The sequence below is a fragment of the Enterococcus sp. AZ079 genome, assembly GCF_050547255.1.
GTDB classification, from domain to species: Bacteria; Bacillota; Bacilli; order Lactobacillales; family Enterococcaceae; genus Enterococcus_D; species Enterococcus_D casseliflavus.
Window position 1 is genome coordinate 2068548 of sequence record NZ_CP172955.1, and the last position, 57671, is coordinate 2126218.

The window sequence follows — 57671 nt, forward strand, 5'->3', positions numbered from 1 at the left end:
TCTCGGTGCATTTGAGCTTTTTTCATTTGTTGCGCTTCGAAGTTATTCTGCTGATTTAGATGGTGCGTTTTCCCAAAGTTGTTTGACGACTGGAATATTTCCTAGTTCCGTCATATTGGATGGCAGAATGACCGTGTTGGTATTGCTGTTGACCACGTCTTTAAAGGCTTCGATCCCTAGATAAGATAAGGAGCGCTCGTCTAGCTGGCTTTCTTTGATTGCTTCATTGATAGCTAAAATCCGTTTGCGTTCAGCTTCAGTGATTTTCGCGATTCGTTCCGCTTCTGCCTCAGCATCGATCCGTACACGTTTTGCCCGCGCCTCTGCATCGATTTGGGTTTGTTCTGCCCGAGCTTGCGCGTCGATCGTCATTTGAGAAGCTTTGGCTTCGGCACTTAAGACTGAAGAAGATTTCTCCCCTTGGGCTCTTGTGATCATGGATTCTTTGTCTCTTGAAGCTGTGATCAATTTATTCATTGATTCAATGATTTCTTGGGAAACTTTGATTTCCCCGATATTGATCCGGTCGATCGCTAACCCATAGCCAGCAGTGATGTCTTTGATTGAAGTAAATAGAGCCACGTTGATTTCTTCAGTTCCATTTAGAACCTCATTCAGATCCATTTTCCCGATGATCCCCCGTAAGTTTGATTGGGCATCTTGAATCATTGAGATAACGGAGTTTTCATTTTCGTAAACAAAGGCACGAACATCTGTGACGTGGTATTTGATTGCTTCATCGATCTGCACGATTACGTTGTCTTTTGTAATTGCACTTTGCGGTTCGATCTCCAGAGGAATCTGTTTCAAGGACACTCTTTCTCTTACGGTATATAAAATCGGAACAAGAAAATGAAGCCCTGGTTCCAACGTTCGAACGTACTTTCCAAAACTTTCGACAACTTTGACTTCCCCTTGACGAACGATCACAGCAGTGCTTGCAATCAGCCAAATCAAAATCACTAATACGAAGATAACTAAAATAATTTGGATAATGATCATTGTAAAAACCCTCTTCCATTTTCAAATAATGTATTGTTTACACGGGTCAATAAGACACCGTTTTCAACCCCGATAATCTCTAACATGACATTTTCAGCAGGAATCCCTGCAATCACCCGATATTCTGTATAGGTGCCATAAAGCCGTATATAGCCTGAATAATGATCCGTCAACGATCGAAAATAGCGCCCTACCGCTCGTTTTTCCATATAATCTACGATGATTTTCACCCTCTTTGCCTTCATGCAGTAAATTTGAAGCTTCAAACTCATTTGTTAATCTATTACAAGTGTTACTAACTATGATAGCACGTTTCACCCAAGAGAACAGTAAACTTATGCAGATTCCGCTTTTTTTTAGAAAAAAAAAATAGAACGAAAACCAATTCCTTGCATTTTCTCATTAAATTGCATACAATTCAATTGTACAAAATATAAAAAATAGGAGTGAAGAAATGATGAAAAAAATGTATTCAACTAAAATGATCAACACTGGTGGCCGTTCAGGAGAAGTTCATAGTCCCGATCATTCATTTGAGCTAAACATCACTGCACCTGGCAAACGTGTTGAAAATGCCACCAATCCAGAACAACTTTTTGCGGCAGGTTTTAGTGCTTGCTTCAACAGTGCCCTTGAATTAGTGAAAAGCAACAAAGGAATCGACGGTGCTTCAACTGTCAGTGCACAAGTGACTTTATACGCAGAAAGTGAATCAAGCTTTGTCTTAGGCGTTGAGATCGAAGGTCAAATCGAAGGTTTATCAACAGAAGAAACACAAGAATTGCTTGAAATCGCTCATACCGTATGTCCTTACTCAAAAGCTACAGCTGGCAACATTGAAGTGACTGTCAAAGCCGTTAGCGAGTAGACTTTCGCTGAAAAAACAGCTATGATAAGAGGCGGATGTTAGAAAAAGGGGTGAAAACATGAATGTCTTAGCGTTAGAAAACCAATTGTGTTTTCCTCTATACGCCGCTTCAAAAGAAATTATCAAACAGTACAAAGACTTACTGGACCCGTTGAATTTGACCTATACCCAATATTTAGTGATGTTGGTGTTATGGGAAGATGAAGCGATCAGTGTCAAAGAATTGGGGAAGCAATTATGTCTAGATTCTGGCACACTGACACCGGTTTTAAAAAAGCTTGAAGCAAAAGGATACCTAGTAAGAAATCGAAATCAAGACGATGAACGTTCCTTGCGGGTCACATTGACTGATTTAGGCAAAGGACTCCATGAACAAGCGCTAGAGATCCCCTACAAAGTAACTGAATTCTTGCCCCTTGAACCGGAAGAACTGTCAGTCCTCCACGAATTGACGACCAAAATGGTCCAAAAATTTCAAGAACAAGAAAAATGATCCGCTGTTTTCACAGTGGATCATTTTTTTATCTTTTAAACCTTCACTAACAAACAGCGAAGAAAACGGGATGACCTACGAAGCTTTGGTTTTCAATTCGCCAATTACATTTAGCAACTGAGTTAATTGTTCTGGGTCTTCAATTTTTTTGATCGCAATTTTTACCAATTCAAAAATTTGTTCCTCCGTCAAACCACTTTGCAAAATCTCCAATTCGGTGACGGCTGGTTGGAAACGACGAGCCAAAACTGATCCACTCATCTTGATACTTGCGATCTCAAGTATCCCTTTATTGACTAACTTACGAATCACTGACAATGACGTGTTGCGATTCAAGCCGAAGCGTTCACTAAATTCGGTACAGCATAGCGGCTCATCCACAGCCCAAAAACAAACTAAGACTTCCCACTCTTTTTTTGAAAAACTCAAGTAATCCATAACTGCTCCTTTCCATGCCAATCAGGCTGGTTCTTATTTTCTAAATAAAACAATCGCAGCTATTGACATAAGCTATCTTTCCTCTTCATTTTACGATTGTTTTTTCTTTCACTAAAAGGATTATATACCAATAATAATCTATTTTATTCATAATTTCAAAATAATTTTTATTTTAATGATAAATAACACGTTTAATTCTCCTTCTTCTCCATAAAAAAAAAGCGACTAGATGCGCTAGTCGCTTTCTTTTCTATCAAGTGATCCTAAGAAGAACCGCTTATTGGATGTTGAAGATCAGGCTTTCGTGCTCTTTTTCTTTTAAGGAATAGCCACAAAACTCTTTATTCAAATTCGGATAATCGCGTTCGATCATCTGAATAACCTCGATTTCCGTCAAAAATTTGTCTTCTGACAATTGCAGCGAGTTCAACAAGACAAAGCGTGAGTCATAGCCTAAAATTTCTGGCATCAATTGCCAAAAATTTGAGTGATCAATTTGTTGGATCGTTTCTTCAAAGTTAGCAATCAATTGTTGTACATGATCATAGACTTTGGGATAATTAGATTTTAACAAATTCAACAGTGCTTGATCGACCACCTTATCCAAATAAGCCTTTGTGTCCGTATAGATTATTGAAGAAATCACTTATTTCATCAATCCTTTCATTCAAATGCCATATTCGACATCGTCAAGGATGGCTCCCTGTTCCTATATATAGCATACTATCGGTGATTTTCGTTCTCAGATTAAGGATAGAATCAAGAAAAAAAGGAGAAGTCGTTTTTTGATTCCTCAATCTTACTCCACAATAGCAAAATTTTGCTGAACTGATAAGCAAAGCGAATCAGCAACATCTGAAAATGAGAAATTTGTCAGATTTCCCTCCTTTTTTAGATAGATTGCCTCTCTTCTATACGAAAAATCAGCCGCCAAGGATCGCATCCTTTAGCGTGATCGATTTGAAACAAACAACCAGCAGCCCTTATTGCCCTTCACAAAAAACGGAGACAGCATAATCTCAGACAGAACCTTCAGCAACATGTATAATTAAAGTAGAGAAAGTCATCAAAAATAAACGAGACGAGGAGTGGAGCAAAGATGAAGAACCATTGTAAATGCGGCAAGAAGTTAACTGGCAATGAAAAAAGCTGTCCGGACTGTAAACACAAAAAACAGCAAACTTTAGATTCCTTGGAAAAATTCGTTAAATACGGCAGTTTTGCTTTAGCAGGCCTATCATTAGTTTTAAAAATTGCGAAAAGTCGACAAAGTTAGCAGTGATCGACTGAGAACTTTAATAAAAAAAAACGCCGTAATGGCGTTTTTTTTATTAGTCTACAATCATACTCTCCAACTGCCAATTGACCGTACCAGTATACGTCCCCGGTTGAATCAAATCAAAATCAGGAACAAATCGTAAATAGCAGTTGTATTCACTTAAAGCAAGGGTCAAATCAGCCTCGCCGTCGGGAAGCTGCTGAAAAAGGATCGTTTCTTCTTTCGTAACTGTTGCCACCAAGTGATCGTCGAGCGGATCATAGATCACGAATTGGACTTCTTCTGCCAACTGCTGCTGGTCTTGCAAGAAATCAGTCATTTGCCCACTAAGCTGCCAAGTCCCTTCACTGCTGTTGCTGATAGACAGCAGTGCCGAGGTTTGATCAAACGAAACAGGAAGATAGGCAAAGCCATCACTTCGGATCGATCGTGCGAGCTCATTTACATTGATTGTCGGTCCGTTGATCGACTCCGGCGCACTGAGAAATTGTACACTGCCTCGAAAATCAATGCCATAATAATGGGTTTCTGATTGATTTCCTTCTGCATCGATCACAAAAGCAGCAAGATAATAAGTGGTTCCCGGCTCCAGATTCGCGGTATCTCGTTCCAACGTGTATGTAAAGGGATCTGCCAATGTGGCACGCTCTATCTGAGCTGTTTCTAAGAAATCTGCCTCCGTCACCGTCTCTGCTTCCGTAAAAAAATCCGTAACATACAAGCGTGCTTGCGTTGAATTGCGGTCATCGATGGTAATCGGGGTAAAGCACAAACGGTTTTCCCGCACGATCTGCTGGGTTTCTTTCGCTTCTTCTAAGGTAGGCACACCCGTTGTCAGCGTGGGCGGAAACACACCGGTCATTGTGTAGGAATGCGTCTCAGGGCTGCCAGATACGAGACTCGATACAAAGGCATTCCCTTGGAAGGTCGTTTGCACAGGCACTGTTTGATTCAAGTTCTCATTGAGCGGCGCCCCCGTATAGGTAATCGAATAGTGGATAAGATAGTCATTCCCTTTGGCTAATGCAGGTAGGGTCGCGACCAACTCACCAGCTTCAACGCTAAAATCAATCGGCGTGCCGCCTTCTGGCATACCATTTACCATCAAATCAGGACCACCGAAATACACTGTCTCATCGACTAAAGAAAAGCCTTCTGGAAGAAACGAACGCAGCTTGATGCCTGCTTCCAACTCCGTTAAATCACTGGTGTCCTTATAAGAAAGATACGTGGCATAAGTAATTGTTTTTTGCGCATCAACGACTGGTGGTTGACTCAGAGCTGTCTCAGTATCTAGCAAAAGCTTGTTGGGGTCACGTTCAAATACGCCTGTACGCAATTCCATATCGACCAAGCCTTCGACATCAATGAATGCCACTGCTTTTTCTTGGACATTTCCACCATTAGCACCAGTAAAACCAAAATAAACTGGCGCATTGTTGGTCAAGTTCAAGTTCGTTTTGAACGTATCATCCACGGGTACCGTGACATCGACCCCAAAATCTGGGACAGAATAATGCAAGGTTTGATTGGGCTGATCGAAAGTAACGGTAAACGTATGCCACTGGCTATCGGAAATATCAGTGACCGCAACAGTATCAAGATGGTTGACGACTTTATACGACGGCAGCCAGCCTTCCGTCGTATAGGCGTCGTTTGAACCTGGAAAATTCCATGCGATATGATGACTATTGGGGGCATCACGATCTATGGCACCATGGAGACCCAGACTACCAGAATTGTAGTAAGTATCGAATTCGATGGCAAAGCTTTGCGGAATCGCTCCGGTATTCAGTGGGTCGGTTCCCCCTACATTCGACCAAACACCAATCGTTGGACCGGCTTGTTGAGCAAGTGCATTTAAGCCAATGCTTTGCATAACAAAAGCTAAGCCATCGCTATCAGCAGCTGCATTTTCAATGCAAAAAGCCATTTCTAAACGAAAAGATCGGGTAAAAGAAACCGCTTTGTTGAACCAAACGCCCCCACTAACATTTGATGTCACCCCATCATTTATCTGAACATAGTTATAGCCATCCGATCCTTGCGGAGAACGAGCTTGCCCCACCGTAGTGATCAAGGTCTCATCGATCGGCAACGTCGCAAAATCTGGCTCAACGACGGTCGCCTCAACAGATGCGTTTCCTGTATAGCATAAGGCGATACCTAACAAGAAGAAAAGTAAAAAACGTGTCGTAAGAAATTTTTTCATCGTCATCCTCCGCTTTGTTTGATCAAGTGCTTAAATGAAGTCTTCTCATTCCTGCTCTGTTGTTTCCTTTGATTTTTTTCGTCGCAAATACATCAGGAGCAATAGACTGGAAATAAGCAGGAGAATGACCACTGCAACAATATATACCCAACGGTTGCTGTGAAGAGAGCCTGATCCCACGATCGTTTTTCGATTGATCGATTCAGCTTCTGGGCGAGAAACAGTAACGCTATCCTCAAAAACCCACGTTCCACGTGGGGCACTCAGCTCGATTTGAATGTGATAGGTTCCTGGCTCTACAATTTCTTCATCAAACGCGCTATAAAGATCCAGTGTAGAGTTTGGGCCAAATTGAAAACTTTCCGCAGTAAATCCCCCCACAACCCTGTCACTGTCTTGCTCACGAATCACAGTCTTAACAGCAATCTTCCCAAAAGCAACTGGCTGATCATTTTCAATGCGGCTTTTTAGGGATGCGATGCCGTCTTTTTCTATCGCCTCACTTTCGATCAAGGAAAGTTCAGGATCAGGTAGCGGATCTAACTGCTGACGAAGGCGGACACCTTGGACGATTTTATAGGTTGACGTAAGACTTGTTTCCTCCGCCTCTTGCCCCTCCTTTTGTTCTTCTTCAAAAGAAAAGGCACCTAAGATTTCACCTGTAAAACGCTTGTCATTCATTGAAAGAGGAAATACCACTTGGCGTGTTTCCCCTGGTGCAAGCTGAATCATTTGATTTGGTTTCTTTATCAAGGTCGTGAAAGACACCCCGCCAAAATCCTCTGCTGTTTCGGCTGCCTGATAAGCGATGATCCCAGTAGCAGCTGTGTAACTATTCAGTGCGGATGCTTGTATCGTAAGGGTTTCCGAACTCGTGTTATGAAGGGCAACGGTCAAATTCTGTTCGGTCTCATGATTTACCAGTAAGTCGAAATAAGTGACGTCACTGACTTGATTTTGGGGAAGTTCAGGGGTTACAGTGAACCGTGTGGTCTGTGCATGACCGGTGACTTTCGTAACGCAACACAAACTGATAAAGAAACTAATGAGTACGAAGCACTTGATTTGTTTTTTCATTGTCGCCCTTTCTTTCCTACTCTGCTTGATACGTGTTCGCTAATGTCCAAGTGATCGTGCCGCTATAAGTGCCGCTGTTCACATTTTGCTTTGGTACGGTTAATGAAGCATTGGAAAAGTTAAAGTCATTGGTTGCTAAGCCAGTTGTGCCATTAGCAGAAGCGATCAATGTAGGTTCTGTTGCCCCTACCATCAATTCGGTGCCCGATACTAGCGCTGCATCGCCAGAAGCCGTTGTACCATTTAAAGTGACTTTGGCATTTGCCAGCTCGTTATCGCTAGCATTCGTCATTTTCGATAATTGCGCCGTCAACTGCCAGCCAGCTTGATTCGGCCCACGGTAATCTGTGATCGATGTCACTTCATTCGACGTTGTTTGAATCACTTGTTCATCGGTAGCGATCTCTTGGATACTGCTTGTACCGAAGTTAAAATTAGTCACCTGATCCAGTGACAAGATTCCTTGCTCGATCGTTAGCGTTGCTTGACTCGTCATTGAAGCCGTTGGATTCGCTTCTGCTGCAGCTGCCGCAGTCGGCGCCATTCCTAAACCCATTCCGACCAAACCTAACATTACTGCCTTTTTGTTCATTTTCATCTCTTCCTTCACTTTTTTTAATGAGAAACCGAGGTTAATCGAAAAAAACAGCCTTAAAAAATAATAATTTAATTGGTGTTTTTTCATTCTATTCTCATCTATCATAAGTATAATCCATCATGGTTATCATACGGTTCACAGATTTAGCGTAAAAAAAACGCCAAAAAGGAGAATCCCTTATGTATCGAGAATTCATTTCTCCCGCAGAAGAAAAGAAATTAGAGATTTTCAAAGTTGTCTGTAATTCCAATGGCGTGACATTGGTCCAACTGTCAGAAGTTTTGAACATCCCACAAAAAAGTCTGCAAAAATATATTTATTTTTTAAATGAAGATTTGCAGCTGCTCTCCCCTCACCTGCTTCTATCAAAAAATCATTACAATCAGTATTTTGTTGATCAAGCAGAGGACGATGAACCTTTCTATGCAAAATTGATGTATCATTATTTGCTCAACTCCACACAATATACCTTGATTCACTACTTGATTGGGCGCCCGCAAATGACCTTGACGCAATTATGTTTGGATTTGCATGTCAGCCAATCGCATATGTATCGGTTGATCAAGAAAATCAATCAACTATTGGAAAAGTTTCAAATCCAAATTCGAACAGACCTGAATAATCGCATCGTTCTTGCTGGAAAAGAGCTTGATATCCGTATTTTCACCTACAGTTTCTTGACCCAAAGTGCGCCTGCTGATTTGTGGCTATTGCCGAGCGTTTCCCATAAAAATGTCGAAGAGTTTACAGCGTTCTTTGCTGTTTCTCACTTTGATCCGTTAACGAAAAATAAACTCGCTGCATTTTGGCAAGCAGTGGTCAGCCGAACGATCCAGAAAAAATATTTGCCAGCGATTCCTGAAAAATACATGGGATTGATGAATTTTTATTGTTTTTTACCAGAGGAAATCCTCGAATCGCTTTTTTTGAGTGCCGATTATGCCTCAGAAAAGACGCTTCAGTCAGAATATCTTTACTTAAATTTCTTTTTGCATGTCTTTTTGCCAGGGGTGATTCCCCAAGAGAAGAATCAAGCGATCATCCAAGAGATCAAACACTCTGATACCGATCTTGTGCGCTTTTTCACCGCAATGATCAAAGATTGGCACGATACCTTTGCTCCAAGTCAAGAAGTCGCCGAATTTGAAAAATTATTAAGCAGCTGTCTGCTGGTCTTCAATCTATCAATCATTATCGGCATCGATCTTCTGGAAGTGTGGCAACTAGAACACCAACTGTTGACCGAAAACACTCCTTCGAATGACAAAACCTATGAAGCAATCTGCAAGCTTTTACTGACCCATGTTGAAAGGTATCCATTTGCTGACTTGGACAAAAAGTATTTTGAACAGACACAGTTGCCTTATCTTGCGCATCTCTTGTTTTTAGAAACACAGATGAATACGCCCCCGACCGTGTCGATCTATATTCAAACGACGATCCAATACCGCACGAAGCAAATGATCGAGACAAGGATCCGTTCGATTTATTCCAAAGCTTCAGTGACTTTTATTAACCAGATGGAAGCAGCCGATCTATTGATCACCGATAGTTATGAAGAAGTGATTTTTTCCGAAAAATTAGTCTTACTGTCTAACCTACAAGCCGAACAAGAGTGGGCAGCCGTTTTTGCAAAGATCAATCAACTGATGATGACCAAGATGTTTGCCAAACAAGGAAAGTAAGCTGCCGATTCCATTTCCATCCACAAAAAAAGCCCGAGCATCTTTGCTCGAGCTTTTTTCCTACAAGTTTATCCAGGGTTGTTAAGCGAAGAAGCTACCACCCGTTACACTGTACACTTGACCAGTTACATAGCTTGCTTCATCAGAGGCTAGGAAAACGTAGACTGGTGCTAATTCGACTGGTTGTCCAGCACGTTTCATCAATTCTTTTTGACCAAATTCTGGGATCGCAGATTGTGGTTGGCCACCAGAAATTTGAAGTGGCGTCCAGATTGGACCAGGCGCAACGGTATTGACCCGAATGCCTTTTTCACTTAATTGCGCAGCTAGCCCTTTACTAAAGGAAGTAATGGCACCTTTCGTGGCTGCATAGTCTAAAAGATGGGCGCTTGGTTCCGCACTTTGGATCGAAGTGGTCGTGATGATGCTTCCACCAGCTGGTAAGTAATCCAATGCTTCTTGGACTGTCCAATACATCGAGATGATATTCGTTGTAAAGGTGTCTTGAATTTGTTGCGTAGTCAACTCTTTGATGTCCTTCACCGCTTGTTGCATCCCAGCATTTAGAACCAACGTATCTAACCCGCCTAATTCTTTGGCTGCTTCATGAACCAATTGACGAGCGAAGGTTTCATCTTTCAAATCTCCTGGGATCAAGACGGCTTTGCGTCCAGCTTTTTCAATGACTGCTTTGACTTCTTGCGCGTCTTCTTCTTCAAAAGGAAGATAGTTGATTGCAACATCGGCGCCTTCTTTGGCAAAAGCGATCGCTGCTGCTCGACCAATACCAGAATCACCACCGGTCACTAATGCTTTGCGTCCAGCTAATTTGTCTGAACCTGAGTAGCTTTCTTCCCCGCAATCAGGTACTGGCTGCATCTTTCCTTGAATCGCCGGTGCTTCTTGCACCTGTTTTTCAAATTTGCCATCATAATACTTCGTTAACGGATTGTTGATTTTTTCTGACATGCTCGTTTCCTCCTTGATTATTTCTACATCTTATTTGTCATCGTTTGTTATGACCTTACTTAAAAGTGTAAAGGAAGATGGAGCGAATGAGAAACGAAACGCTCACCAGAAAAAAAGCATCTGTAAGAAAACAGATGCTTAGTAAAACGAAAATGATGCATGACTCAGTAGTGAAAACGCCCCCAGGCATCTCATCATTCTGCTGGGAAATCGTAATGAAATTTTTGTGTGCAGTGGTTGATTTTGCTACTTTTCTAGCAGTTCGAGGAGTGCCCGACGAAAGGCCTCCATCTCCTTTGCGGTCTGTAGAAAAACATCGGGATGACTGTGGTGGCTGTCGATCATCCAGTGTTTGGTGTCTGTAATATGTGCTGAAACTTTCTAAAGTAATAAAAAGCATACTCGTTTTCTAAAAAATAAGCTGTTTATTCGCGGTACTAAAAACATTAGCGTGCCTTCACATATCCTTCTGATTATTAACTATTTTTTTCACAACCAATGGATATGATTTTAAAAAATTGAATATTTACGTTATCCTTTTACTCAAATAAGAATGAATGAGGAGAGATAAAATGATCCAACTTGCTCGCTTGATCTTTTGGGTACCAGTCATCTTTTTTTCGTTAGGTTTGGTCTTCCTGACAAAACGACTGCCGCGTTTCACATGGGTTTCTCTAACGATCACTGTTTCTTTGATCCTCTTTGTTTGTAAAATCTTAGAATACTCCTATGTCATGCCAGATATGAAACTAACCGTTTATTTTATGGGTTTCCTGATTTCTGCTAGTCTGCTTGGGTATATTTTTTATTTGCGTAGTAGAAAACGTTGACTGCAGCTGCGCCTCACTCGCACCAAAACATCCTCTTAGTGAACACTCATTTGACTACAACAAAGACGAGCTATACCTACGAAACAGCTCCTTTCATCCCCTTCGTAAGGATTGCGGCTCATGATCCCCTTTCGAGGGGATTTTTTTATTATTCATCCTCACTCATTCTTATTCAGTCTGCTTTGATGAAAAAATCACTTTTCGCCGATCACGGCATACCAAGCCTTTCTCTCTGATTCCTTTCGTTGTGACACTTGCGATCCCCAAGAACACATTGCCTTCCTGAATAATTAAATATATAATAAGATTGTAAATTACCACATCATAACAAAGAATCTTCAAACCTCTTGAAAGGAGCGTTTCCTATGAGCTGGCTGACCTTTGTCGTCCAACCACTGACCCTGCTATTTTTTCTCACGGTTTTTTCCCTTGTGTATTTAATGCCTGAATCCGTTGTGCCTAAGCCAAAAATGAAGAAGTGGGCGTTGACTGTTTCTTTGATTTATCTGGCATGGCAGCTGCTGATTCCCTTTTTCTTCTTTGTTCTCTAAACCCAGCAAAAAAAGCGGCGCTCACAAAAGAGAGCCGCTTTGTTTTAGTTTTTAATCCTGTAACAAACTACCGCCATTGGTGGCAATGACTTCTTTGTACCAGTAGAAACTATCTTTGCGGGAACGGTCAAAGCTGCCGTTTCCTTCATCATCCGCGTCTACATAGACAAAGCCGTAGCGTTTCGACATTTCTGACGTGGAAGCCGATACTAAGTCGGTACAACCCCAAGGCGTATAGCCCATCAATTCCACACCATCTTCGATCGCTTCATACATTTGTTCGATATGCGCCTTCAAATATTCGATGCGATAGCTGTCATGGATTGAACCATCTTCTTCCACTGTATCCAAGGCACCTAAGCCGTTTTCAACGATAAACAACGGTACTTGGTAGCGGTCGTACAAGTTATTCAAAGTCACACGCAAGCCGATTGGATCGATTTGCCACCCCCAGTCAGAAGCTTCCAAGTAAGGGTTTGATTCGCCTAAAGAAAAGTTGCCAGCAGTTGCTTCGCCGCCTTCTTCAGGATTGTGGCGGGCAATAGAACTCATGTAGTAAGAAAAGGACATGAAGTCGACAGGGTATTGCGCAAGAATGTCTAAATCGCCGTCTTCGAAGGTCACTTCGATGCCGTTTTCTTTAAAGAAGCGCTTCGTATATGCGGGATACTTCCCACGAACTTGAACATCAGAGAAGAAGAGATTCTCGTGGTCACGCTTGATTTCTTCCATCACATCTGCTGGATTTGGTGTAGCTGGGTAAGCTTGCATTCGTGCCAACATCATCCCTACTTTGATGTCAGGATTGATTTCGTGGGCAAATTTTGTTGCTAAACTAGAAGCCACAAATTGATGATGCACGGCTTGATACATGTCAGAAAGGTTTTGTGTGCCGTCTTCGGATAATAAGGCACCGCCAACATAGCCAGAGATCCCCATAATATTGATTTCATTGAAGGTCAACCAGTATTTGACTTTGTCTTTGTAGCGGGTCAACACGGTTTCTGCGTATTTGACGAACAAATCGATCACTTGGCGATTTTTCCAGCCGCCATAGTTCAACGCGATCCCGATAGGTGTTTCGTAGTGAGAGAGGGTCACTAAGGGTTCGATCCCGTATTTCGCACACTCATCAAACACATTGTCATAAAATTGCAAGCCCTCTTCATTTGGCTGAGCATCGTCACCATTTGGAAAAATTCTTGACCAAGCGATGGACAGACGGAAGGTTTTGAAGCCCATCTCTGCATACAAGGCGATATCTTCTTTGTAGCGATGGTAGAAGTCTGACCCCCAACGTTTTGGATACAAGCCTTCTTTGTCATTTAAGGCAAACAAAACTTTTTCCCGTGTCATTGGTGCAGCAAATTCTGCCATGTTTTTGCGGTCTTCTGGTTTGACAGCGATCGCTGTATCGGATGTCGCTGGACCACGTCCGCCTTCGTTCCATGCTCCTTCAAATTGGTTGGCTGCAGTGGCGCCGCCCCATAAAAAACCTTTTGGAAATTGTTTTTCTGTCATGATTAGCCTACTTTCTTTTTCTTTAATGATCGACACAGCAGATCAGCAAGAAAGCATTCTTACTGATCCTGCGACGTGCCGTTAAACGCATTTATTTTACGACTTCGATCAAATCATCCTGCGCTGTTACTTCTTTTGACTGTGTCGTTTGGATGTCACTGTAGTCGTTAGAGTTCGTGACGATGACTGGTGTCAGCAAGGAATAGCCTTCCGCACGAATCGCCTCTGTATCAAAAGAAATCAATTTTTGACCAGCTTTGACTTTGTCTCCTTGGTTGATGTAGGCAGTAAAGTGATTGCCTTCAAGTTCTACCGTATTCATGCCGATGTGGATCAATAGTTCTGTTCCATCTTCTGTCACTAAACCGATGGCATGTTTTGTTGGAAACAAGATTTTGACTTCTGCATCTGCTGGCGCAGTGATTTCACCGATCGCTGGTTCAACTGCGATCCCTTTTCCCATAGCACCTGAAGAAAAGACTTTGTCTTCCACATCTGCTAAAGCAACCACTTGACCAGTTACTGGGCTTTTGACTGTTTCATCTTTGACGCTGGCAGAAACAGTTTTTGCTTCTGGCGCTGGCGCTGCTGGTGTTGCTTGACCGTCGACTGGTGAATCAACAGTTGTATACAATGTTGGTACTTTCAACAACATCATGATGATAAATGACGCTACGATCGCAATCACTGTACCGATCGCCAAGTGGATCACACTATGGAAGCTGCCTGTTGCTGGATCGATATATGCAGGATACAAGAAGATCCCCATACCACCCATTGCATAACCAGTGACGTTAAAGATTGACAAGTAGATACCGACGAAACCTGAAACTAAACAAGAAACGATAAATGGTGTTTTCATTGGCAACGTGTACCCGTAGATCGCAGGTTCAGTCACACCGAAGATTGATGAGATCAAAGCTGGCATTGCGCCTTGTTTGACTTTTGGTTCTTTCGTTTTCAACCAAATCGCTGCTAACACACCCGTTTGCGTGAAACATGGTAGCACTGCTGCGGTCAAAATAATCGAAGAGCCGTTTTGCGCCATATCCATGATCGCCAATGGCACAAGACCCCAGTGAAGACCAAACATAACTAATACTTGCCATAATGCCCCTAAAGCAAAGCCGTAAATAATTGGGCTGAAATCGTACACCGCTTGGAAAGCAACACCGATCCAGCTAGAGGCTGTATTTGCGACTGGACCGACCACAAAGAAGGTCAACGGCACAGTGATCAAAATCGTTACAAACGGAACCACAAACATTTTGACTACGTCAGGTGTGACTTTGCGCATAAACTGTTCAATTTTTGAAGCGACAAAAATCGCTAAAATAATTGGCAATACGCTGTTGAAGTAGCCGCCTGCTGGCAAGGTCAAGGTTAGACCGAAGACTTTGCTCGCTTCAGCCACGCTTTCTGCTAAGCCAGGATAGACCATCGCCCCTGCGATCGCTAATGCTGTATAGGTATTCATCTTGAATTTCTTCGCTGCAGTGACGGCTAAGATCATTGGTAAGTATTGGAACAAACCATCGCCTAGAGTATTCATTACTACATAGATACCATTGGTCGCTTCCATCCCAGTTGCTGCCAGCAACGCCGTGATCCCTTTTAAGATACCAGCTGCCGCTAATGGGCCTAAGAACGGTTGGAACAGGCTTGAGATAACATCGATAAAGCGGTCAAACAAGCTGCCTTTTTGCCCGTCGCCTTCATCGATATCAAGACTGCCGCCATCGGCTAATCCGCCGACTTTCAACACTTCATCATAAACATCTGGCACATGATTGCCGATAACGACTTGGTATTGTCCGCCTGCTTTGACGACGGTCACGACACCGTCACGTTTTTGCAAATAATCAGTGTCCGCTTTGCTTTCGTCTTTTAAGTGGAACCGTAAGCGAGTCACACAGTGTTTTACAGATGAGACATTTTCTTTGCCACCAACGTGGGCCAAAATGTCTTGCGCTAATTCAGTATATTTTGCCATTTTGATTGCTCCTTTTTTATTGGTCATTTAATAAAAATAAAAAGACCAGCCATTTCTACAATAAACAAGCATGAGAGATCCCCTAAAAAAAGAGTGACGGGTTTCCTCATCTAGTATTGTAAGAAAGTGCAGGTCTTGCCAGCCGAACTGTAACGAATCCATTTCCATTCTTAGGTTAATTTTGAGTGAGCGGCTAAGTTACCGATATGCAGAATCAAATACATCAATTCCATATCGTTGACATGCCAGCCCTTTTGTTCAAATAAGTATTCTTTGATCGAATCTGCGGTTTCTTTTTCTTTTGGATAGCTGCTGAAGGCCAAGGCAATCATTGGATTTGCCAATACTGGCTCTTCTTTTTCTTGACTTTGTCGAATTAAATAATAGCGAATGTGGGTCACGAACCGTTGGAAGTAAGAAGAATTCTCATCAAACTCGATGTTCATGCTGTACTTAACGATCCGTAAAATATTGTTCGTCAACTCGGTGTGCTCATAAGCACTTTGATTGGCGCTTTTTTCAATTTGCGCATTGACGAAATGCAAAGTGATAAACGCAGCTTCTTCTTGTGAAAAATCGGGATACAGCTCTTTGCGGATCAACTCGACCGCTTGGACACTGACCGCATATTCCTTGGCATAGATTTTCTTGATTTCCCAATGCATGGGATTGGTCAAAACAATTTCTTGCTTTTGGCGACTGATGGCAAACAAGATATGATCCATCAGTGTGAAATAAACATTTGGATTGAAATCGGTTCCAACACTATCCCGAAAAAGACGCACGATTTCATAAATGACGGCCATTTGTTTTTCGTCAGCCTTCGTCATGACTTTCGACATATGTTCCACTGTCAAATCATCTTCTGGATAGTATTTTTTTTCGATTCGCTCAGCTGGAATCGGGTCACCCGGTTTCGTTTGAAAGCCGATCCCTTTTCCCATTAGGATCACTTCAACTTCATCTTCTTTTGAAAGTACAACATTGTTGTTGATCCTCTTGATAATCTTCACGAACGATCCTCCTTGATCAGCATAGCCCGTAAAAACGTTGCATCCTTTGACGTCTATGCAGAAGGTCTTGTATTTTTTTCTTTCTCTGATGTGCCGTTAAGTGACGAGGTGATTGACTGCTCCAGACAGTGCTGCAGGCTATCGTCAAACCTAGCTGGCAGTTCATTGCGTTTTACTTCTCCCCTCCTTTGCTGATCAATGACTGGACCTTACCTTGGAACCGGTTCTTTTTTTAGCTATTAGAAATAATGGAGCAAAAAAAGAAGACCAAAGCAAAAAAGTGTACAACCCAAGAAACTTTGGGTAATCAACGCACTTTTTTCCTCTGGTCTTGCCTGCCGAACAGTAACGAATCCAGTAATGAGAACACTCTCATGTTCCGTTGAGATAATAGTACTCATTCTGAGAAAAAATGTCAACACTTTTTTTGCAAACGTTTTTCTTTTTTCGTTTTCGGCTTCGTTTCACTCTTATTTGCTCGTAGTTTTCTTACTGATAGTGAGGGGTTTTTCTGTATAAACCCTCTGTGACAACTCTTGCAGATTTTATCCAATAGCACACAACAAAAAAAAACCGTAATCTTCGTACATTACGGTCATAGCTAGAAGGATGATGCTTTACAAAAAACGATCAATCACAAAGAATTGGGGAAGGTCTGGTGCATGACAGACATTCAATGTGACTGACCGCTTTTAGCGATTCATGTGCTTCATGACTTCCACAAACGAAAAGGTGTCTTTGAGAGGGGGAAGCAATCAAATAACCTTTCGATTCTTTAAGATGTTGCTCGATCCTGCGATAAAAACCGCAGAGAGCGAGGAATATGCTGTTCCTATCATAAAGGAAACAGTCACAAGACTTATCATTGAAAGGTCAACGATAAGGTTTCGCAGAAAAGGCAGTACTAGTTTTTAAATGGGTTGATTTCCCAAGGGCCGAATGGTTCAAATTCCATGAAAAACTACCTCCTTTATTATTTGCTATACCTTATTATATTTGATAACATGTTATTAAAATCACATTGTTCAGAAATGCGTCACAATTAAGGAGGTCCCCCATGAAACAGCAAGGCTCTTTAATCAAAAAACTGCGCACAGATCGTAAAATCTCGCAAGCCAAGCTTGCCGAAGGTATTTCCTCACGCACCACCCTTTCTTCATTCGAAAATCGTAAAACAAACCTCTCATCACAAACCCTATTTGACTACTTAGACAAAATGAATATCACGGTTCATGAGTTCAGTCTGTTGATCGACAGCGAAGTCACGGATCAGAAACGTCAGCTGGTGCAAGATTTCTATACCCGTTACTATGAGCGAACACTGACTCTCGACTACTTGACTAGCCTGGAAAAACGCTACTTTGAGACACAAAATTTTTTCTATTATTCTTTGTATGTCCAAGGATTGCTGCTGCTCAACCGTGAATCATTTCTGATGAATCAAGGAGCTTACACTCAAGAAGTCGAACTGGTAAAGCAATACTTGTTTGATATCGAAACCTGGGGGCGCTTTGAGTTAAATTTATTCTCAAATTTGTTATTTATTTTTGACCAAGAAACGATCAGTTATTACTTAGATCATGGGATCAAAAAAATTCTTCACTACGCCAATGATCCATTTTATGCAAATCTGTTAAGTGTCGTGATCTTAAACGGCTGTGCCTTTGCCAGCGAAAATAAAGATGCCTATCTACTAAACAAGTTTCTGCTCTTGTCTGAACCGCTCCCCAATACACCCCTCTATTTTTATTTGAAAATCCATCAAGTGCTGTATCAGGAAATTTACTCGTATTTGCAATCCGCTCAGTTGAACAAAGAGATTCTAAAAAACACCTTAGTCGTTATTGAACAAGCCGGTTACCAGAACCATAAAAACGATCTCCAACAGTTGCTTGCTGCTGTTACCAATCGTGCGATTTAGCCGCTTATTAAATGGACATTTATGTAATGTTATCTAACAAAAAAAGCTGATCTTCCAACGGAGCTCAGCTTTTTCGTCAATGTCACTCCAACCCGCCCACGAAACAGCCGCTCAAAATGAAGGGTTCAACATGCGACTTGCTTCTTCCGTCTACATGGACCAAGAAAAAACCAGTTAGGTTTTAATCCTAACTGATTTTGCTTGGCAAAAGCAACGAACACGCTGCTGCCGATTCATTTGTGTAATTTACTAACCGATTAACGAGATTCTGAAGTCACACCGATGGTTGCCCATGGGTTATGATCGGCGTCAAATGCCCAGGTAAAGTTTGCGACACGATCAGAGATCGGTAAGATTTGATTCCGATACAACGTTGGGATCGCAAAAGCTTCTTCAATCGCATATTCTTGCCATGCATCAAAAGCAGCCTTCCGTGTTGCTTCATCAAAGGAATCGATTGAATCGATCGCAGCTAACAATTCAGTATTTTCATCTGACTCAAAACGAGTGTAGTTAAATGCTGAATTTGGTCCCCATAAGCTGGTTGGTGATGGATCTGAACCAGTAGACCAAGCAGCTTGGAAGACATCGATATCTGGATCATCGTTTTTCAGCTTGTCGTAGAAGGCTTGGAAATCGATCAAACGACCTGTTGAATATTGAACATCTAAACCGATTTCTTGCCATTGTTGAACATAGTAATCCGCCAATGGTTGGGCAACTTCCCCACCAGACATTGACGCAAAGTTGATGGTCAATTTGTTGCCATCTGGATCTTCTCGGAAGCCATCGCCATCCACATCGATAAAGCCAGCGTCATTTAGAAGTTGGTTTGCTTTCTCCATATCTAAATGGTATCCTTTTGCATCGCTGTTGTGCAACGTACCATAAACAGGTGGGATCAATGTTGAAGCATTTGAACGCAAGCCGTGATAGAAACGCTCACCGATCGCATCATTGTCGATGGCATAGCCCATTGCTTGACGCAATGCTTTGTTCGCCATTTTTGCATTTGGATCAAAATCAACACTGTTTGTTTCATCATTCCATGAACCTAAATTAAAGCCAAGATACGTATAAGATTGTTCTGGACGACCTAACATTTGGTAGCCATCCATGTTTTGATACGTATCAAAGGTATCTGTTGGCATTTTTAAGACTAAATCGTATTGCTTCGCGTTTAACGCTTCATTGATTGAAGCCGAAGGGACGTTACGCATCACGATTTTTTCTAAGGTTGGTGTATCGCCATAGTAATGTTCATTCGGTACATATTCCACCGTCTCACCTGGTACGATATTACTCATTTTGTATGGACCAAAACCGATTGGATTGGTTCGAACGGGATCACTTGAAGGCATATCTGCCACTTCAATGCCTTCAAAGGCATGTTTCGCTAGTGCAGAGTTCCAGATCGCTCCACCGGATTGCTGCATACCTGGATGCATTTCTTTAAACTCGATTTCAACGACTTTGTCACTGACTGCTGTGATCCCCGAGATCGTATCAGCTTCGCCGCTGTGGTATTCTTCCATACCAACGATATTTGTAAAATCATTGTTGTAACGAACGCCATCATAGTCTTGATGTCCGATGACTTCATAAGAGAAGATCACGTCTTCAGCCGTTACATCGACCCCATCAGACCACTTCAAGTCCTCACGCAAAGTGATCGTTGCCTTGTTATTATCGACATCTAATTCTAAATCAGCTGGTCCACCATTCACAATTCGGAAATCTTCATCTTGTAGGAACAAATATTCATGGCTTGGTAACATGAAGTCACGGTCATAAGCATCTTGATAAAACTCCCATTGAAACAACCCTTGGAATTGCGTATCTGTTACTACCGCAACATCTAAGACGCCCCCATCGATCACTTCATCGTTATTTTCAACTGCAAGCTGCAAATCATTGATATCAAATCCAGCTGCCTCAGTTGATGATTCTTGTGTATCTGTCGAACCTGTTCCACCTTCGTTACTTTGTCCGCAAGCCCCTAAAACAAGCGCTGCCAATAAAGTAATCATGCCAAACTTCGTTTTCTTCATACTCTTCCTCCTTATTTAAATCCCTTCCTCGTGATTCAGTGATCACTCGATCTTCGAATAAAAAAACCAAGCAAACAGTTTTTTTTATCTTAAAATGGCTTTTTTATTAGAAAATCTGAACGAGATTAACTAAATTATAACAATTTTCGTAAAATTCTTTCTGTCAATAATTTCACCGATTGATGAAATTATTGAAAAAAGGGCGATTCTCCTTGATACATCGCCGTTATTTTTATTCGCATTTTCTTAAATTTTTCTTTTTCTCCCTTTTTTGGTTCTCATTTCTCTCGTCGTCCTGCTACTTAAAACTGTCAAAAAATACTTTTTTGTCGCTAAAAGGTGTGATACTATGAAAAAAAGGAGCGTTCAATGAAACTATGGCAGATAAACGAGTTTTCTTACAAACAAAATCGAAACCCTTTGCACCTATCTCACAGCTCTTAACCCAGCGCTTGCTTTTGGCGTATAGCATCGTCTTGATCCTCATTGGCTTGGTTGCTTCCCCTCCTCAAGCTTTGTGGCAAGGCTCGCTGGCAATCTTAAATGCCCCCAGCAATTTGATTTCTGATTATTTTGCGATCGGCAATCTTGGAAGCGCCTTTTTAAACAGTGGCTTATTGACATTGATCAGTATCCTCCTTGCGAAAAAGCAAGGAACGATTATTAGTGGACCAATGATCGCTGCTTTTTTTACCATATCTGGCTTTTCTTTTTTTGGAAAAAACATCTTTAACTCGATTCCCATTCCACTTGGTGTCTATTTATATTCTTACATACAGCAACGCCCCGCTACACAATATTCACTAGTTGCCTTATTTGGCAGTGCCGCCTCGCCGGTCATCAGTTACTTAGCATTCGGTTTAGGGTTGCCTTTACCAGTCGGGATCGCTTTTGGTTATGGGATCGGTCTATTGATCGGTTTGGCGCTCCCTCCTCTAGCAGCTCAATTTTTACAATTCCACCAAGGTTTTTCTTTGTATAATATCGGGTTTGCTGCTGGCATCATCACTATGTTTTTCACGAGTTTTTTACGGCTGTTCGACTTGGAAGTCTATTCAAACAAACAGTTGACGACGGAGTATCACTATTATCTGACTGGGTTCTTGCTCATTCTTTGTCTTGCCATGTTTCTTATCGGTTATCTTCTAAATCAGCGATCCCTCAAAGGCTTGCCTGAGCTTTTTCAAACGTCAGGGAAATTAATGACGGACTATGTCACGATTTTTTCCCTTGGGGTCACGATGATGAACATGGCGATGATGGGGATGTTGATGCTGTTCTTTGTCTTCTTCTTACAAGGCGAACTATCTGGTCCCCTTTTAGGCGCAATACTGACCGTGATTGGTTTCAGTGCTTTCGGGAATCACTGGAGAAATAGTTTGCCTGTCATGATTGGGGTGGTTTTAGCAACCAAGGTCGGTTTGACCTCTGATGTCTCGACCTTCAGTTTATTGCTGACAGCGATCTTCGGCACCAGTCTAGCCCCCATCAGTGGGTATTATGGTCCAGTTGCTGGCGTAATCGCTGGGGTGGTCCATGCAGCCTTGGTCACAAATATCACCTATTTACATGGAGGATTGAACTTATACAATAATGGCTTTTCCAGTGGATTTGTCGCGGCAGCAATGGTACCATTGTTAGATGAATACCAGCAAATCAGAAGGCGGAGAAGAAAATGATTGAAAAAGAACGGGCACGGCGAATCGTCGATGAAGTGGTCACCTACTTTTTGTCCCATGACTGTCAAAAGATAATAAGTGAGATGGCCTTTGAAGCAGAGGGGTTTAAAGCAGTTGTGCAAGGTCAATTTCCAGAGCAGCCCTCTGATTTAGAACATTTTATCGACATGCTCAACACACCAAGAGATAGCACGTTAGAAAATTATTATGTGGAGCTGTTAGGCGGTCATCAAACGATCCATGAAGAAAAAGATTACTATCTATTAGGATTGATGATCGACGAAGCATCCATCATGTACGAGGATGAGCAATTGATCGTTGAATTGTATCGCAAAAAATACAACTGAAAAGCCCTACGCAAAAAACGTTTCTAAGCGGTGACCTTCACCCTTTAGAAACGTTTTTTGTTCGTTTGTCGTGACAAAAATGAAAGTTTATTGATAGATTTTTCACACTACTTTTCAGAAAACCAGCGTTATACTTTCATCATAATAAAAAACGAGGTGACCGATAGATGAAAAAACTTCTGATTGGACTTGCAGCGCTCCTCCTCATAGGGTTCGGCGCATTGCAAGTCGCACAAACCGTCATCATGGGCGGCGACAGCTACTATGTCCAAATCACTACAGATGGTGAAAAGACGACTTCTAAGGATGACAATGGGAATGTCTATACGCAATACCATTACGAATTGCCAGGGTATGACGAAAACGGCAAAAGCAAAACCCTTGATTTCAACGGTTTCCAAGAACGACCATTGCGTAAAGAAGCCTATTTGAAGCTTACTTGGAACGAAAAAAAAGGGGTAACTGGCTATGAAGAGGTCAAAGAAAAAGACATCCCTGCCAAAGCATTAACCCAATTAAAAGGAGCGTAACGCAACGATGGAAAAAATTATTCAAGCAAATGAACTGACCAAAGTGTATGGAAAAGCTAACGAAAAACAAACCGAAGCCTTAAAAGGCATCAGCTTTGATATTGAAAAAGGCGAATTCATTGGGATCATGGGGGCTTCTGGTTCAGGGAAATCCACCCTACTAAACATTCTTTCAACTTTGGATCATCCGACAAAAGGTGCCATTCGCATCAACAATAGCGATATCACCAAACTAAAAGGCGATGCCTTGGCCGATTTCCGCAGCCGTGAAATCGGCTTTATTTTCCAAGACTTCAATCTATTAGAAAACTTAACGGCTTCAGAAAACATCGCTGTCCCGTTGTCTTTACAAGGAGTCAAACCAAAGATCATCCAACAACGGATCAAACGAGTCGCAGAACGCTTGTCCATCACACATATTCTCGACAAATATCCAGCAGCGATCTCTGGTGGACAAAAGCAACGGGTGGCAGCCGCTCGAGCCTTGATCACGGAACCAACGATCCTTTTTGCGGATGAACCGACAGGTGCCTTGGATTCAAAAAGTGCGAAAGACTTATTGAATATGATGGACGACTTGAATACCAATGACCAAGTATCGATTTTATTGGTCACTCATGATCCCCTTTCTGCCAGCTATTGCCAACGTATTTTATTTATCAAGGACGGAAAGATCCATCAAGAAGTCAAACGTGAGGATCAAAGCCGCGAAGCGTTTTACCGCCAGATCCTTGTCATTCTAGGAAACTTGGAACAATAAGGAGGAAGAACACATGCTTTGGAAACTATCACTTACCGGGATCAAAGCTCGGTTGAAGGATTATATCGTCCTCTTTTCTGGTTTAGTCATGGCTTCAGCCATCTTTTATATGTTCGAATCAATGGCGAGCAATGAAGCCTTTTTAAAAAGCAACTCGATCATCAGTATGGTGGTCTTCGTCTTTCGTTTTGGCTCGGTCCTCTTAGGGATCATTACCTTTGCCTACATCTTATACGCCAATTCTTTCTTGATGGCGATGCGACAAAAGGACTATGCCATGTTTATGATGTTAGGAGCCAAAGGACGAAAGATCGCCCAAATGATTTTTATCGAAACCTTTATGGTAGGTATCGTTGCCACCGCTGTCGGCTCTATCTTAGGGATCGGCTTAGCAAGTGGTGTCAATACTTTGCTAGTCAATCAATTAAACTTGCAGATCACCCATTATGCAGCATTTAGTCCAGAGGCATTGATCGTAACCGTCGTCTTCTTCTCGGTTCTCTTTTTGATTGCTGCCATCTTCAATGCCCGGGCAATTGCCAAAAAATCGATTTTAGCATTATTACGAGAAACAAGCACGCCGGCACAAGTCAAACAACGGCCATTCTTGCTCTTCTTGCAAACCATTTTAGGTCTTTGTTCCTTAGCCATCGGCTATTATATGATGAGCGATTTGATGACCTTCCAATTGATCGGGATCGGCATCGCCCTTGTCACGATTGTTCTTGGCACATACCTAGTCTTTCGTTCGGTGATCATCGCTCTTTTATCCCTATTAAAAAAGAACGATACGATCGCGTTGAAAAAGTTAAACAATTTCACCTTGTCGCAATTAAGCTTTCGGATTCGTGAGTATACCCAGATGCTTTCGATGGTGGCGATGCTTTTTGCTCTAGCATTAGGTGCCTTGACGGTTGGTCTTGGCTTTAAAAACGAGATCCCTATCTTGGCAAAAACTGTTGCCCCTTATGACTTGTATTTGAACAATGCCCAAAACGCCTCTGACGAAAAAGTCAATGCGTTAAACCCGACCCTTGATGTGACCTACAGCATGAAAGAAACAGATGACACCATTTATTACGTGAAGGAACAATTCAACGAAAACAACTTGCTCAGCTCCAGTATGGATCAGTTGAGTGTCGATGTCACTTACAACAAGCTGACTGGCGATCAATTAGCTTCTGATGTGACCGCCCAAGACCAATTGCGTAGCTACCTCTTACCAGAACAACGAGGTAAGGAGATCCAAGTCGTGGATCAGACCACTTTTGGTGCGGTCAATGCATCGGAAACCAGCTTGCGAATGGTACAAGTCAAAGACTTTCAAGCAAGCTACGATGGGCTGCGTGATTTGGCGCAAGCAAATCAAGACGCAAATTCTTCAGAAACCGCCGATATGAATTTCTCACAACGGGTCTTCGCTTACGACAGCTATAACGGGATTTTCTCTGGTTTTGAATTTATGGGCTTCTTCCTGGGTATCGCCTTCTTGACGATGTTAGCTAGCTGCCTGATGTTCAAAATTCTTTCAGGGGCAAACAGCGACATTCAACGTTACACGATGTTGAAAAAAATCGGTACCCGCACGCGTTTACTGAAAAGCTCGATCCGCAAAGAGATCGGCGTGCTCTTCCTAGTTCCTGGTATCTTAGGAATGATCCATGTCTTGTTCGGTCTAAAAATGTTCACCACCTTGATGATCGATCCGTACCATGACCTATGGCTACCTTTTGGCATCTTTATCGCCCTCTACGCCATTTATTACGTGGTGACCATTGGGTTATACACCAACATTGTTTTAAATCCAAAGAAAAAATAACAATCACTCTCTGAATTGCTCAACGCAAAGAGACCATCAAGCCATAAAGGGCATGATGGTCTCTTTCATTTTTTCGTTTTTTCTCGGACAAAGGGAAAGCAAGCTTAGGGTTTGACACCTAGATGCATCGCCGCCGCACCTCCTGCATAGCTTTTGACTTGCAACACATCAAAGCCAGCTGCCTGAAATTCTCGTTTCAATGCTTCCTTGTCAGGAAAATCCCGTGCAGACTCCTGCAGCCAGGAGTATTCTTGATAGCTTTTGGCGAACAGTTTGCCAAATAACGGCATGACATGGTGAAAATAAAAAGTAAACAGTTGCCGCCAGCCGATCAGTGTGGGCTGTGATGTTTCAAGACAAACGATTTTCCCGCCTGGGCGCAGCACCCGATGGATCTCCGCCAAGACTTGTTGGCGATCCGCGACATTTCTCAACCCGAACCCGATCGTCACATAATCAAAGTGCTCGTCTGGAAAGCTTAATGCCATCGCATTTCCAGTCTGCCACTGGATCTGCGTTTGTTGCTTTTTCTGTGCCTTTTCTTTGGCAACCGTTAACATTTCTTCGCTAAAATCAACACCGGTCACTTGCCCCTTCGGACCGACCGCTTCATTCAACGCAAACGCCCAATCCCCGGTACCGCAGCATAAATCCAATATCTCAGCACCCATTGGTACTGCCATTCGTTTCATGGTGTCCTTGCGCCACCGTTTGTGCAGCTGAAAGGAGATAATACCGTTCATTCGATCATAACGGGAAGCGATCGATTCAAATACATCATGTACTTTGGTTTCTTTGGCTGTTGTTGCCATTGCGGCACGTCCTTTCTTTTCCTCGTTTTAGACGCTAAATTCTCAACGTTTAGCTGCCAGTTGCTAAAAGCTGCTGATAATTTTAGTCTAGCACGAAAAAACGAGGGGAACAAAGACCATGCTTGTCATCGTTTTTAGTCGATTTGCATTGTTAATAACTTAAAGTATTATCTTTTTGTGCATATACAAGGTTGCCATCCGATAATCATAATGAATCATCGAAAATGCCAATAGTTCGCCATTTTTTAAGTAACTATCATCCCTTACAATCAATGCTGGCATGCCTTCTCCTAAATGAAAGAAGGCAGCTTGTTCCTTCGTTAACGGTTTGCTTTGGATAAACTTGTCGATGAAGGCGACTGTCAGTTGTTTTTCTTCTGCCAAAGCTTGGAACATTGACCCTTCCATCATCGTTTCGGAGATCTCCCCTACGATTTCAGGTATATAATAGGAACGTTCAATCAAATAGGGTTTGTCATCTAGCGTGCGAAACCGTTGGACTTCGATAAAGTGTTGATCTTTCGCAAATTGTTTTTGACTTGGAAGAAACAGCGCCTCTGATACTTTGACCAGCCGCTTTGAGGCTTTGACCGTTCGAATGTTTTTCTCGCCCCGTGTCAAGTCTTCATTGAAGCCAAGATCTCCTTGTTCAATGGCCGGTTTTTGGTTGTTTTGAAAGCGAATATACGAGCCGCGGCCTTGCATCTGGTAGATCCAGCCCATCTTGCTCAATTTATTGAGGGCTTGACGTAACGTATAACGAGAAACTGGATAAATCGCCAAAAGCTCTCGTTCACTAGGCATCTTCCCCTGCTCATTTCCTATGTCACCCGCTTCGATCTTTCTGATCAATTCCGCTGCTAAGTCTTCAATACTGAGTTTCGTCATTTGCCTACTCCTTTCCTTCGGATTCTCTACTACTATTATGATCTTTGGCGTAAAAAAAGCCAGCTATTTTTCATAGCCGGCTTATCAAAAAAACGGATTGATTATGCCTTCGTTGCGTTTGCTTGTTCGTCCTTGTATAATTTGCCATCATACATTTTGATGAATGGGAACCAAATCAAGAAAGCAACGACTGCACAGATGATTGCTAAGACAAAGGCACGCCAGTCACCACCTGAACCAATAAAGCCAGATAATCCAATTGGGGTCGGCCACGCTACTTGAGCAATCGGTGGGTTAACAAAGCCTAAGTTGATGCCAAAATAAGCAACGGACATTGAAACCATCGGTGCTAAGAAGAATGGGATCGCTGTGTACGGGTTGTATACCACTGGCATCCCGAACAAAATCGGTTCATTGATATTGAAGAAGGATGGCACGATCGCTGCTTTTCCTAAAGCACTTAACTGCGCTGATTTTGCAAAGAATGCGATGAAAATCACCATTCCTAACGTCGCTCCTGAACCACCGATCGTAACGAAACTGTTGTTAAATTCACCCGCAAAGGCAATGTTGGCACCATTTTGGTTTTCCACCATATTTGACAACACGATTGGCGTCAAGAATGAGGTCACGATCGTTGCCCCATGAATACCGACGATCCATAATGCATGCATGAAGAAGTAGATAACAAGCAGTCCGATCCAGGTACTGGTCAATTGCGTCACGAAACTAAACGGAATCGCAATGACTTTGAAAATATCTGTGCCCATTGCGACTAATGCACCATTGATAACGATCACAGCTAATGAAGTCAGTGCCGTTGGAATCAATGCCGTAAAAGAGGAAGATACTCCTGTTGGCACTGTGTCAGGCATTTTGATGACAATATTGCGTTTCACACAGAATGCATAGATTTTTACGGCGATGATCGCCATGATGATCGCTGTAAAGATCCCAGTTGTTCCTAAACGAGTAACGCCGCCAGCCATTTCCCAGCCATCGATGATTTTTTGGTCATCAGAAATCACATTGACTAGTGTTGCCATACCGCCTTCAAAAACTAATTGTGGCAAGCACATAAAGAACGCCATCATTGAAAGCAATGCTCCATTGACTGGGCTAAGAACGATTTTCTCTTCTTGCGCTTGGATTTTCGTGTACTCGTAACCAAACACGACACAGAAGTAAAGGGCTAAAATCCCCATTGTTGCGGTATTACCTAACATGTAAAGATTTTGGATTTTATCGAATGACGCACTCCAAATACCTTCTAATGCAGGGAAGCTTTGTGGCAAAACACTGACGATCAAGAACATCGATCCTACGATAGTGAAAGGAATCGACGCCATCCCGGCTGCCATGACCCCACGAACGATCCGTAATTGTGAGATTTTCCCCATTGGACCCATTAAGTAGCGGTCCAAGAAGGCAAACATTTTGTTATTTTCTGAATCCATTGACTGTTCCTCCTTGAGTTTCAAATGTAGTCAAATACGTGAAATATTTGTCGCGGTCATGCTCGATCAACCACGCTTTACGCTGAATGAACAAACACGCCATCATGCCGACAGAAAACAAGGCAAGTAAGATCCCTCTACCCGATTGATTCATAAAAGGAATCAACGTTGCTTGCTGTCCGATCAAAATAAATAGAATTGCAATGAGATTGACGCCGAATTGGAGCCAATAACCGATTTTTGTCACCAGTAAACGATTCGATTGCTGCCAATATTTTTGAGTTTGTTCAATAAGTATAAGTCCATCAACGATCAATAAGGCAATGGGAATCAAACCAGCCCATGTCCATTGAGACAGACTCAATAGGGTCCAATAAAGATTGACAAAGAAAAAGATCGCAGTCATATAACGAAAAAGTAAAAAACGATTAAACCGCATACTTTTGTTTGCATATTCTTTCTTGGCTGCTTGGGTTACCGGTTTCCTTTTGGTCACAAGTCCTCCTCCTTTCGTTTTGCTTTCGCTCAACAACTTGTTCGAACAAGTTATATTCTAGCAGAATTCTTGTTGTATGCAACCGATTTCTTTTTGAAAGTGTTCTCTGAAAATAATCTGCTTTTTCATTCGTTATTTCTGAAAAGTTAAGCTAATCTCAAGGAACCTTGCAGGATAAAGAGGGAATGTTCCTGACTCTTGGCTTTTGTTCGAGTAGAAAAAAGTTATTTTTAGCATTCGTTTTTGCAGACAGTGTTTGTTCCTGAAGGCGTTCCCCAAAACAAGGCAACAGGTTTGTAAAGTTGCTAACTTTACAGTACACTCTAAGTAACAAAGTGTTTGATTTCGAACACGCGTTATTTTTAGTGATCGACATTCCCTGTACTCGTTCCTTAAAACGAAAGGAGATCCTCCCAATGGATGTATTAGAAACTTACTTAACCAGCATTGAAGATCCAGTAAAACAAGAAAAACTGCGTGCCTTATTTGCCGCTATTACCAAGAAATTTCCTGACCTCGTTCCAGTCATCAAGTGGAATCAGCCGATGTTCACCGCCCATGAGACCTTTATTATCGGTTTCAGCGTTTCAAAACCGCATTTTTCTGTCTCCCCTGAAACCAAGTGTCTTGAACAGTTTGCCGATGCCATCGAAAAAGCTGGCTACAGCCATACGGATAACATTTTTCGCATCAAGTGGACTGAGCCGATCGATCAAGCATTGATTGAGGACATGATCGCTTTCAACCTGAAAGACAAAGCGGAGATGACCCGCTTTTGGCGCTGAGCCAATCGAGACTTCGTAAAAGAAGAGCAACCCAAAAAACCGCAGAAGCCTGTTCGCTTCTGCGGTTTTTCTGACTGTTATAAGCCTAATTCTGGCGCTGGGTCAAAGAATCCTGACCATAAGCTTGTTGACATCCCTAAATGTAGATGGACGCCAGTTGAATTCCCAGTCGTTCCCATACCGCCAACATATTGTCTAGCTGAGACGCTTTGTCCGACCGAAACAGCTGGCAGCGTACTAAAGTGCATGTAGTAGCTGTAAACGCCATTGGCATGTTTGATGATCACATAGTTACCAGTTGACGGACCATAGCCCGCTTCAACGACTTCGCCTGCTTGGATCGCATAGATCGGCGTTCCTGTCCCCCCAGTAAAGTCGATGCCATTATGTTGATTTCCTGATGCACCTGTTGGATCTGTTCGATACCCAAAACGACTCGAAATATGAACCGAATCGACTGGCATTTGCCATCCACCTGTGCTTGCTTGTTCCTTTGGCTCAGCTGCTTGCTGCACAGGTGCAGGCGTAGCTGCAGTTTTTTCTGACGACACCGATGTTTCTGGCGCCACTGCGGCTTCCGTCTTAGGCTGGGCTGCTGCCACTGCTGCTTGTTGAACGGCAGGACTTTCGGCGGTTTCAGCTGACTTGGCTTCTGCTGCTTGCTGACGTTTTGCTGCTTCTTCTGCTTCTTTGCGCGCTTTTGCTTCTTGTGCTTCTTGCTCAGCCAATTGCTTCAACGCTGCTTCTTTTTGCCGTTGTGCTTCTGCTTTGTCCGCTTCCAATTGGTCTTTTTTCTCTTCTTCGGTGTTCAACGCCAAGGCAAGGTCGGCTAGTGCAACTTCTTGATTCAACTTGACATCAGCTAATTCCGTTTGTTTTCCTTGTAATGCGTTTGACTGCTCTTCGATTGCAACCAATTGTTCCTGCAACTCTTTTTCCAATTTCTGGCTTGTTGCAATATCTTCTTGCTGTTGTTCGACGATGCTATTGCTGGCATTCATGATCGTTACTGAAGCGATCGCCCGTTGAATAGCTTCTCCGATGGACTCCGCTTCAACGATTTTTTGGAACAAACGATTGGAAGGTTCCGACGTTTGAATGTCACGCGCTTGATTCGCCAGTACTTCTGTGCGCTTGATGATTTTCTCTTCAAGGACTTGGATTTCTTGTGCCAAGGCATTGACTTCTTCTTCCGTCGTCGTTTTCTTTTGTAGGATTGCTTGGATTTCTCCTTCAATCGATTGAATCTCTGCCTCTGTAGATCGTTTCAGTGATTCTAATGAGGTGGTTTCATTTTTTATGTCATTGATTTTTTCATTTTGCTGCTGGATCTTCTGATCAAAGCTGTCTGCGGATACCGTCACGACAGGCAGCGTCAGCAAAACAAGTGAACTTGCAACCAAAAGTGTCTTTTTCATTTTTTCTCCTTAACTAGATGTGTCTTATCGCTTTCTTTAGCATACCGAAAGATTTCACTCTTGGGGCTGTTTTCACACAAATAACATCTGGCTGCAAGAAATTGACATCTAGCTGAAACAAAGTTGTTAGAATATTTCATCGAAAAAGATTGCTTTTCTTCGCCATTTAACCTTCGTTACTTATCAATCGGTTCATCTCCTGTCCGATTGCCTACGAAAATGCCGCGATTTGCAGTAATCAGCAGTGGACCTATGCTATACTGGATAAAAAAATGGAGGTTCTCATGATACAACAAGTGACCCAATTTACCGATTCTGAATTAGAAACTATCGCCCAGATTTGGCTGCAAAGCAATTTGGATGCCCATGACTTTATTTCAGCTGCCCATTGGCAAGATAACTATGACTTTGTGAAAAAATCCTTTGCCGATGCCCTTATCTACACCTATTCGGTGGAGGATCAGCCCGTCGGCTTCATCGGGATGTTGGATGATTATATCGCTGGTATTTTCGTTTTGAAAGACTATCGTGCCCTCGGCATTGGCAAGCAGCTTTTACAAAAAGTACAAGCAGAACACGAGAAGTTGACTCTGAATGTCTACCAAAAAAATACAGCTGCTATTGCGTTTTATCTCAAACATGGCTTTACCATCGTTTCTGAACAACTGGACTCTGATACCAATGAAATCGAAAACACCATGGAGTGGCATCGTTGATGCTGCTTTTTTTCCAATTTTTTGTACCTGTTAGTTAACCATCCCTTTGGAAACTATTTAATAAAAAAGTATGACTGATCAAATAACCTATTTCCCAGCAATACATATTGGACAAATATACAAAATTTGAATAAGCGACATGTTTGATTATTTCCCCCTTCATGCAGTCCCTTCTCCCCTTGGATTGTCACTGTATTATGGGGTATAAAGCAGTGGATACTATGGTAATTGATGCAATGAAAGTAAATAGCCTCCTCCTAAAGTTTAGGAAGAGGCTATTTACAGTTGAAACGAATTTATTCAGAGAGTTCTGCTGGATACTCCCGCAAGCGATACCCGACGCCGATTTCAGTGATCAAATATTCTGGCTGCAGCGTATTGGTTTCGATTTTTTTGCGAATGTTTGAGATATTGACTCGCAAGGTTTGTGCATCCGCTGCAAAAGGTCCCCAGACTTCGCTAGTCAGGGTATCGTAAGTGACGACTTTGCCCAAATTCTTAAACATAACTGCCATGATGCGGTATTCGTTTTTGGTCAAATGGATCTCATTTTGATTCTTGTACAGGATTTTTTTCTCAAAATCGATCGTTAACTCCTTGTTTACAAGAATCGGGCTACTGCTAAAGGCAGTTGTCTCCTTGTGCCGCAATGCCGTGCGGATACGGGCAAATAATTCATTGGTACTGAAGGGCTTCGTTACATAATCATCGGCACCGAGGTCTAATGCTTGCACTTTGTCTTGTTCATCTTTGCGAGCAGAGATCACGATGATCGGTGTGTTCATGCGCTTACGAATGATTTTCAACAGCTCCATGCCGTCAATGTCCGGTAAGCCCAGATCCAGCAAGATGAAGTCGATGGTTTCTTCCTGCAAGAGCATCAATGCCTCCATGCCAGTGCCGACTGACGTAAAGTTGTAATGCTCTCTTTGCAAGACGACCTCCATAAAATCAACGATATTCGAATCATCTTCAATCAATAAAAAATGTCGCTGCATGTTCTCCCTCCTTACTGCTTTAAATAAATACGAAAGATCGTACTGCCTGCTTTCGTTTCGATTGCTAATTTGCCTTCATGGGCATGGATGATGGTTTTCACGATACTCAGTCCGATGCCTAATCCATTTTTTGAATCCACCGGCACTTCGGTGTCATTGGTCAAATTCGCTTGGATTTTTTGGTATTGTCCTAAGGGGATCTCCCCTTGGTTTTCGATTTCAATGACCACTTCTTGCTCTTGAGAAACTCGCAAGAAAATCGGTGTATCGGCGGTTCCATGGCGAACCCCATTTTCAATCAAATTAAACAAGGCTTGTTCAATCAAGATTGGATCGACTTGGACAAAAATCAGCTGATCAGGCATCTTCACGATGATCTTTTGTTGCGGATAGACTTTTTTTAGGTGTGTCAAAACCGCTTCGATAATTTCTTCGATTGGTTCTTCACTGCGCTTGACCGCCATATTGGTCAAGTTGATGCGGGTCACCGACAATAAGTTTTCGACCATGCGGATCAACCACTGGGATTCACTTTGGATGTCTCCCAGCAGCTTTTGTTTCGTTTCCTTTTTGATCACGCCTTCGGTTTCACTCAATGTTTCGGCAATGCCAGAAATCGTCGTCAAGGGGGTCCGCAAGTCATGGGAGACCGCACGCAGTAGATTGCTGCGGACTTTTTCCCGTTCGTTTTCTAATTGGATCTGTTCTTTCTCACTCGCCAATGAGACTTGTTCCAACACGGTCGCGATTTGGGTGATCACAAGGCGCAAGTAATTCAATTGACTATTGGCCAACTGATGCTCCTCGTTGCGTTCTACCCCAAGGGCGCCTAGTGGTTTGCCGTTTAAAACGATCGGCAAGTAGAACCCATTGGCACCAATCAGCGTATCTGTGCCGCGACCGGCTTCTTTTTGATTTTTCACGACCCAAAAAGCGACGGCTTTCTCATCCTTGCCAGTCAGTTGAGACAGTGTTTCTCTTGAAGAATGCAGACTTCTTAAATGGCCTTCTCTGTCATATAACGCCACTTCTCGCTGGAGTAAGCGTGCCAAATAGGTGGTCGTACTTTCATAGATTTCTTGCTCATTCCGCGTTTCCATGTATTGTTTGTTCAGTTCATACAATATCTCCATTTGATGCTCTTTTTCCTTGGCATTTTCTGCTTGGGTCTTCAATCGAACCATCAAGTTACTGATCATCAAGGCAACGATCAGCATGATCACTAATGTGATTGGATAGCCTGCTTTATAGACCGTCAAGGAATACAAGGGTTCGACAAAGAACCAGTTATAAGAAAGGACACTAATAATTGATGCCATGGCACTCCATAGATAGCCACTCGTGTAACGGGCCACTAAGAGAACAAAAAAGATGTAAACCAGCATCAAGTTCTGCTCGCCGAAATGCAGGTACTGCATGCCTTCTGTCACTAAGGTAGCGAGCATGATCAACCCAAAGGTCAAGGTGAAATCTCGACCGCCGCCTTCAAATAGTTGCGAAAACGTCAGCCGTGGTCGCTGCATTTTTTCTTTAAAAGGAATCAAATGGATCTCAATGTCATCAAGGCGCCGAATCAAGCGGTCTTCTAAATCCTCGACAAACAATTTTTGGAACCACTTTTGAGAAACCTTTTTTCCCATGATAATGTCACTGGCACCCGTCATTTTGGCATACTCTACGATGGTTTCAAAACTGTCATCCGCTTCAATGTTGATGACTTCTGCACCCAAACGCTCTGCCAACGGCACTTCGGTAGGTGTATCATCTAACGATCGAACTTGGATGACCGTCCATTCGGCACCGACTCCTTGGGCTAAGCGAGCGGTCCAACGAATGCATTTTTCTGCCATTTTCGGCAAGCGATCATCAATGATGGTCAAAAGCTTGCTTTGAACTCGTTTTCGACCGCCGTTCATTTGATTGATATGATTGGAAGCTTTTTGGATCGCTAATCCCCGCAGATGATCAAGTTTTTCTGGCGTAAAAAAATTTTTTAGCGCTCGTTTGGCATTTTCATCAGCATAGATTTTTCCTTGTTCCAATCGATCGATCAGTTCGTCTGGTTCAACATCCACTACCCGCAAACTGGCGTGTTGGAAAAAGGTGTCAGGCACCGTTTCTCTGACTTCCACTTCTGTGACCTTTTCCACGATATCATTCAGACTTTCGATATGCTGGACATTGATGGTCGTGTAGACGGTGATTCCTGCATTTAATAGTTCATCGACATCTTGGTAACGTTTTTTGTTTCGCGCACCAATGGGATTGGTATGTGCCAACTCATCGATCAAGACGATATCTGGTTTTAGTTGGATCAGTCGATCGATATCTGGCTCATAAAGGGTCAATTGCTTGTGCTGGTATTGCTTTAATGGTACTTGTGGTAACCCTTCAAGCAATCGATTGGTATCGGGACGTTTGTGGGGTTCGATATAGCCGATCACCACATTTTTGCCCATGAGCAAACACTCATGGGCTTCGGTTAACATCGTATAGGTTTTTCCGACACCGGCAGCAAAACCGAAAAACACCCGTAGTTTGCCACGTTTAGGTCCAAAGCCTGCTTGCAGCAGCATCTCTTCTGGAATCGTCTGCTGGTTGTTTTCACTCATAGATGCTTCCCCCTATTCCTCGGGTGATTGATCGAGCTGCTGATTCAAGGTCATGATATTGACGTATTCTCTCGTGGAGAACAGATCAGCTACTTTATTCCTGTTTATTATATCATGAATTGTTTGTTCATCGATGCCTCTTGTGTCAGCGATTCGTGGCAGTTGAAAAAGTGCCGCTTCGACACTGATATCAGGATCGACGCCACTACCCGAAGCGGTCACGAGATCGATCGGCACACTGGTTTGGGTGGGGTTTTCTGCCAGCAACGTCGCTGTCCGCTCAGCTACAGTCTTTTTTTGGGTCGTATCATAGGGCGACAATTGTGAAACGGTTTGATCACGCCCTTGGAAGTAACCTGCTTGGTCATAGGGTTGCGCAAGCAGCTCAGACCCTTTGACCGCTCCGTCTTCCACGATTTGACTGCCGTTGGCTTGATGGGCAAAAAAGACTTGTCCAACACCAGTGACCAACAATGTATAGAGACCGCCAAATAACACGGTACTAACTAGTAAAAATTTGATACTGGCAAAGAGGGTGTTCTTCATCATGTTTTCCTCCTAAATGACTCCTTGACTCTGATGGATTTTTCTTATAGCAGAACAGCTGACAAAAGCAAATCTACTAGCTTGATGCAAATGAATGGTGCGATGATGCCGCCTAGGCCGTAGACGACCAGATTGTGCCGCAGCATTTGGCTGGCTGGTTTTTCTTGGTACTTGACCCCTTTCAACGCCAGAGGGATCAAGGCGATGATCACGACTGCATTGTAGATGACTGCGGACAAAATCGCCGTTAAGGGACTGCCAAGATTCATGATATTCAGCGCTGCGAGTTCTGGATAAATGGCATAAAACAGAACAGGAATCACTGCGAAATATTTGGCGATATCATTTGCGATACTAAAGGTCGTCAAAGCCCCACGAGTCATCAGCAGCTGTTTACCAATTTGGACTACTTGCAGTAATTTGGTAGGGCTGGAATCAAGATCGATCATATTGCCCGCTTCTTTGGCTGCTTGCGTACCAGTGTTCATCGCCATTGCCACATCGGCTTGGGCGAGTGCGGGTGCATCGTTGGTTCCATCCCCCGTCATCGCCACCAAATGCCCTTTTTCCTGATATTCGCGAATCAGGTTCATTTTGTTTTCTGGTGTTGCTTCGGCTAAGAAATCATCGACGCCCGCTTCGGCGGCAATAGCAGCTGCCGTCAAAGGGTTGTCCCCAGTGATCATGATCGTTTTGATACCCATCTTGCGCATGTCGGCAAATTTTTCTTTAACCCCGTTTTTCACGATGTCTTTTAAATAAACGACTCCGAGTACTTGGCCATTTTTCACTACGACCAATGGAGTTCCACCAGCCTTAGCGACTTTTTCTACGATCTCGTCACACGCAGTGGGATAGGTCTGCCCTTTTGCCGTCACATATTGCTTGATCGTATCCGCAGCTCCTTTACGGATCTCATCACCACGATAGTCGATCCCAGACATCCGTGTTTTGGCACTAAAATCGATCCAATGGACATCGGCTTGCTGAAATTCCCGTTCACGAATATTGAAGGCTTCTTTGGCTAAAATCACGATACTGCGGCCTTCCGCCGTTTCATCGGCAAAGGATGCCAACTGCGCTGCATCTGCCAACTCTTTGGCGGTGACCCCTGGTACTGGCAAGAACTCACTGGCACGGCGGTTTCCCAGAGTAATGGTTCCTGTTTTATCCAGCAGCAAAACATCCACATCTCCTGCAGCTTCAATCGCGCGGCCACTCATGGCGATGACGTTTTCTTTAGTCAAGCGACTCATTCCAGCGATCCCAATCGAGGAAATCAAGGCGCCGATCGTGGTCGGGGCGAGACAAATCAGTAACGCGATCACGATCACACTGGAAATCGCCGTTCCCCGACCAGATAACTGACTGCTAAAATCGGTAAAAGGAATCAATGTGATGGAAACAGCCAAGAAGATGATGGTCAGTGTCACTAAGAACAGCTGCAAGCCAATCTCATTGGGTGTTTTTTTCCGTTGCGTCCCTTCCACCATCGCAATCATCTTATCCAAAAAGGAGTGGCCATTTTCAGCGGTCACTTTGATGACCAAGTAATCGGAAACGACTAACGTTCCTCCCGTGACTGCACTGCGGTCGCCACCAGACTCACGAATGACAGGGGCTGATTCTCCTGTGATGGCACTTTCGTCCACCGAAGCAGCACCTTCCACGACATCCCCATCGGCAGGAATTTGTTCGCCAGATGGAACATACACCAAGTCACCTTTTTTCAAATCGGAGGAACGGACTTCGATAAAAGCCTCTTTCGCTACATCTTCCAAGGACATGACTTTGTAGGTCATGATTTCTTTTTTTGCTTGCTTCAAACTATCCGCTTGCGCTTTGCCGCGCCCTTCTGCCACTGCTTCGGCAAAATTGGCAAACAACAAGGTCAACCATAAGAAGACGGTCACACTGATGCTAAACCACAACGGGACCGTTTGTTCTTGAAAACATAAAATCGTTGTCAAGATCGCCCCTAAGTAAACCACAAACATTACGGGGTTTTTGATTTGTTGGCGAGGATCCAATTTCTTAAAGGATTCGCCGATCGCCCATTGATAGATTTTTTTCATTTTTTCTCTCTCCTATTTCGTTGTAAAGAAGTCTGCGATTGGGCCTAAAGCCATCGCTGGTAAAAAGCTCAGTGCACCGATCACGATGATCACAATGATCAGCATCGTGACAAAGACTGGACTCGTGGTTGACAAGGTTCCTTCATTACGAACGGTTTTCTTTTTGGCCCCCATGTTTTCTGCCAGATACAAAATAGCTGCGATGGGAACGAAACGTGAAACGAACATCAAGATACTACCCAAACTATTTAGGAAAACAGTATCTGCGGTCAAGCCGCCAAAGGCACTCCCGTTGTTGTTGCTGAAGGAAGTTGCTGCATACAACAGTTCGCTAAAGCCATGGGCGCCTTGGTTGGTTAGCCAGCTCATGATGTCAGGATGCAAGGTCATCAACATAGCCCCGAAAAGCGTCAGTAGCAATGGCGTCAAAATAACGATACTCGTCATTTTAATGTCAAAGGCTTCGATTTTTTTGCCGATATATTCTGGTGTTCGTCCCACGAGTAAACCAGCGATAAAGACCGTCAATAATAGAAAAGCGATCATGCCATAAAGTCCGCTACCGACACCGCCAAAGATGATTTCCCCCAGCTGCATCAAGAACATTGGGATCGCACCCCCGAGTGGTGTGAAACTATCCAGCATGGCATTGACTGATCCACTGGAAGCGGCGGTGGTACTCACTGCCCAGAGACTCGACCAACCGACACCGAAGCGTACTTCTTTGCCTTCTAGATTGGCATTCCCAAGCACTTGACTGAATTGCGGTCCATAAGCTTCACTGATCACTACACCAATAAAAGCCAGGATCAAAAAGACGGTTGCGGTGATCAAGATCGTACGTCCTTGTTTCCACTCTTTGATCCAAAAGCCAAAGGCAAAAATCAAAGCAGCTGGCAGCAACAAGATCGCTAAGTTTTCTAAAAAATTACTGAACATCGTTGGGTTTTCAAATGGATGAGCAGCGTTGGCGCCAAAGAAACCGCCGCCGTTGGTCCCTAATTGCTTGATGGCGATTTGACTCGCTACTGGTCCGAGCGCCATCCAAAAGGATTCCCCCTCAAATCCATTGACTTCCACGCCGCTGCTCAACGTTTGGACAACGCCTTGAGACAGGAGTAAGATCGCTAACATCAATGAAAGTGGCAAAAGGATATAGAGCAAGGAACGGGTGATGTCTTGCCAAAAATTCCCTACCGTACGTTTTTGTTTTTGCTGCAGCCCACGAATCAAGGCACACAGTACGGCTAGTCCTACTGCCGCTGATAAGAAATTTTGCACCGTTAATCCTAATGCTTGGGAAAGATTGGTCAGTGCTTCTTCCCCAGCGTAAGCTTGCCAGTTCGTGTTCGTCACAAAACTGACGGCGGTGTTCAATGCTAAGTCAAAGGACATATTCTCAACGGCTGCCCCTTGCGGTAACCAATGCTGGACCATCAATAATCCGGTCAAGCCGATGATGGAAAAGACACTGACGGCCAAGACTGAGAATAGATAGGTTTTGGCGGTCATTTCTTTTTTGCTGACCGAACCAATCACTCGATAGGTCAACCGTTCAATGGGTTGAATAAAGCGGACAAACCGCGGTGTTTTTCCTTGCATGATTTCTTTGATATACCAGCCCAAAGGAACCGCTGCTGCTAGTAAGATCAGTAAAAATAAAAAGCCTTGCACAAAATAGCTACTCATCGTTCTCCCCCCTCAAACAAGTACCAAAAGAGATAGATCATTACGATCACTCCGATTATTCCTAAAACAAGATTCATATTCTTCACTCCTTCATGACGTAAGCATACGCAAAAAGAAATAAAAATAGTGTAAATCTTCTGCTAGCATCTTTATATCTTCTTTATACGGCTGCTTATCGGACAAGAAAACCGCAATACAGCATGTATTAAAAAAAACAGCGGATATCCTTCACGATATCCGCTGCTAGAGTCATTGCGACTTATTTCGTTTTTCTGCTTTTGTTCGTGTGTTTCTTACGAAAGAAGACGATCCCCGCTAGAGCAACAAGGCTCACTCCTGCAATCGAATAGCCTTGAGTGATGGCTGTACCAGTCTTTGGTAGCAACCGTTTGTCCTTTGCGGTCGCTTTGGTTTGTTTGTCAGTCTGCCCTTCATCCGTTGGTTTTTGTTGCCCTTTGTCAGAATCATCTTTCTCTGGCTGCTGATCGTTCTCCTCTGGTTCTTCTGCTTTTTCAACGACTTTGATCGTCGCTGTGGCAGTGACTGCTTCTTGTGAGCGAGTACCAAATAAACGTGCGAAAAAGTTAGGGGTTGCTGCTTCATCAGTGACGATTGAATAAGTGACTTGATAGGTGCCCGTTTTCTTCGTATCCACCGAACCGTCCACCAGCAGTTGCTCCAATGCGAGTGACTTACCGTCACGATCTGTAGCGGAGACAAAATTGTCGGCTGCTGTCCAGTTGTCACCGACATAAATCACGCTATCTTTCACAGTCACAGACGTTTGATCTGCCAACACGGTGATCGTGGCAATTGCTTCGGCTTTGCCGTTGCGGAAGATAACTTGGTATTTTCCTGGTGTAGCCGTATTAACTTCGCCGTTGATGGTCACTTCTGCGATTGTCACTGCGTTACCGTCTTTATCCGTTGCTGAAAGGAAGTTATCCGCAGCTGTCCATGAATCTCCAACATACAATGTACTATCTTTGGCGACTACCGTTTCTTGGTTCGCAACGACTGTAATCGTCGCCGTTGCTTTTACTTTGCCGTTTTGATAAACCACTGGATATTGACCTTCTTTGGAAGTATCAACTGAGCCACTAACCGTTACTCCTGAAAATGGGACATTCGCTCCTGTTTTGTCTGTTGCTGAAACAAAGTTGTCGATTGCTTGCCAGTCGTCACCAACATATAAGGTACTGTCTTTGGCTTTAACTGATGTTTGATCAGCTAACACGGTGATCGTGGCTTTCGCTTTAGCTTTGCCGTTGCGATAAACCACTTCATATTTCCCCGGTGTGGCGCTATCGACTGTACCTACTGTTGTGATATCTGCAAGTTTTAGCTCATTACCGTCCTTGTCTTTGGCTGACACGAAGTTGTCGGCAGCTTGCCAGTTATCATCCACATAAATCGTACTGTCCTTAGCGACTACGGTTTCTTGGTTGGCAACGACCGTAATCGTCGCCGTTGCTTTGACATGACCATTTTGGTAAACCACTGGGTACTCGCCTGCTTTGGAGGTATCGACTGAGCCACTAACGGTTACTCCTGAAAATGGTAGGTTTGCTCCCGTTTTGTCTGTGGCTGAGACAAAGTTGTCGGCAGCTTCCCAATCGTCGCCGACATACAGAGTACTGTCTTTGGCTTTGACACTCGTTTGATCTGCCATTACGGTGATCGTCGCTTTCGCCTCAGCCTTTCCATTGCGATAAACCACTTCATATCTGCCTGCTTTAGAGGTGTCAACTGTGCCATCAACGGTTACTTCTGTCAGCGGCAATGCCTTGCCGTCTTTGTCTGTTGCGGAAAGAAAATTATCCGCGGCTTCCCATGAGTCACCTACATACAACGTACTATCTTTAGCTGCCACCGTTTCTTGGTTCGCAACAACCGTGATCGTAGCAATAGCTTCTTTTTTACCATTGCTATAAGTAACTTTGTACTGACCTTCTTTGCTCGTATCAACTGTTCCACTAACGGTCACTGCTGAAAATGGGACATTCGCTCCTGATTTGTCCGTTGCCGAAACAAAGTTGTCGATTGCTTGCCAGTCATCACCAACATACAAGGTGCTATCTTTGGCTTTAATTGATGTTTGATCAGCTAACACGGTGATCGTGGCTGTCGCTTCAGCTTTGCCATTGCGATAAATGACTTGGTATTCTCCTGGTACTTTCGTATCCACGTCACCACTGGTGGTGACTTCTGCCAAACTTAACGGTTGTCCCTTCTTATCCGTTGCTGAAACAAAATTATCCGCAAGTTCCCATGCATCTCCAACATAAAGTGTACTATCCTTGGCAACGACTGTTTCTTGATTGGCAACTACGGTGATCGTCGCTGTTGCTTTTTGATTGCCGTTTTGATAAACCACTGGATATTGACCTTCTTTGGAAGTATCCACGGTTCCACTAACGGTCACTCCTGAAAATGGTACATTCGCTCCTGTTTTGTCCGTTGCCGAAACAAAGTTATCAACCGCATGCCAGTCGTCCCCGACGTATAAGGTGCTATCTTTTACTTTGACTGATGTTTGATCAGCTAACACGGTAATCGTGGCTGTCGCTTCGGCTTTGCCATTGCGATAAATGACTTGGTATTCTCCTGGTGTGTCCGTATCAACTTCGCCGTTGATAGTCACGTCTGCGATTGTCACTGCATTGCCGTCTTTATCCGTTGCCGATAGAAAATTATCAGCTGCTGTCCATGCATCGCCCACATATAACGTGCTGTCTTTGGCTGCTACCGTTTCTTGGTTGGCAACCACGGTGATCGTCGCTGTTTGACTAACACTGCCGTTGATGTATTTGACCTCATAGGTGCCAACGTTTGTCGTGTCGACCTCGCCATTGACTGTGATTTCCGAGAAGGTCAACGCATTGCCGTGTTTGTCTGTCGCTGAAACAAAGTTGTCTTCAGCATGCCATTCATCTCCCACGTAGATCGTGCTATCCTTGGCGTCGATCGTCGACAAGTCTTCTTCTGGTGTGATGCCGACAGAAAGATGATTGCCCGTCCGGTTCACTTGCACCTCTTTACCAAGCTGAAGTTCCTGTGGTATGACGTAACCTTCTGGGACGTAGGAAACATAAAGCGTATAGTTCCCCGTATAAATATCAGTTAATTGGTATTCTCCATTTTCATCCGTTACGACAGAAACGATATCTCCAGTCAATTGATTCCAAAGCGTCAAAGTAACCCCCGCAATCTTCTCAGTTGGTTCTTCGGTATTATAAACATCAAGCGTCGCATTGGTTTTGTAGATGATCCCGCTGGAATCGCCTGCCGAAAATTGCAGATTGGCCACCGTCGAGGTAGCCGTCCGTTTGGCTTCCGACAAGGTATCGATCGTATCAGAAACGATCGTGGCTGAGGCTGAGATTTGGCCGGCGTTTTGTGAAAGGACGTTGTAACTGATTTCGATATTTTTCGTTAGAACATAGTTTGAAAAGACAAGCTGTACGTTCCCATCAACTTCTTTGACTTCATAGCTGTCATCTGGCACATTCGAAACAGTGATCGATCCTAAATCGATTTCGCCATTGGTGTTCCCTAACGATTTTAGAAGGATCGTTGGATTTGCTACTTTTTTCGAGCCATCATCGATATTTTTTGTCGTGACCTTGACCTGCGTCATGTTTTTCGTATTATTGACGGTATTTTGCGTAATGCCAATAATATCTGTCGCCGTATTGGATACTGAAACTGTGGCTGTGCCTTGTTGATTATTAGATAACGGTTCTTTTGCATAACCAGGTACATAAATCGTACTCATTTCCTGCCATCCATTGGCGTATTGATAGGAAATAATGTAGCGCCGATTGGTCGTCCCAAAATCAAAGGTATAATAGTTGGTTTCTTCATCATGGGTGATCGTTGGATAATTCGGATCACTTTCCTTCATGGCTTGGTTATCATAATAACCGCGATCCCAATACTGTGGATAAATGCCACTGACTTGTTCATTGGAAACATCGATGATCGAAAACACGACATCGGTATTTTTCGGTACATGAGTTTCAACGGTCAAATCACTGATGGTATCTTGACGCGCGTTGACTAAAAACTGATTCTTACTGCTTTGGAGCGTGCGTTCAGAGTACAGTTTCCTACCGGTATAGACGGAGGTATGAACCGTGTCAAGTCCCGTTGCGGAAATCGTGATTGGAATTGTATCATTAGGAATCGATTTTGTCGGTGCTAAACTGTCTGGCACGTAATTGAAGCCAATATCAAATTGAACGGAATAGGTAATGGGCGACGTAAAGGTGACCATCGTTCCTCCTGCTACTTCTTCAATCGTATAATCTTTTCCTAATGTGTAGTAAAAACTGACTTTTGGTACCTTTCTCAAAGAAAGATACTCTGGGTGTTCAATAAACATTTGTAAATTTTCGATTGGTTGTGAGTTTCTGCCTTCGATGTTGATGGAAGTATCACTCATGTAAGCACCATTTTGCTCATAATTTCCCCAAGCCGTTTCAGCATTGTTGGGATTAAGAACACTGATTGGTTCGACATAGTTGTCTTCAACGATTTTGAATTCTCTATTGGCGATCAACGGTGTCGAGACATTAAGAATGATATCTTTCTGATCAAAGGGTACGGTTACGTTCGTGGAACCAAGAGTGAGATTGCTGTCTTTTGTAGCGGTCACAATCAGTTTGTCCCCGTTATTTTCGACAGAAAAATAATCCGCAAAAGTCACATTTTGATAGAAGGCATCTCTTGCTGTTAACTGTTTCGCCGTGATCGGCTGTCCGTTTTGACTCGAAAGGATGATTTGTTGACCAGCTTTCATCTCCGTCGGCATTTGATGAATTGATACATAGTAGTTTCCTTTAGAAAGGCCATTCATAAAACTGGCAGAAGCAACCCCCATATAATACCTAGAATCGACTTCTTTTTCATCTTTGCTGGTTTTTGCGATAAAGGAAAACCCTCTGTTTTGGGCAGTTGTTTGTTTTAGCTGTACCGAACCAAATCCGGTCGTTGGATACCCTTTTGAAAAAGAAGCAGTATAATCCGTCAGCTCGGTCAAACTCATGGTGAATTGATAAGAAACCCCATAAGCCCTTTGTTTGTCCATCTGTTTGATTTCAACAGCAGTATTATAGAGACTATTTGAAGCGATCGTATAGTCAGTCCCTTCAGCTAATGCTGTCTGCGTTTCTGGCTTGATTTTCCCATTGATATCGACCTCATAGCTGAAAACTTCTAATGGTTGAGTGTCAATCTTTTTGAACACTGCTCCCGGTGTATCAACCAATCGCAATGAGAGGGTCTCTGTCCCAGACAACATCCGATCGGTATTGTAGTAAACCATTCCTTCCATCCCAAAGACATTTTTTTCTGACACATATTGAATCGGATCGACCTCTTCATACAAATCAATCGCATAGCTTGTCTGGTTTTGATCGCCGATCTCAATCGTTAGCTGAGGCTTATCTTCTGAATATAGATAACTAGTCAACTCGATCGAAAAAGAGGCATCATGAACCGATTGATTAAACGTGATCATCAGTTGATGAGCTGCACTATCTACAGCCCACGATGCATTGATCGCTTCATTGGTTCCTTGCACATCACTAAAGCCAAGGCCTTGCGGCAAGTCAAAAACAGCAGTGGTGCCAGCGAAATAATCTTTGTCATTGATTTCAAAATCCAATTTCAGTTTCACTGGACTATTGTTTAAGATTCGTGTTTCTTCCGTTCGGCTGAATTCTTCGCCAGAAATGGTCAGCAGGGTGCCTTTTTCCAAAAGTTCTTGGTCATTGATGCGCGTGCTGACACGAGGTGTGTGTTGCTCTTCTTTGGTTTCTTTTGAATCGGATGTTGAAGAACTTTCTTGTCTCGCATGGCTAGAATCTTCCGTTATATTTGAGGAAGCCGATGTGGTCGTTTCACTTGGTTCCGTGTTTTCTGAACCAGCTGATGATTCCTCTTTGTTCGCTTCGGAAGAATAATCTGTTTCAGCATCCTCAGCTGCTTGTGCTTCGTTTCCGTTAGCATCATTTGTCGATTCAGTCATCGTTTCTAGTAGTTGATCGGATTTGTCTAGCGTGTTGACGGTCTGTTCTTGTTCGGTTGTTTCCGCTATCGCCATGATCGGAGTGATCACTTGAGTGATTCCTAGTGCGGTAACAACGATCCCATGACAAATTCTTTTGCTTCTCTTATTCATTTTTTCCTCCAATAAATGTATGTAGTTTTAACTGATTGCCTTACGGATTTTTTTCCCGACTTCTAACTCTTCTCCATTAAAAAAGCACAAAACATTGTTTGTTCGATCGATCATTTTGATTTGTCGCGCATTGATAATGTAGGATTTGAAGACGTTATAATACTCTGGCAGCTCTAATTGTTTGATCACCTTCAAGGAAGTTTCGAGGAATTCGATCGACTTTTTTTGGTGAAAAGCGATTCGGTTTCGCTCTCCTTTGATCGTTGTAATATAGTTGATTGCTTCTGCATCAACCACCATCAACTCTCTTTTACTGACGATTTTTAATAAGTGCTTTTTTCCGAGTAATGATCGTTTGACTTCGATCGCTTCCGTTAATAAATTTCTTAGCTGCATTGCCACCTCCTTTTCTTTTGTATCGATGATCCCTAAAGGACAGATAAGATTCAGCTTCTTGATTTCGATTTTGGAGGCATAGGCACCATAAAAAGCGATTTGACACTTTTTGCATTGTTCTCTCAAGCTTCCTGCTAATTGAAAACTTCGATCAAATCCTTTCATTTCAATGGAAAATAAGAAGAGATCGTTCACATCTGTTAGGTATCCGTCAAGAAAAGGGGCTAATTCTTCAGGTGAAAGAATCTGCACTAAAGAATGCGGAACACGACTTTCCGTAATCATTTTCTTCATCAAATTCCCATTAAAAAAGTTGTCATCTACTATATAAACAGCGAAATTGCTCAAATTTGCAGACATCTTAATTCTCCTTTTTGCATCATTTCTAATTGTATTCTTAATCAAAAATGCCTGCTTGCACTTTCAAACGAATTAAAGAAACATTCATGCAAAAAAGGTAGTTTAAATTAAAAACAAAGTAAGAAAAGACGCTGTAATTGGTCTAAACCTATTATAGATAAAAAGACACGCTAAAGAGTTTTCTTAAAGCTTTTATAAGGGAGTAAGCGTAGCCATCAGAAAAATATTATGTTTTTTTAACAATATCTACGAAAGACTTCAAGGGAAGCGGAAACATTATTATGTAAAGTTTTATGATAATTTCATGTGAAAAAAAACGATCAGAACCCAACATCACAAACGTTATTTATTTTCCACTGGATGCTTCTCTCCTTTCAATGATTGAAGAACAATTATTCATCAGTGATGACATGAACTCCTATTGGTGAATGTCAAAATTCCCTCTGCACTGTTCTCAACAAAACGTGCGGAACACGAAAAAACCATTTATTCTCAATGATAAATGGTTTTCTTTCCTGATTCTTTTTATGAGTGGTACTGCTTTTAGCTATTTGAAAACATTTCTTACTATAATAGTAGACTTTTCCTGCAACCACCGTTGATTTCCACTACCTGCTAATCATCACTTTTATTCAATGCTCGCTTCAGCTTACGATTATGCCAAATCAAATAGGCGATGATCAGACATAAAACACCACCGATCAATAAATAGAGAAGGATCGGCGAAGAGGTTTCTTTAATACTGACATCTTGCTCGTTTCTTTCTTGCGCTTCTTGCCTTGCAACTTGGAAGGTCGGCTCTCCTTGCCATTGTTGATCAGCTGCTTTGAGGGTCGTTTTTATTTCATACTCTCCTGATTGCAGTTCGTTTCCATCTAATGGCAGTGCGTAATTCATTAACGCATTGGGCGCTAATTGGATCTCTTTTTCTCCTTTGATCGCTGTTGCTTGTCCATCATGAAACACTTCATAAGCAAGCGTGGCCTTGCTAAGATAATTTGCCGCTGTATTTTCCACCGCTACGATGATGACATTGCGGCGATTGATTTCTTCCAGATGGGCTTCCTCAATCCGAACCGCTGGTGGGATGTCGGTCTCTTTGTTACGGAGCAACACCGCCACTTCTCTGGCTAGTAGGTTTTGGACATTTCCTTGAAATTCTTCACTGCCGGTTTGCTGGACGTATAGTCCCCCTGCCAAAATCCCATCAAAGGATTCAGATGGCATCTGGACTGTCAAGGTGATTTCTTTTTGCTCACTAGGGGCTAACGAAAGAGTTTCATCACTTAAAGTGACGAGTTCTTCGATCGCGTATGGAGCAGAAGGCGTTGCTTCCTCATTTGCCCCAGAATACTCAACGACGCCCGTCATATTCGTGACCGCTCGATTAAAGGATAGCTGTAGATTGATTGGTTGCTCGCTTTTATTGGAAACCATGACCGCTAGTTTTTCTTCTGCCTTGGGCTCCAGCAACAAATCATAGTACATCAGCTCTTTGTCTTGCTGTGACTCTGGCAATTTGATTTGAACATCGAAGGTATCAAGTGAATCTGCTGCCCCCGTAATGCTCGTACCAATGAAAAATAAGACCGTTAGAATACTTACTACCCAATACTGAAATCCTTTGCCTCGAACTTTCTTCTGATGCATCCTGTCAGATCCTTTCTACACAAAATAGGAAAGAAAAATCAGCTAGCATAAAAAGCAGCCGCTCAGGCAAGCTGCTTTTTTTCTGCTAACTGTTACGCAATGACTACTGCCCTATGGGGTCGTCGGCGCACTGCTGATCGTCCAAACGAGGGTCGTTTGGTAGGTTGCTGATTGTTTTTCCGTATTAGCTGGGATCGAAAGGGTAAATTGTTCTAAAGGCATCGACGTTTCACCAATCCCTTCGCCAGCATTGGCGGTCAAGAACGCATACTCATTGTTGATCGCCGCAAAATCAAGCTCGCCATTGGCAATATCACTGGTTCCTGTTGGCGGCGAACTCAAGTTATTGGTCAACGTCCCCGTATCTACCGTTAATACCGCACCGTCCAACGTGCTGTCTCCTGCCGTAAATTGGGTTGCTTGCCGTACTTTGATCGCCCAAGAAGAGTTCGCCTGTCCTCGGTTATCGCTGACCGCAACTGCCCCTCTTTGCAGCGTTGACCCATCCCCAGGTAGTCCAGTTCCATCCGTAGTAGCCACCCATGTTTCGGCATTTTCTGTTTGGATTTCATGGGCACCAAAATCTAAATTCGTTGGTAGCTGCGTATTGGGATCACTCCCGCCTTTATCCGGGTCAAACACGATGCCCCCAGAGGTATATTCTACGACACCGGTCGTGTCATCTGCTTGCACTGTCGCACCAATGCTAAGTGCAGTCAATACCCCCAATGCGCCTATTATCGTTTTCTTTGAAATCATTTTGCCATCCTCCTTTTTTTGATGCAAATGATCAATGCCATACTAGTGAAGAATCCGCCTATTACGGGCAACCAAAAGTGATTGGTTTCTGCAAGCTGTGGCAGCGGTTCTTCTGCGTTAGTGACCGTTTCTTGACTGGTCGGTGGTTCAATTTCTTCATCAATGGAATCACTGCTAGCTGTTTCCGTTGGTCCTTCATAAAACTCAATGTTGCCGGTCGTCGTATTGGCTACTGCTGATGGAACGATACTGTAGAAACTGCCGATCATCAAAATCAGGAGCAGCACAAGGGAATTTTTTTTCATTCTGCTCTTCCTTTTCAAGGTGTATCAGAAACGGTCCACACGACTGTGGCGCGATACTGACCTTGAAATTTCGGTGTTTTCTCAGGTACAAATAAATTGAACTGGGAAAAATTAACAGTCAGTCCACCAGTCGATGCCGCATTTTCCAACGTCACCACATTTTTTTCGACATTTTGCTGCAGGGCAATCGTTGCATTATCAGGTAAAACCACTCGACCGTCTGTAAATGACGAATTGACAGTTCCAAGCTGAACCCTTAATTCGGCAGCTGCCAATGTTCGCGTACCATTGACCCAATTGGTGGATTGTCTGACCTTGACTTGCCATTTTTTCTGACGATTGCGGGTATCATTGATCCGTAAAATCCCAGTTGTAGCTGCTGCGCTTTGGTCGCCGTTGGCGGTTGCCCGCCATGTCTCACTCTTTTTCGTTTGAATGGCATGTCGGCCAAAATTCAGCTGAGTCGGCAGATTTGTCCGATCCATCGTCAGTGCTTCGACCATGAAATAAATCATGGTTTGGCGACTGCTGATATTTAGCGCACTAAAGTTCAAGAGATTGATGTCCGTCGGCTTTGCCTTCAACACAGAAGCCGAAAAATTGGCGGTCCAATTTGCGGACAACTGTCCTGGACCCGAAAGTAGCGTCGGAATTTGAACATCCGTTGCTCCTAAAACGGCTGCATCCGCCATTTGTTCTTGGACGGTTGCCAAATTATTTAACGCTGACGTTACGGTGCTAAGCAAGGTATTCAGCAACCCTTGCAGCAATGCACGAACGACACCACCAATATCGATGCCGATCACTCGGATCTGGGTATTTTGAATCGCCGTGCTTAAATTCCGTAAAATTTGCGGGACATTGGTTCCTAAAACGACACCGAGGTTCGAACTCATATTGGCATACAACGCTTCTCTTTGGGTGGTGAACTGCAACGGACTGCTTATTTCTACATTGCCTAAATTACCAACAGTTTTTAGCAAGGAAATTTGCTGATTGACAGCCGTTAAATCGATTTGCACAATTCCGAGATTGAGATTTAATGAGCTGGTCAAGGAATCAAGCGCTGTTAAGATCGCATTCAAAAGCGGGACATTGGCAATATTGACTGTGGTCGACGTTTTGATAGCTGCTGATCCGTTGGCACTGATGCTAGTTCTCAACTCTGTGGGGATCGCCAACAAAGCAAATTTATCCTCACCGTTGACATTGACAGAAGCGTTCAAACCCCCGTTCCCTTTGATCGAAAAAGTCACTGGTCGATTTGTCACACTGCCTGGCCAAGGTGCACTTGCTGAAGTACCACTTGTATTGGCACTTGTTAAATTGCTTAAAATTTCCACATCTAATACGTTCACTGCCGCCTCGGCTTCTTTGGTCGTTGTTAAAAGATACAAATTGACGAAACTGATGCTGGTCAACAAGAAAATCAACTGAGCGATCGTCCATTTGTAAAAACGTTTTTCCCTCCTTCTGCTTTCCATACCATTTCTAACCCTTTCTTTACGAAACGATGATCAATGCTTCAACGTTTTGATTCACTAGAGATACCAGCGGAGGATGTCCACTCCGCTGGTAAAGTCATGCTATTTTTGCTGGTCTTTTTTCTTTCTTGCTTTGAAGAACAAGCCGATTCCTCCGACAACGAAGACTGCTGCTCCAATCACTGAAGCGTACCAGGTTCCTTCTGATCCCGTTTTCGGCAAGAATTTACTTCCCCACCAGCTTTGGTTGTTATTGTTGCTGTTCCAATTATTGTTTCCCCAGTTGCCCCAGTTGCCCCAAGCGCCGTTGCTTCCGTCGGTACCATTCGTACCATCAGAACCATTGGTGCCATCAGTACCATCCGTACCATCCGTGCCATCGGTACCGTCCGTACCGTCCGTACCATCTGAACCATCCGTGCCATTGTCACCCATTGGTACCACGATTGGTGTTGCTGCACTGCGGTATTCTCTGCCACCTGCTGTAACGATCGCAACAACGTTAAGGGTTTCTTCTGGTGAAACATCCTCTGGATCTAATGTGATGCTAAACGCACCATTTCCATTGGTCGTTCCTGTTCCGACAACGTCACCCGCTTCATTCAAGATTTCGATTGTCGCATTGGCTGGTCCATTCCCGAAGACTGGATAGCCATCGGTAGGATTGCCAGTGATCGTAGCAACTGGTGCATCAACCGTCAAAGCATCGACTACGGTCGTCGTCGGATCACTTAGGGTTTCGCCATCTGCTAAAGCAAGAACCGTAACGGTTTCACCTTCCGTCGCTTCCGCGGATAGCTCAACACGCCAGTCGCCATTTTGATCGGCGATCGTTGTGATTGGTCCTTCAGCCGCGAAGATGGTCAGGAATCTACTTGTTAACGGATCGCTGATGGTAACGGTGATCGTAGCACCTGGCTCACTCGTTCCGCTGATCGTTGTATCACCAGCCGTGACTGGGTCAATGGTTGGTGTATCTGTCTTGATGCTTTCATCATCGACAGGTACGACGATTGGCGTCGCATTACTGCGGTAGTCATCCCCACCAGCCGTGACGATCGCCACAACCGATAAGTTTTCTTCTGGTGCGACATCCTCGCTAGTCAATGTGATCGTGTAGTCACCATTTTCATCGGTAGTGCCTGTTCCAACGACATCTCCCGCTTCATTCAAAATTTCAATCGCTGCATTGGCAGGCCCGTTCCCAGTTACTGGATAGCCTTCTTGGGAATTACCCGTAATGGATGCTGAAGGTGCGTTGACCGTGATGCCATTAACAACGGTCGTTGCTGGTTCACTGGCGGTTTCTCCTTCACTTTGCGCCACTGCTGTTACGATTTCATCTCGAGAAACTTCCGCAACGTCCACTGACCAATTTCCTGCTTCATCTGCTTCGGTTTCAACCGCTTCTTCGCCTGTTACCGTCACGGTGACCATCGCTCCCGCTACAGCAGTACCGGTAATGGTCGTGTCACCAGCTGTGACTGGTTCGATGATTGGTGTAGCGGTTTGATCGATCGTATTCTCAACGGGCACTACGATTGGTGTCGCATTACTCCGATAGTCTTTGCCACCAGCGGTGATGATCGCAACGACATTCAATGATTCTTCAGGAGAAACAGCTTCACCAGAAAGCGTGATCGTGTAGTTGCCATTTTCATCGGTAGTGCCTGATCCAACGACTTCTCCCGCTTCATTCAAGATTTCAATCGCTGCATTTGGTGCTGCCATCCCCGTCACTGGGTAACCATCCTCTGGATTGCCAGTGATGGACGCGGTCGGTGCTGAAACCGTGATGCCATCCACACTCACTGTGATTGGTGCACTAGGATCTTTTTCAGGTGATTGTGCCACAACAGTGACGGTATCACCCTCCGCAACTTCAGGTACCTCGACTGTCCAATTGCCCTCTTCGTCCGTTTCGGTCGTGATCGGTTCATTTTCCCCAATCGTTACCGTCACCGTTGAACCTGGTTCGGCAGTCCCGCTGATCGTCGTATCGCCAGCTTTGACTGGATCGATCGTTGGTGTTGCAGTTTGTTGCTCTTCTTGATCCAAAGGTACCACGATCGGTGTCGCGTTACTGCGGTATTCTTTGCCGCCAGCTGTCAGAACTGCAACGACGGTTAAGCTTTCCGCTGGTGCAACAGCTGTTGGTTCAAGAGTGATACTGTAGTTTCCTTCTGCGTCTGCAGTTCCTGAACCGACGATTTGTCCATCGCTATTCAAGATTTGTACGGTGGCATTGGCTGGTGCCGTTCCAGTTACTGGATAGCCGTCCGTGCTATTGCCTGTGATAGTTGCACTAGGAGCAGTGACCGTCAACGCACCTACACCAACTGTGACTGGAGCGCTTGGCTCTTTGTCAGGTGATTGTGCCACAACAGTGACTGCATCGCCTTCAGAAACTTCTGGTACTTCTGCCGTCCAATTGCCTTCGTCATCCGTTTCAGCCGTGATTGGTTCCGCATCTGGTACGGTGATCGTCACGGTTGAACCTGGTTCAGCCGTTCCGCTGATGCTGGTATCCCCCGCCGTGATTGGATCGATCGTTGGTGCAGCTGTCTGATCCACTACCGTATCTGCTGGTACGATGACCGCTGTTGGATTACTGCGATACTCTTTCCCACCAGCTGTAACGATGGCAACGACGTTTAAGGTTTCTTCTGGATCGACAGTTTCAGCAGTTAAGGCCACTGTATAGTTGCCGTCTCCATCGGCAGTGCCTCTTCCAACGACTTCATTGGCTGCGTTCAAGATCTCGATCGCTGCATTGGCTGGTGCTGTACCAGTCACTGGGTAGCCATCCGTGCTGTTGCCGCTGATGGAAGCTGTTGGTGCTGCGACAGTCACTCCTTCAACGATGACAGTGATTGGATCACTTGGGTCTTTGCCGTCACTGTCTGCGACGACTGTGATGGTATCTCCTTCAGACAATTCAGGCACATCGACACTCCAGTTGCCTTCGTCATCTGTTTCGGCGGTTTCTTCTGTGCCATCAGGTAGTGTCACAGTCACAGTTGAGCCAGGTTCGGCCGTTCCGCTAACTGATTCATCGCCTGCTTTGATTGGATCAACCGTTGGTGCCGTTGTTTGATTTTCACCCGGTTCAGCTGGCACCATGATCGGTGTCGCTGGACTGCGATAATCCTTGCCACCTGCTGTGACCACCGCAACCACCGTCAAGTTTTCTTCAGGAGAGACATCTTCACTAGTCAAATCGATCGCGTAAAGCCCTGCATCATCGGTCGTACCCGTTTCAACTATCTCGCCAGCTTCATTCAAGATTTCGATGGTCGCATTCGCTGGTCCTGTTCCGGTCACTGGATAGCCATTGGCTACATTGCCGCTGATAGACGCACTAGGCGCCGCCACCGTTAATGCCCCGACCGTGATCGTTGCTGGTGTACTTGGTGTTTCATTTTCTATTTCTGCCACTGCCGTAACAGTCGTTCCTTCGGAAAGCGCTGGCACCTCAGCTTGCCAATTGCCCTCATCGTCAACTTCAGCGGTGATTGGGTCTTCCTCACCGACCGTCACGCTGACTGTTGCTCCTGGCTCGGCTGTTCCGCTGATTTGTGTTGCGCCAGCCACTGCTGGATTGATCGTTGGTGTCGCCGTTTGATCCGCTGGCACCACGACAGCCGTTGGTTGACTACGGAAGTCATCCCCACCTGCTGAAACGATGGCAACGACACGGACCGTTTCCCCCGCTGATACTTCTTCACTGGTCAAGGTAACGGTGTAAACGCCATTCTCATTGGCTGTCCCTGTGCCAATCACTTGATCATCAGCATTTAAGATTTCGATTGCCGCATTGGCTGGTGCTGTACCAGTTACAGGATAACCATTTTCACTATTGCCAGAAATCGTTGCCGTTGGTGCTGCCACGATCAGCTCTTGCACCGTCACCGTTACTGGTAAACTTTCTGTTTTGCCGTCTGCCAAAGCAGTAACTTTCAAGACATCATCTAGAGAAACCGTCGGCACAGTTGCCGTCCACTCACCTTCGTCATTCGCTGTTGCAGTGTAAGTATTGCCGCTTGGCAGTTCAACGGTTACCTCTGCTCCTGGTTCAGCCGTTCCGCTAACGGTTGTATCCCCAGCAAACACGGGTGCGACAGTCGGTGCTGCTGTTTGGTCTTCTGCGTTATCTTCTGGCACTACGATAGTAGTTGCTGGACTGCGGTATTCTTGACCGCCAGCTGTTACCACTGCCACCACTCGCAAGGTTTCTGCTGGAGAAACACCTTCTGTCAAGGTGATCGTATACTCACCGTCTCCATTGGCAGTCCCACTGCCCACCACTTCACCCGCATCATTTAAGATCTCAATGGCTGCGTTGGCTGGTGCTGTCCCTGTGACTGGATAGCCGTCAGTACTGTTGCCAGTGATCGTTGCCGTTGGTGCTGCCACGTTCAAGGCACCGACACCGACACTGATTGGTTCACTTGGGTCTTTGCCTTCAGCTTTCGCAACCACTGTGACCGTGTCACCTTCTGAAAGCTCTGGTACGGTGACCGTCCAATTGCCTTCCTCATCCGTTTCGGCAGTCACTGGATCTTCTCCAGAAATCTTCACGGTCACCATTGAACCAGGTTCGGCAGTTCCTCCGACGGATGTATCCCCTGCTTGCACTGGATCGATCGTTGGTGCGGTCGTTTGGTCTGCTGGGACCACGATGGAAAGCGGCGCACTGCGGTATTCATCGCCGCCAGCGGTTACCACTGCCACCACCTGAAGTGGTTCTGAAGGATCAACATCACTACTGCTCAAGGTGATGCTGTAGGTACCCTCCCCATTTGCTTCGCCACTGCCGACAACCTCATCGGCTGCATTTAAGATCTCAATCGCTGCATTCGGCGTGGCCGTTCCTGTAACTGGATACCCATCGGTACTATTGCCGCTGATCGCTGCTGTCGGTGTCGCCACACTAAGTGGATTTACGACGACTGTTGCTGCATCACTTGGTGTTTCCCCATCAAGGGTCGCTACCACGGAAACTATTTCTCCTTGAGAAACCTCGGGCACCGTTGCCGTCCAATTGCCTTCGTCATCTGCTTCACCAGTCACAGGTTCTTCACCTGGGATCGTTACCGTCACCGTAGCGCCTGGTTCGGCAGTCCCACTGATCGTCGTGTCCCCTGCATTGATTGGGTCGATGGTTGGTAATGCTGTTTGTTCAAGCTCATCTGCTGGGACCGTCACTGGTGTGGCAGGACTGCGGTACTCATCCCCGCCAGCTGTTACGATCGCAACGACAGACAAGGTTTCTTCTGGTGCTGCATCGGCTGGTGCGATGGTTACCGTATAGTTTCCATCCCCATCGGCTGTGCCAGTACCAATCACATCGCCTGCTTCATTCAGTACTTCGATCGCTGCATTCGCTGGTGCAGTCCCCGTGATTGGATAGCCATCGGTACTATTGCCGCTGATGATCGCTGTTGGTGCTGCCACCGTCACTCCTGCAACCCCGACGCTGATTGGCGCGCTTGGCTCTTTGCCTTCGGCTTCCGCAACGACCGTAACTGTATCGCCACCAGAGACTGCTGGCACTTCTGCAAGCCAGTTTCCTTCGTCATCCGTTTCAGCCGTTACTGGTTCTTGATCGGTGATCGTCACAGTAACCGTCGACCCTGGTTCTGCCGTTCCGCTAATCGTGGTATCACCTGCTGTGACCGGATCGATCGTTGGTGTCCCTGTTTGTTCAATGTCTGCTGGTACGGTGATTGGTGTGGCATTACTGCGGTAGTCTTGACCGCCTGCTGTCACAACTGCCACCACCTGCAAGGCTTCTTCTGGCGCCACATCGGCTGGATCTAAGGTCACGGTATAAGCACCCGTGTCATCCGCCGTCGTGCTACCAACAACATCGCCTGCTTCATTCAACATCTCAATTGCCGCATTCGGTGTCGTTGTTCCGCTGACTGGATAGCCATCCGTGCTATTGCCGCTGATGGAAGCGCTCGGTGCACTGACCATAACACCATCAACGGTCACGGTAATCGGTGCACTTGGATCTTTGCCTTCGGCTTCGGCAACGACTGTTACCGTATCGCCTTCTGATAATTCAGGAACCGTCGCTTCCCAGTTGCCTTCGTCATCGGCTTCTGCCGTGATCGGATCGCCTTCAGGCAGCGTGATCGTCACTGTTGCCCCTGGTTCTGCCGTTCCGCTGACAGTCGTATCTCCAGCTGTTACTGGGTCGATCGTTGGTGTTTCCGTCAAGTTTTCTACATCATCTGCAGGAACTACAAGTGGTGTGCCTGTACTGCGGTAGTCTTCACCACCAGCCGTCACGATCGCTTCCACCCGCAAGTTGTCGCCAGCTGCCACCTCTTGAGGATCAAGGGTGATCGTGAAGTTGCCTTCATCATCGGCTGTTCCACTACCAACGACATC

Annotated in this window: 42 protein-coding genes (1 of these 42 only partly in view); 13 read left to right on the forward strand and 29 right to left on the reverse strand. The window is 44.2% G+C overall.

Annotated features, from left to right (window positions below; translation table 11 throughout):
- Positions 1-42: 42 nt before the first annotated feature.
- Entirely contained in the window at positions 43-1002 is a 960-nt protein-coding gene (locus tag IGJ15_RS09955; RefSeq protein ID WP_010747934.1) for an SPFH domain-containing protein, read from the reverse strand.
- Entirely contained in the window at positions 999-1274 is a 276-nt protein-coding gene (locus IGJ15_RS09960) for a hypothetical protein (RefSeq protein ID WP_016620494.1), read from the reverse strand. Before IGJ15_RS09960 ends, IGJ15_RS09955 begins: the two co-directional genes overlap by 4 nt.
- A 185-nt stretch (positions 1275-1459) precedes the next feature.
- Between IGJ15_RS09960 and IGJ15_RS09965 the strand changes: the two genes are divergently transcribed.
- Entirely contained in the window at positions 1460-1870 is a 411-nt protein-coding gene (locus tag IGJ15_RS09965; protein ID WP_026008061.1) for an organic hydroperoxide resistance protein, read from the forward strand.
- A 58-nt stretch (positions 1871-1928) separates the two neighbouring features.
- Positions 1929-2363, forward strand: a complete 435-nt coding sequence (locus IGJ15_RS09970) for a MarR family winged helix-turn-helix transcriptional regulator (RefSeq protein WP_010747933.1) — start codon at positions 1929-1931, stop codon at positions 2361-2363.
- A gap of 75 nt (positions 2364-2438) precedes the next feature.
- Here IGJ15_RS09970 and IGJ15_RS09975 read toward each other — a convergent pair whose 3' ends face one another.
- The 5 genes from IGJ15_RS09975 to IGJ15_RS09995 all read right to left on the reverse strand — a co-directional run bounded on the left by IGJ15_RS09975 (position 2439) and on the right by IGJ15_RS09995 (position 8054).
- The gene (locus IGJ15_RS09975) at positions 2439-2801 is read right to left on the reverse strand and encodes a hypothetical protein (RefSeq protein ID WP_010747932.1); all 363 of its coding nucleotides are present in this window, start codon (positions 2799-2801) and stop codon (positions 2439-2441) included.
- A gap of 277 nt (positions 2802-3078) precedes the next feature.
- Positions 3079-3447 (reverse strand): DUF7006 family protein, encoded by a 369-nt coding sequence (locus IGJ15_RS09980; protein WP_010747931.1) that lies wholly within the window; start codon positions 3445-3447, stop codon positions 3079-3081.
- Between the two features lie 685 nt (positions 3448-4132).
- Positions 4133-6292: an L-type lectin-domain containing protein gene (locus tag IGJ15_RS09985; protein ID WP_430599045.1), complete on the reverse strand. Its 2160-nt coding sequence runs from the start codon at positions 6290-6292 to the stop codon at positions 4133-4135.
- Between the two features lie 45 nt (positions 6293-6337).
- Positions 6338-7369: a DUF916 and DUF3324 domain-containing protein gene (locus IGJ15_RS09990; RefSeq protein WP_081116749.1), complete on the reverse strand. Its 1032-nt coding sequence runs from the start codon at positions 7367-7369 to the stop codon at positions 6338-6340.
- Between the two features lie 16 nt (positions 7370-7385).
- Positions 7386-8054: a WxL domain-containing protein gene (locus IGJ15_RS09995; RefSeq protein WP_118214972.1), complete on the reverse strand. Its 669-nt coding sequence runs from the start codon at positions 8052-8054 to the stop codon at positions 7386-7388.
- 92 nt (positions 8055-8146) lie between these two features.
- On the opposite strand from IGJ15_RS09995, the gene IGJ15_RS10000 reads away from it, so the two are divergent.
- A complete protein-coding gene (locus IGJ15_RS10000) occupies positions 8147-9652 on the forward strand; it encodes a helix-turn-helix domain-containing protein (RefSeq protein ID WP_118214973.1) in 1506 nt (501 codons plus the stop codon).
- Between the two features lie 81 nt (positions 9653-9733).
- Here IGJ15_RS10000 and IGJ15_RS10005 read toward each other — a convergent pair whose 3' ends face one another.
- Positions 9734-10621, reverse strand: coding sequence for an SDR family oxidoreductase (locus IGJ15_RS10005; RefSeq protein ID WP_005225682.1), 888 nt, complete (start codon positions 10619-10621; stop codon positions 9734-9736).
- 572 nt (positions 10622-11193) lie between these two features.
- Between IGJ15_RS10005 and IGJ15_RS10010 the strand changes: the two genes are divergently transcribed.
- On the forward strand, positions 11194-11451 hold the full coding sequence (locus IGJ15_RS10010) for a hypothetical protein (protein WP_010747924.1): 258 nt from the start codon (positions 11194-11196) through the stop codon (positions 11449-11451).
- A gap of 365 nt (positions 11452-11816) precedes the next feature.
- Complete coding sequence (locus IGJ15_RS10015) at positions 11817-12002, forward strand: hypothetical protein (RefSeq protein WP_010747923.1); 186 nt, start codon at positions 11817-11819, stop codon at positions 12000-12002.
- Positions 12003-12053: 51 nt separating this feature from the next.
- Here IGJ15_RS10015 and IGJ15_RS10020 read toward each other — a convergent pair whose 3' ends face one another.
- The 3 genes from IGJ15_RS10020 to IGJ15_RS10030 all read right to left on the reverse strand — a co-directional run bounded on the left by IGJ15_RS10020 (position 12054) and on the right by IGJ15_RS10030 (position 16529).
- The gene (locus IGJ15_RS10020) at positions 12054-13523 is read right to left on the reverse strand and encodes a glycoside hydrolase family 1 protein (protein ID WP_010747922.1); all 1470 of its coding nucleotides are present in this window, start codon (positions 13521-13523) and stop codon (positions 12054-12056) included.
- A 91-nt stretch (positions 13524-13614) separates the two neighbouring features.
- Positions 13615-15516, reverse strand: a complete 1902-nt coding sequence (locus IGJ15_RS10025; protein WP_010747921.1) for a beta-glucoside-specific PTS transporter subunit IIABC — start codon at positions 15514-15516, stop codon at positions 13615-13617.
- 170 nt (positions 15517-15686) lie between these two features.
- Positions 15687-16529 carry a PRD domain-containing protein gene (locus IGJ15_RS10030; RefSeq protein ID WP_005225677.1) on the reverse strand — a complete coding sequence of 281 codons (843 nt, stop codon included), beginning with the start codon at positions 16527-16529 and terminating at the stop codon, positions 15687-15689.
- A gap of 1057 nt (positions 16530-17586) precedes the next feature.
- Between IGJ15_RS10030 and IGJ15_RS10035 the strand changes: the two genes are divergently transcribed.
- On the forward strand, positions 17587-18450 hold the full coding sequence (locus IGJ15_RS10035) for a helix-turn-helix domain-containing protein (RefSeq protein WP_010747920.1): 864 nt from the start codon (positions 17587-17589) through the stop codon (positions 18448-18450).
- A 257-nt stretch (positions 18451-18707) separates the two neighbouring features.
- Here IGJ15_RS10035 and IGJ15_RS10040 read toward each other — a convergent pair whose 3' ends face one another.
- Positions 18708-20501, reverse strand: coding sequence for an oligopeptide ABC transporter substrate-binding protein (locus IGJ15_RS10040; protein WP_081116753.1), 1794 nt, complete (start codon positions 20499-20501; stop codon positions 18708-18710).
- A gap of 377 nt (positions 20502-20878) precedes the next feature.
- Here IGJ15_RS10040 and IGJ15_RS10045 point away from each other — a divergent pair, with 377 nt between their 5' ends.
- The 5 genes from IGJ15_RS10045 to IGJ15_RS10065 all read left to right on the forward strand — a co-directional run bounded on the left by IGJ15_RS10045 (position 20879) and on the right by IGJ15_RS10065 (position 25636).
- Entirely contained in the window at positions 20879-22180 is a 1302-nt protein-coding gene (locus tag IGJ15_RS10045) for a DUF1576 domain-containing protein (protein WP_081116754.1), read from the forward strand.
- On the forward strand, positions 22177-22527 hold the full coding sequence (locus tag IGJ15_RS10050) for a hypothetical protein (protein WP_010747917.1): 351 nt from the start codon (positions 22177-22179) through the stop codon (positions 22525-22527). The genes IGJ15_RS10045 and IGJ15_RS10050 overlap by 4 nt, the downstream gene beginning before the upstream one ends.
- A 167-nt stretch (positions 22528-22694) precedes the next feature.
- On the forward strand, positions 22695-23057 hold the full coding sequence (locus IGJ15_RS10055) for a YxeA family protein (protein ID WP_010747916.1): 363 nt from the start codon (positions 22695-22697) through the stop codon (positions 23055-23057).
- 7 nt (positions 23058-23064) lie between these two features.
- Complete coding sequence (locus tag IGJ15_RS10060) at positions 23065-23817, forward strand: ABC transporter ATP-binding protein (protein WP_005225671.1); 753 nt, start codon at positions 23065-23067, stop codon at positions 23815-23817.
- Positions 23818-23830: 13 nt separating this feature from the next.
- On the forward strand, positions 23831-25636 hold the full coding sequence (locus IGJ15_RS10065; RefSeq protein ID WP_010747915.1) for an ABC transporter permease: 1806 nt from the start codon (positions 23831-23833) through the stop codon (positions 25634-25636).
- A 104-nt stretch (positions 25637-25740) separates the two neighbouring features.
- Here IGJ15_RS10065 and IGJ15_RS10070 read toward each other — a convergent pair whose 3' ends face one another.
- From IGJ15_RS10070 to IGJ15_RS10085, 4 genes are all read right to left on the reverse strand, one after another.
- Complete coding sequence (locus tag IGJ15_RS10070; RefSeq protein WP_010747914.1) at positions 25741-26448, reverse strand: demethylmenaquinone methyltransferase; 708 nt, start codon at positions 26446-26448, stop codon at positions 25741-25743.
- Between the two features lie 159 nt (positions 26449-26607).
- Positions 26608-27336 carry a GntR family transcriptional regulator gene (locus IGJ15_RS10075; RefSeq protein WP_010747913.1) on the reverse strand — a complete coding sequence of 243 codons (729 nt, stop codon included), beginning with the start codon at positions 27334-27336 and terminating at the stop codon, positions 26608-26610.
- A 101-nt stretch (positions 27337-27437) separates the two neighbouring features.
- Positions 27438-28793: a PTS cellobiose transporter subunit IIC gene (celB, locus tag IGJ15_RS10080; protein WP_010747912.1), complete on the reverse strand. Its 1356-nt coding sequence runs from the start codon at positions 28791-28793 to the stop codon at positions 27438-27440.
- Positions 28777-29289 (reverse strand): hypothetical protein, encoded by a 513-nt coding sequence (locus IGJ15_RS10085; protein ID WP_010747911.1) that lies wholly within the window; start codon positions 29287-29289, stop codon positions 28777-28779. The genes celB and IGJ15_RS10085 overlap by 17 nt, the downstream gene beginning before the upstream one ends.
- 416 nt (positions 29290-29705) lie before the next feature.
- On the opposite strand from IGJ15_RS10085, the gene IGJ15_RS10090 reads away from it, so the two are divergent.
- Entirely contained in the window at positions 29706-30074 is a 369-nt protein-coding gene (locus IGJ15_RS10090) for an iron chaperone (protein ID WP_010747910.1), read from the forward strand.
- 77 nt (positions 30075-30151) lie between these two features.
- Here the strand turns inward: IGJ15_RS10090 and IGJ15_RS10095 are convergent, their stop codons facing one another.
- Positions 30152-31492, reverse strand: coding sequence for a peptidoglycan DD-metalloendopeptidase family protein (locus tag IGJ15_RS10095; RefSeq protein ID WP_142967192.1), 1341 nt, complete (start codon positions 31490-31492; stop codon positions 30152-30154).
- 284 nt (positions 31493-31776) lie between these two features.
- Here IGJ15_RS10095 and IGJ15_RS10100 point away from each other — a divergent pair, with 284 nt between their 5' ends.
- On the forward strand, positions 31777-32208 hold the full coding sequence (locus IGJ15_RS10100) for a GNAT family N-acetyltransferase (RefSeq protein ID WP_142967191.1): 432 nt from the start codon (positions 31777-31779) through the stop codon (positions 32206-32208).
- A gap of 296 nt (positions 32209-32504) precedes the next feature.
- Here IGJ15_RS10100 and IGJ15_RS10105 read toward each other — a convergent pair whose 3' ends face one another.
- The 12 genes from IGJ15_RS10105 to IGJ15_RS10160 all read right to left on the reverse strand — a co-directional run.
- Positions 32505-33206: a response regulator transcription factor gene (locus IGJ15_RS10105; protein WP_086294957.1), complete on the reverse strand. Its 702-nt coding sequence runs from the start codon at positions 33204-33206 to the stop codon at positions 32505-32507.
- Between the two features lie 11 nt (positions 33207-33217).
- The gene (locus IGJ15_RS10110) at positions 33218-35818 is read right to left on the reverse strand and encodes a sensor histidine kinase (protein ID WP_142967190.1); all 2601 of its coding nucleotides are present in this window, start codon (positions 35816-35818) and stop codon (positions 33218-33220) included.
- 12 nt (positions 35819-35830) lie between these two features.
- Positions 35831-36367: a potassium-transporting ATPase subunit C gene (locus tag IGJ15_RS10115; protein WP_142967189.1), complete on the reverse strand. Its 537-nt coding sequence runs from the start codon at positions 36365-36367 to the stop codon at positions 35831-35833.
- A 41-nt stretch (positions 36368-36408) separates the two neighbouring features.
- On the reverse strand, positions 36409-38439 hold the full coding sequence (gene kdpB, locus IGJ15_RS10120) for a potassium-transporting ATPase subunit KdpB (RefSeq protein WP_005225658.1): 2031 nt from the start codon (positions 38437-38439) through the stop codon (positions 36409-36411).
- Positions 38440-38451: 12 nt separating this feature from the next.
- Positions 38452-40128, reverse strand: coding sequence for a potassium-transporting ATPase subunit KdpA (gene kdpA / locus IGJ15_RS10125; RefSeq protein WP_142967188.1), 1677 nt, complete (start codon positions 40126-40128; stop codon positions 38452-38454).
- A 259-nt stretch (positions 40129-40387) separates the two neighbouring features.
- Positions 40388-46315, reverse strand: coding sequence for a bacterial Ig-like domain-containing protein (locus tag IGJ15_RS10130; RefSeq protein WP_142967187.1), 5928 nt, complete (start codon positions 46313-46315; stop codon positions 40388-40390).
- A gap of 27 nt (positions 46316-46342) precedes the next feature.
- Positions 46343-47071: a LytTR family transcriptional regulator DNA-binding domain-containing protein gene (locus IGJ15_RS10135; protein ID WP_015509411.1), complete on the reverse strand. Its 729-nt coding sequence runs from the start codon at positions 47069-47071 to the stop codon at positions 46343-46345.
- A gap of 615 nt (positions 47072-47686) precedes the next feature.
- On the reverse strand, positions 47687-48721 hold the full coding sequence (locus IGJ15_RS10140; RefSeq protein ID WP_142967186.1) for a DUF916 and DUF3324 domain-containing protein: 1035 nt from the start codon (positions 48719-48721) through the stop codon (positions 47687-47689).
- Positions 48722-48832: 111 nt separating this feature from the next.
- On the reverse strand, positions 48833-49480 hold the full coding sequence (locus tag IGJ15_RS10145; RefSeq protein WP_074535099.1) for a WxL domain-containing protein: 648 nt from the start codon (positions 49478-49480) through the stop codon (positions 48833-48835).
- A complete protein-coding gene (locus IGJ15_RS10150; RefSeq protein WP_142967185.1) occupies positions 49477-49785 on the reverse strand; it encodes a hypothetical protein in 309 nt (102 codons plus the stop codon). Before IGJ15_RS10150 ends, IGJ15_RS10145 begins: the two co-directional genes overlap by 4 nt.
- Positions 49786-49799: 14 nt before the next feature.
- A complete protein-coding gene (locus IGJ15_RS10155; RefSeq protein ID WP_142967184.1) occupies positions 49800-51269 on the reverse strand; it encodes an adhesive domain-containing protein in 1470 nt (489 codons plus the stop codon).
- A gap of 102 nt (positions 51270-51371) precedes the next feature.
- A protein-coding gene (locus IGJ15_RS10160; protein WP_430599048.1) for an Ig-like domain-containing protein crosses the window boundary here: on the reverse strand, positions 51372-57671 show its 3' portion. The gene runs 2595 nt beyond the window's last position; only the last 6300 of its 8895 coding nucleotides appear in the window; the start codon falls outside the window, past its right edge; its stop codon occupies positions 51372-51374.

Excerpts from the sequence above, each read along its gene's own strand:
- IGJ15_RS10090 (WP_010747910.1), top strand. The coding sequence starts at position 29,706 with ATGGATGTATTAGAAACTTACTTAACCAGCATTGAAGATCCAGTAAAA.
- IGJ15_RS10005 (WP_005225682.1), bottom strand. The coding sequence starts at position 10,621 with ATGTCAGAAAAAATCAACAATCCGTTAACGAAGTATTATGATGGCAAA.
- IGJ15_RS09960 (WP_016620494.1), bottom strand. The coding sequence starts at position 1,274 with ATGAGTTTGAAGCTTCAAATTTACTGCATGAAGGCAAAGAGGGTGAAA.
- IGJ15_RS09955 (WP_010747934.1), bottom strand. The coding sequence starts at position 1,002 with ATGATCATTATCCAAATTATTTTAGTTATCTTCGTATTAGTGATTTTG.
- IGJ15_RS10145 (WP_074535099.1), bottom strand. The coding sequence starts at position 49,480 with ATGATTTCAAAGAAAACGATAATAGGCGCATTGGGGGTATTGACTGCA.
- IGJ15_RS09990 (WP_081116749.1), bottom strand. The coding sequence starts at position 7,369 with ATGAAAAAACAAATCAAGTGCTTCGTACTCATTAGTTTCTTTATCAGT.
- IGJ15_RS10010 (WP_010747924.1), top strand. The coding sequence starts at position 11,194 with ATGATCCAACTTGCTCGCTTGATCTTTTGGGTACCAGTCATCTTTTTT.
- IGJ15_RS10020 (WP_010747922.1), bottom strand. The coding sequence starts at position 13,523 with ATGACAGAAAAACAATTTCCAAAAGGTTTTTTATGGGGCGGCGCCACT.
- celB (WP_010747912.1), bottom strand. The coding sequence starts at position 28,793 with ATGGATTCAGAAAATAACAAAATGTTTGCCTTCTTGGACCGCTACTTA.
- IGJ15_RS10040 (WP_081116753.1), bottom strand. The coding sequence starts at position 20,501 with ATGAAGAAAACGAAGTTTGGCATGATTACTTTATTGGCAGCGCTTGTT.
- IGJ15_RS09975 (WP_010747932.1), bottom strand. The coding sequence starts at position 2,801 with ATGGATTACTTGAGTTTTTCAAAAAAAGAGTGGGAAGTCTTAGTTTGT.
- IGJ15_RS10105 (WP_086294957.1), bottom strand. The coding sequence starts at position 33,206 with ATGCAGCGACATTTTTTATTGATTGAAGATGATTCGAATATCGTTGAT.
- IGJ15_RS10150 (WP_142967185.1), bottom strand. The coding sequence starts at position 49,785 with ATGAAAAAAAATTCCCTTGTGCTGCTCCTGATTTTGATGATCGGCAGT.
- IGJ15_RS10100 (WP_142967191.1), top strand. The coding sequence starts at position 31,777 with ATGATACAACAAGTGACCCAATTTACCGATTCTGAATTAGAAACTATC.
- IGJ15_RS10060 (WP_005225671.1), top strand. The coding sequence starts at position 23,065 with ATGGAAAAAATTATTCAAGCAAATGAACTGACCAAAGTGTATGGAAAA.
- IGJ15_RS10110 (WP_142967190.1), bottom strand. The coding sequence starts at position 35,818 with ATGAGTGAAAACAACCAGCAGACGATTCCAGAAGAGATGCTGCTGCAA.
- IGJ15_RS10035 (WP_010747920.1), top strand. The coding sequence starts at position 17,587 with ATGAAACAGCAAGGCTCTTTAATCAAAAAACTGCGCACAGATCGTAAA.
- IGJ15_RS10075 (WP_010747913.1), bottom strand. The coding sequence starts at position 27,336 with ATGACGAAACTCAGTATTGAAGACTTAGCAGCGGAATTGATCAGAAAG.
- IGJ15_RS10115 (WP_142967189.1), bottom strand. The coding sequence starts at position 36,367 with ATGATGAAGAACACCCTCTTTGCCAGTATCAAATTTTTACTAGTTAGT.
- IGJ15_RS10050 (WP_010747917.1), top strand. The coding sequence starts at position 22,177 with ATGATTGAAAAAGAACGGGCACGGCGAATCGTCGATGAAGTGGTCACC.
- IGJ15_RS09995 (WP_118214972.1), bottom strand. The coding sequence starts at position 8,054 with ATGAAAAAACACCAATTAAATTATTATTTTTTAAGGCTGTTTTTTTCG.
- IGJ15_RS10095 (WP_142967192.1), bottom strand. The coding sequence starts at position 31,492 with ATGAAAAAGACACTTTTGGTTGCAAGTTCACTTGTTTTGCTGACGCTG.
- IGJ15_RS10135 (WP_015509411.1), bottom strand. The coding sequence starts at position 47,071 with ATGTCTGCAAATTTGAGCAATTTCGCTGTTTATATAGTAGATGACAAC.
- IGJ15_RS10130 (WP_142967187.1), bottom strand. The coding sequence starts at position 46,315 with ATGAATAAGAGAAGCAAAAGAATTTGTCATGGGATCGTTGTTACCGCA.
- IGJ15_RS10045 (WP_081116754.1), top strand. The coding sequence starts at position 20,879 with ATGGCAGATAAACGAGTTTTCTTACAAACAAAATCGAAACCCTTTGCA.
- IGJ15_RS09985 (WP_430599045.1), bottom strand. The coding sequence starts at position 6,292 with ATGAAAAAATTTCTTACGACACGTTTTTTACTTTTCTTCTTGTTAGGT.
- kdpB (WP_005225658.1), bottom strand. The coding sequence starts at position 38,439 with ATGAAAAAAATCTATCAATGGGCGATCGGCGAATCCTTTAAGAAATTG.
- IGJ15_RS10155 (WP_142967184.1), bottom strand. The coding sequence starts at position 51,269 with ATGGAAAGCAGAAGGAGGGAAAAACGTTTTTACAAATGGACGATCGCT.
- kdpA (WP_142967188.1), bottom strand. The coding sequence starts at position 40,128 with ATGAGTAGCTATTTTGTGCAAGGCTTTTTATTTTTACTGATCTTACTA.
- IGJ15_RS10000 (WP_118214973.1), top strand. The coding sequence starts at position 8,147 with ATGTATCGAGAATTCATTTCTCCCGCAGAAGAAAAGAAATTAGAGATT.
- IGJ15_RS10015 (WP_010747923.1), top strand. The coding sequence starts at position 11,817 with ATGAGCTGGCTGACCTTTGTCGTCCAACCACTGACCCTGCTATTTTTT.
- IGJ15_RS09970 (WP_010747933.1), top strand. The coding sequence starts at position 1,929 with ATGAATGTCTTAGCGTTAGAAAACCAATTGTGTTTTCCTCTATACGCC.
- IGJ15_RS10065 (WP_010747915.1), top strand. The coding sequence starts at position 23,831 with ATGCTTTGGAAACTATCACTTACCGGGATCAAAGCTCGGTTGAAGGAT.
- IGJ15_RS10025 (WP_010747921.1), bottom strand. The coding sequence starts at position 15,516 with ATGGCAAAATATACTGAATTAGCGCAAGACATTTTGGCCCACGTTGGT.
- IGJ15_RS09965 (WP_026008061.1), top strand. The coding sequence starts at position 1,460 with ATGAAAAAAATGTATTCAACTAAAATGATCAACACTGGTGGCCGTTCA.
- IGJ15_RS10070 (WP_010747914.1), bottom strand. The coding sequence starts at position 26,448 with ATGGCAACAACAGCCAAAGAAACCAAAGTACATGATGTATTTGAATCG.
- IGJ15_RS10055 (WP_010747916.1), top strand. The coding sequence starts at position 22,695 with ATGAAAAAACTTCTGATTGGACTTGCAGCGCTCCTCCTCATAGGGTTC.
- IGJ15_RS10140 (WP_142967186.1), bottom strand. The coding sequence starts at position 48,721 with ATGCATCAGAAGAAAGTTCGAGGCAAAGGATTTCAGTATTGGGTAGTA.